The sequence below is a fragment of the Lentzea waywayandensis genome, assembly GCF_900115955.1.
Classification (GTDB): Bacteria; Actinomycetota; Actinomycetes; order Mycobacteriales; family Pseudonocardiaceae; genus Lentzea; species Lentzea waywayandensis.
Window position 1 is genome coordinate 1 of sequence record NZ_FOYL01000012.1, and the last position, 56,654, is coordinate 56,654.

General features: G+C 69.4%; 56 protein-coding genes and 1 pseudogene (1 of these 57 running past the window's edge). 35 read left to right on the plus strand and 22 right to left on the minus strand.

Annotation, left to right across the window (positions count from 1 at the left end):
- A partial coding sequence (locus BM417_RS35020; protein ID WP_407656193.1) for a transposase occupies positions 1-254 on the minus strand: 254 nt, incomplete at its 3' end.
- Positions 255-407: 153 nt separating this feature from the next.
- Between BM417_RS35020 and BM417_RS35025 the strand changes: the two genes are divergently transcribed.
- From BM417_RS35025 to BM417_RS35050, 6 genes are all read left to right on the plus strand, one after another.
- A complete protein-coding gene (locus BM417_RS35025) occupies positions 408-1,319 on the plus strand; it encodes an ABC transporter substrate-binding protein (RefSeq protein WP_093603449.1) in 912 nt (303 codons plus the stop codon).
- Entirely contained in the window at positions 1,316-2,422 is a 1,107-nt protein-coding gene (locus tag BM417_RS35030) for an energy-coupling factor transporter transmembrane component T (protein ID WP_093603451.1), read from the plus strand. Before BM417_RS35025 ends, BM417_RS35030 begins: the two co-directional genes overlap by 4 nt.
- Positions 2,419-4,014, plus strand: coding sequence for an ABC transporter ATP-binding protein (locus BM417_RS35035; protein ID WP_093603453.1), 1,596 nt, complete (start codon positions 2,419-2,421; stop codon positions 4,012-4,014). The genes BM417_RS35030 and BM417_RS35035 overlap by 4 nt, the downstream gene beginning before the upstream one ends.
- Entirely contained in the window at positions 4,011-4,829 is an 819-nt protein-coding gene (locus BM417_RS35040) for an ECF transporter S component (protein ID WP_093603455.1), read from the plus strand. The genes BM417_RS35035 and BM417_RS35040 overlap by 4 nt, the downstream gene beginning before the upstream one ends.
- Positions 4,830-4,915: 86 nt before the next feature.
- Positions 4,916-6,055 (plus strand): carboxylate-amine ligase, encoded by a 1,140-nt coding sequence (locus BM417_RS35045; protein WP_093603457.1) that lies wholly within the window; start codon positions 4,916-4,918, stop codon positions 6,053-6,055.
- Between the two features lie 95 nt (positions 6,056-6,150).
- A complete protein-coding gene (locus BM417_RS35050; RefSeq protein ID WP_093603459.1) occupies positions 6,151-7,356 on the plus strand; it encodes a GAF domain-containing protein in 1,206 nt (401 codons plus the stop codon).
- 9 nt (positions 7,357-7,365) lie between these two features.
- Here the strand turns inward: BM417_RS35050 and BM417_RS35055 are convergent, their stop codons facing one another.
- Complete coding sequence (locus BM417_RS35055) at positions 7,366-8,142, minus strand: ANTAR domain-containing response regulator (RefSeq protein WP_093603878.1); 777 nt, start codon at positions 8,140-8,142, stop codon at positions 7,366-7,368.
- A gap of 308 nt (positions 8,143-8,450) precedes the next feature.
- On the minus strand, positions 8,451-9,473 hold the full coding sequence (locus tag BM417_RS35060) for a glycosyltransferase (RefSeq protein ID WP_177320775.1): 1,023 nt from the start codon (positions 9,471-9,473) through the stop codon (positions 8,451-8,453).
- A gap of 196 nt (positions 9,474-9,669) precedes the next feature.
- Here BM417_RS35060 and BM417_RS35065 point away from each other — a divergent pair, with 196 nt between their 5' ends.
- Entirely contained in the window at positions 9,670-10,584 is a 915-nt protein-coding gene (locus tag BM417_RS35065) for a CPBP family intramembrane glutamic endopeptidase (protein ID WP_093603462.1), read from the plus strand.
- Between the two features lie 113 nt (positions 10,585-10,697).
- Here BM417_RS35065 and BM417_RS35070 read toward each other — a convergent pair whose 3' ends face one another.
- Positions 10,698-11,981: a cation:proton antiporter gene (locus tag BM417_RS35070; RefSeq protein WP_218164664.1), complete on the minus strand. Its 1,284-nt coding sequence runs from the start codon at positions 11,979-11,981 to the stop codon at positions 10,698-10,700.
- A 174-nt stretch (positions 11,982-12,155) separates the two neighbouring features.
- Positions 12,156-12,284: a hypothetical protein gene (locus BM417_RS49970; protein ID WP_281251395.1), complete on the minus strand. Its 129-nt coding sequence runs from the start codon at positions 12,282-12,284 to the stop codon at positions 12,156-12,158.
- A 116-nt stretch (positions 12,285-12,400) separates the two neighbouring features.
- Between BM417_RS49970 and BM417_RS35080 the strand changes: the two genes are divergently transcribed.
- A complete protein-coding gene (locus BM417_RS35080; protein ID WP_093603882.1) occupies positions 12,401-12,598 on the plus strand; it encodes a CDGSH iron-sulfur domain-containing protein in 198 nt (65 codons plus the stop codon).
- Here the strand turns inward: BM417_RS35080 and BM417_RS35085 are convergent.
- Together BM417_RS35085 and BM417_RS35090 are read right to left on the minus strand one after the other, a co-directional pair.
- A complete protein-coding gene (locus BM417_RS35085) occupies positions 12,520-13,509 on the minus strand; it encodes an iron-containing redox enzyme family protein (protein WP_177320776.1) in 990 nt (329 codons plus the stop codon). The genes BM417_RS35080 and BM417_RS35085 overlap by 79 nt on opposite strands.
- A gap of 7 nt (positions 13,510-13,516) precedes the next feature.
- Positions 13,517-14,506: a carboxylate-amine ligase gene (locus BM417_RS35090; RefSeq protein ID WP_177320777.1), complete on the minus strand. Its 990-nt coding sequence runs from the start codon at positions 14,504-14,506 to the stop codon at positions 13,517-13,519.
- Between the two features lie 88 nt (positions 14,507-14,594).
- Here BM417_RS35090 and BM417_RS35095 point away from each other — a divergent pair, with 88 nt between their 5' ends.
- Entirely contained in the window at positions 14,595-14,981 is a 387-nt protein-coding gene (locus BM417_RS35095) for a hypothetical protein (RefSeq protein ID WP_093603468.1), read from the plus strand.
- Positions 14,982-15,183: 202 nt separating this feature from the next.
- Positions 15,184-15,351 (plus strand): DUF1295 domain-containing protein, encoded by a 168-nt coding sequence (locus BM417_RS50395; protein ID WP_093603884.1) that lies wholly within the window; start codon positions 15,184-15,186, stop codon positions 15,349-15,351.
- A 134-nt stretch (positions 15,352-15,485) separates the two neighbouring features.
- Here the strand turns inward: BM417_RS50395 and BM417_RS35105 are convergent.
- Positions 15,486-17,002, minus strand: a pseudogene (locus BM417_RS35105) (catalase).
- 354 nt (positions 17,003-17,356) lie between these two features.
- Between BM417_RS35105 and BM417_RS49975 the strand changes: the two are divergent.
- The 3 genes from BM417_RS49975 (at position 17,357) to BM417_RS35120 (ending at position 21,990) form a co-directional block, all read left to right on the plus strand.
- Positions 17,357-17,944: a LysM peptidoglycan-binding domain-containing protein gene (locus BM417_RS49975; RefSeq protein WP_093603470.1), complete on the plus strand. Its 588-nt coding sequence runs from the start codon at positions 17,357-17,359 to the stop codon at positions 17,942-17,944.
- Between the two features lie 174 nt (positions 17,945-18,118).
- The gene (locus tag BM417_RS35115; RefSeq protein WP_245822388.1) at positions 18,119-20,590 is read left to right on the plus strand and encodes a glycosyltransferase; all 2,472 of its coding nucleotides are present in this window, start codon (positions 18,119-18,121) and stop codon (positions 20,588-20,590) included.
- Positions 20,590-21,990 carry a radical SAM protein gene (locus tag BM417_RS35120; RefSeq protein ID WP_093603474.1) on the plus strand — a complete coding sequence of 467 codons (1,401 nt, stop codon included), beginning with the start codon at positions 20,590-20,592 and terminating at the stop codon, positions 21,988-21,990. Before BM417_RS35115 ends, BM417_RS35120 begins: the two co-directional genes overlap by 1 nt.
- A 1-nt stretch (position 21,991) precedes the next feature.
- Here the strand turns inward: BM417_RS35120 and BM417_RS35125 are convergent, their stop codons facing one another.
- On the minus strand, positions 21,992-22,600 hold the full coding sequence (locus tag BM417_RS35125) for a TetR/AcrR family transcriptional regulator (RefSeq protein ID WP_093603476.1): 609 nt from the start codon (positions 22,598-22,600) through the stop codon (positions 21,992-21,994).
- A gap of 92 nt (positions 22,601-22,692) precedes the next feature.
- Between BM417_RS35125 and BM417_RS35130 the strand changes: the two genes are divergently transcribed.
- Positions 22,693-23,379, plus strand: a complete 687-nt coding sequence (locus tag BM417_RS35130; protein WP_093603478.1) for an SDR family NAD(P)-dependent oxidoreductase — start codon at positions 22,693-22,695, stop codon at positions 23,377-23,379.
- Position 23,380: 1 nt separating this feature from the next.
- Here the strand turns inward: BM417_RS35130 and BM417_RS35135 are convergent, their stop codons facing one another.
- Both BM417_RS35135 and BM417_RS35140 read right to left on the minus strand, forming a co-directional pair.
- Positions 23,381-23,839, minus strand: a complete 459-nt coding sequence (locus tag BM417_RS35135; RefSeq protein ID WP_093603480.1) for an SbtR family transcriptional regulator — start codon at positions 23,837-23,839, stop codon at positions 23,381-23,383.
- A 598-nt stretch (positions 23,840-24,437) separates the two neighbouring features.
- A complete protein-coding gene (locus tag BM417_RS35140; protein WP_093603482.1) occupies positions 24,438-24,902 on the minus strand; it encodes an Lrp/AsnC family transcriptional regulator in 465 nt (154 codons plus the stop codon).
- A gap of 93 nt (positions 24,903-24,995) precedes the next feature.
- Between BM417_RS35140 and BM417_RS35145 the strand changes: the two genes are divergently transcribed.
- Positions 24,996-25,823, plus strand: a complete 828-nt coding sequence (locus tag BM417_RS35145) for an LLM class flavin-dependent oxidoreductase (RefSeq protein ID WP_093603484.1) — start codon at positions 24,996-24,998, stop codon at positions 25,821-25,823.
- Positions 25,820-26,236, plus strand: a complete 417-nt coding sequence (locus tag BM417_RS35150; RefSeq protein ID WP_245822390.1) for a nucleoside deaminase — start codon at positions 25,820-25,822, stop codon at positions 26,234-26,236. The genes BM417_RS35145 and BM417_RS35150 overlap by 4 nt, the downstream gene beginning before the upstream one ends.
- Here the strand turns inward: BM417_RS35150 and BM417_RS48165 are convergent.
- Entirely contained in the window at positions 26,227-26,367 is a 141-nt protein-coding gene (locus BM417_RS48165) for a hypothetical protein (RefSeq protein ID WP_177320772.1), read from the minus strand. The genes BM417_RS35150 and BM417_RS48165 overlap by 10 nt on opposite strands.
- A 100-nt stretch (positions 26,368-26,467) precedes the next feature.
- On the opposite strand from BM417_RS48165, the gene BM417_RS35155 reads away from it, so the two are divergent.
- Positions 26,468-27,649, plus strand: a complete 1,182-nt coding sequence (locus tag BM417_RS35155; protein WP_093603486.1) for an ATP-grasp domain-containing protein — start codon at positions 26,468-26,470, stop codon at positions 27,647-27,649.
- A 35-nt stretch (positions 27,650-27,684) separates the two neighbouring features.
- The gene (coaA, locus tag BM417_RS35160) at positions 27,685-28,647 is read left to right on the plus strand and encodes a type I pantothenate kinase (RefSeq protein WP_245822392.1); all 963 of its coding nucleotides are present in this window, start codon (positions 27,685-27,687) and stop codon (positions 28,645-28,647) included.
- On the opposite strand, the gene BM417_RS35165 is transcribed toward coaA, so the two are convergent.
- Both BM417_RS35165 and BM417_RS35170 read right to left on the minus strand, forming a co-directional pair.
- On the minus strand, positions 28,628-29,689 hold the full coding sequence (locus BM417_RS35165; protein WP_093603490.1) for a fatty acid desaturase family protein: 1,062 nt from the start codon (positions 29,687-29,689) through the stop codon (positions 28,628-28,630). The genes coaA and BM417_RS35165 overlap by 20 nt on opposite strands.
- Positions 29,690-29,852: 163 nt before the next feature.
- Positions 29,853-30,488, minus strand: a complete 636-nt coding sequence (locus tag BM417_RS35170) for an ANTAR domain-containing protein (RefSeq protein ID WP_093603888.1) — start codon at positions 30,486-30,488, stop codon at positions 29,853-29,855.
- A gap of 345 nt (positions 30,489-30,833) precedes the next feature.
- On the opposite strand from BM417_RS35170, the gene BM417_RS35175 reads away from it, so the two are divergent.
- Both BM417_RS35175 and BM417_RS35180 read left to right on the plus strand, forming a co-directional pair.
- Complete coding sequence (locus BM417_RS35175) at positions 30,834-31,331, plus strand: DUF5994 family protein (protein ID WP_177320778.1); 498 nt, start codon at positions 30,834-30,836, stop codon at positions 31,329-31,331.
- Positions 31,332-31,473: 142 nt separating this feature from the next.
- On the plus strand, positions 31,474-32,253 hold the full coding sequence (locus BM417_RS35180) for a transglutaminase-like domain-containing protein (RefSeq protein WP_218164666.1): 780 nt from the start codon (positions 31,474-31,476) through the stop codon (positions 32,251-32,253).
- A 12-nt stretch (positions 32,254-32,265) separates the two neighbouring features.
- Here the strand turns inward: BM417_RS35180 and BM417_RS35185 are convergent, their stop codons facing one another.
- From BM417_RS35185 to BM417_RS35195, 3 genes are all read right to left on the minus strand, one after another.
- Positions 32,266-33,021: a GAF and ANTAR domain-containing protein gene (locus BM417_RS35185; RefSeq protein WP_093603494.1), complete on the minus strand. Its 756-nt coding sequence runs from the start codon at positions 33,019-33,021 to the stop codon at positions 32,266-32,268.
- Between the two features lie 44 nt (positions 33,022-33,065).
- Positions 33,066-33,797, minus strand: a complete 732-nt coding sequence (locus tag BM417_RS35190; RefSeq protein ID WP_093603496.1) for a GAF and ANTAR domain-containing protein — start codon at positions 33,795-33,797, stop codon at positions 33,066-33,068.
- A gap of 69 nt (positions 33,798-33,866) precedes the next feature.
- Positions 33,867-34,784: a hypothetical protein gene (locus BM417_RS35195; RefSeq protein ID WP_093603498.1), complete on the minus strand. Its 918-nt coding sequence runs from the start codon at positions 34,782-34,784 to the stop codon at positions 33,867-33,869.
- Between the two features lie 236 nt (positions 34,785-35,020).
- Between BM417_RS35195 and BM417_RS35200 the strand changes: the two genes are divergently transcribed.
- Positions 35,021-36,169 carry a N(5)-(carboxyethyl)ornithine synthase gene (locus BM417_RS35200; protein ID WP_093603500.1) on the plus strand — a complete coding sequence of 383 codons (1,149 nt, stop codon included), beginning with the start codon at positions 35,021-35,023 and terminating at the stop codon, positions 36,167-36,169.
- Positions 36,156-36,332, plus strand: coding sequence for an RGCVC family protein (locus BM417_RS48170; protein ID WP_177320773.1), 177 nt, complete (start codon positions 36,156-36,158; stop codon positions 36,330-36,332). The genes BM417_RS35200 and BM417_RS48170 overlap by 14 nt, the downstream gene beginning before the upstream one ends.
- A 47-nt stretch (positions 36,333-36,379) precedes the next feature.
- On the opposite strand, the gene BM417_RS35205 is transcribed toward BM417_RS48170, so the two are convergent.
- Together BM417_RS35205 and BM417_RS35210 are read right to left on the minus strand one after the other, a co-directional pair.
- The gene (locus BM417_RS35205; RefSeq protein ID WP_093603502.1) at positions 36,380-36,820 is read right to left on the minus strand and encodes a YybH family protein; all 441 of its coding nucleotides are present in this window, start codon (positions 36,818-36,820) and stop codon (positions 36,380-36,382) included.
- Positions 36,817-37,383 (minus strand): NADPH-dependent FMN reductase, encoded by a 567-nt coding sequence (locus BM417_RS35210; protein WP_093603504.1) that lies wholly within the window; start codon positions 37,381-37,383, stop codon positions 36,817-36,819. The genes BM417_RS35205 and BM417_RS35210 overlap by 4 nt, the downstream gene beginning before the upstream one ends.
- Positions 37,384-37,604: 221 nt before the next feature.
- Between BM417_RS35210 and sigJ the strand changes: the two genes are divergently transcribed.
- The 9 genes from sigJ to BM417_RS35255 all read left to right on the plus strand — a co-directional run bounded on the left by sigJ (position 37,605) and on the right by BM417_RS35255 (position 48,977).
- The gene (sigJ, locus tag BM417_RS35215) at positions 37,605-38,474 is read left to right on the plus strand and encodes an RNA polymerase sigma factor SigJ (RefSeq protein ID WP_093603506.1); all 870 of its coding nucleotides are present in this window, start codon (positions 37,605-37,607) and stop codon (positions 38,472-38,474) included.
- Between the two features lie 9 nt (positions 38,475-38,483).
- A complete protein-coding gene (locus BM417_RS35220; RefSeq protein WP_093603508.1) occupies positions 38,484-39,236 on the plus strand; it encodes a DinB family protein in 753 nt (250 codons plus the stop codon).
- A 213-nt stretch (positions 39,237-39,449) separates the two neighbouring features.
- On the plus strand, positions 39,450-40,484 hold the full coding sequence (locus BM417_RS35225) for a LacI family DNA-binding transcriptional regulator (protein ID WP_093603510.1): 1,035 nt from the start codon (positions 39,450-39,452) through the stop codon (positions 40,482-40,484).
- Positions 40,485-40,531: 47 nt separating this feature from the next.
- The gene (locus BM417_RS35230) at positions 40,532-41,806 is read left to right on the plus strand and encodes a sugar ABC transporter substrate-binding protein (protein WP_093603512.1); all 1,275 of its coding nucleotides are present in this window, start codon (positions 40,532-40,534) and stop codon (positions 41,804-41,806) included.
- A complete protein-coding gene (locus tag BM417_RS35235) occupies positions 41,803-42,699 on the plus strand; it encodes a carbohydrate ABC transporter permease (RefSeq protein WP_093603514.1) in 897 nt (298 codons plus the stop codon). Before BM417_RS35230 ends, BM417_RS35235 begins: the two co-directional genes overlap by 4 nt.
- 1 nt (position 42,700) lies before the next feature.
- Positions 42,701-43,528 (plus strand): carbohydrate ABC transporter permease, encoded by an 828-nt coding sequence (locus tag BM417_RS35240; RefSeq protein ID WP_093603516.1) that lies wholly within the window; start codon positions 42,701-42,703, stop codon positions 43,526-43,528.
- 19 nt (positions 43,529-43,547) lie between these two features.
- Positions 43,548-45,137, plus strand: coding sequence for a glucoamylase family protein (locus tag BM417_RS35245; protein ID WP_093603518.1), 1,590 nt, complete (start codon positions 43,548-43,550; stop codon positions 45,135-45,137).
- Positions 45,138-45,156: 19 nt separating this feature from the next.
- The gene (locus BM417_RS35250) at positions 45,157-46,989 is read left to right on the plus strand and encodes a glycoside hydrolase family 3 protein (RefSeq protein WP_093603520.1); all 1,833 of its coding nucleotides are present in this window, start codon (positions 45,157-45,159) and stop codon (positions 46,987-46,989) included.
- 98 nt (positions 46,990-47,087) lie between these two features.
- On the plus strand, positions 47,088-48,977 hold the full coding sequence (locus BM417_RS35255) for a glycoside hydrolase family 76 protein (protein WP_245822394.1): 1,890 nt from the start codon (positions 47,088-47,090) through the stop codon (positions 48,975-48,977).
- A gap of 197 nt (positions 48,978-49,174) precedes the next feature.
- On the opposite strand, the gene BM417_RS35260 is transcribed toward BM417_RS35255, so the two are convergent.
- Positions 49,175-49,627, minus strand: coding sequence for a MarR family winged helix-turn-helix transcriptional regulator (locus BM417_RS35260; protein ID WP_093603892.1), 453 nt, complete (start codon positions 49,625-49,627; stop codon positions 49,175-49,177).
- A 55-nt stretch (positions 49,628-49,682) separates the two neighbouring features.
- Between BM417_RS35260 and BM417_RS35265 the strand changes: the two genes are divergently transcribed.
- Together BM417_RS35265 and BM417_RS35270 are read left to right on the plus strand one after the other, a co-directional pair.
- The gene (locus BM417_RS35265; RefSeq protein ID WP_245822396.1) at positions 49,683-50,927 is read left to right on the plus strand and encodes a multidrug effflux MFS transporter; all 1,245 of its coding nucleotides are present in this window, start codon (positions 49,683-49,685) and stop codon (positions 50,925-50,927) included.
- A 35-nt stretch (positions 50,928-50,962) separates the two neighbouring features.
- A complete protein-coding gene (locus BM417_RS35270; protein WP_093603524.1) occupies positions 50,963-53,350 on the plus strand; it encodes a glycoside hydrolase family 32 protein in 2,388 nt (795 codons plus the stop codon).
- On the opposite strand, the gene BM417_RS35275 is transcribed toward BM417_RS35270, so the two are convergent.
- Positions 53,343-54,110: a TetR/AcrR family transcriptional regulator gene (locus BM417_RS35275; RefSeq protein WP_093603526.1), complete on the minus strand. Its 768-nt coding sequence runs from the start codon at positions 54,108-54,110 to the stop codon at positions 53,343-53,345. The two genes, BM417_RS35270 and BM417_RS35275, sit on opposite strands and share 8 nt — an antisense overlap.
- Before the next feature lie 108 nt (positions 54,111-54,218).
- Between BM417_RS35275 and BM417_RS35280 the strand changes: the two genes are divergently transcribed.
- Complete coding sequence (locus BM417_RS35280; RefSeq protein ID WP_245822398.1) at positions 54,219-54,941, plus strand: DUF2306 domain-containing protein; 723 nt, start codon at positions 54,219-54,221, stop codon at positions 54,939-54,941.
- On the opposite strand, the gene BM417_RS35285 is transcribed toward BM417_RS35280, so the two are convergent.
- On the minus strand, positions 54,823-55,332 hold the full coding sequence (locus BM417_RS35285) for a P-loop NTPase family protein (RefSeq protein ID WP_143138931.1): 510 nt from the start codon (positions 55,330-55,332) through the stop codon (positions 54,823-54,825). The two genes, BM417_RS35280 and BM417_RS35285, sit on opposite strands and share 119 nt — an antisense overlap.
- A gap of 74 nt (positions 55,333-55,406) precedes the next feature.
- Here BM417_RS35285 and BM417_RS35290 point away from each other — a divergent pair, with 74 nt between their 5' ends.
- Positions 55,407-56,654: the 5' portion of a TrkH family potassium uptake protein gene (locus BM417_RS35290; protein WP_245822400.1), read on the plus strand. The gene runs 81 nt beyond the window's last position; 1,248 of the gene's 1,329 nt are visible here — the first part of the coding sequence; the start codon lies at positions 55,407-55,409; its stop codon lies beyond the right edge, outside the window.

Here is a 56,654-nt window from a genome sequence, read left to right on the forward strand (position 1 = left end):
GCGAGCAGGTTCTCGTGCAGCCGCTGCCAGACGCCGGCCTGGTGCCAGTCCCGCAACCGACGCCAGGCGGTCATGCCGGAGCCGAAGCCGAGTTCCTGGGGCAAGAACTCCCACGGGATGCCGGTGTAGAGCACGAACAGGATGCCGCACAACACCTTGCGGTCATCGAGCCGCTTGCGGCCCGGATGGTCCGCGCGACGCGGGACCACCGGGAGCAGTGGCTCGATCCGCGCCCACAACTCGTCGGACACGATCCAGGGAAGCTGCTCGCCCTTCCTCACACCGTGATCAACACACCGATGATCAAACCTATTCCAAGATCATTCTGTTAGGAGTTCTTACACCTACTTCATCTCCGCGACCGGGAACGGGGTGACGGTGTACTCGTCCGCCACCCTGACCGTCCAATGAGGAAGCTCGCGGCACTGGCCGCCGCGACGTTCCTGACGGTGGCGGCGGCACCCGTGGTGCACGCGATCGATCACGGCAAGGGCTATCCCGGTTTCTGCAAGGACGACAAGGGCGTGACCGTCGTCATCGACTTCCAGCAACTCGGTGGCGCCGCGATCGTGCGCTGCAACCCGCAGTCCACCGCGGGCACCGGCCTGGACGCGCTGAAAGGCGCGGGGTTCCAGGTCGCCGGTGTGCAGCGGTGGGGCGAGGCGTTCATCTGCCGTGTGGAGAACAAGCCCGCCGCCGCGGACCAGATCCCGATCAACGGCCGGGAGAACTACCGGGAGCTGTGCATCGACACCCCTCCCGCGGCGGCCTATTGGTCGTACTGGCACGCCGGGAACAACTGCGCCTGGGACTACAGCCAGTGGGGCGTGAAGAACCGCCAGTTCCTCCAGGGCGGCTTCGAAGGCTGGTCGTTCTCCCTGAACGCCACCGCGGACACGAACCCGGTGCCGCGCGTCGCCGCCGTGCGCCCAGGCACCGAGGGCAAGGCGTGCAACGCCGTCGACGAACCGAAGCCCGTCAGCAACGACCCCGGCGAGACGCAGGCTCCCGTCCAGGGCCGCCAGCCGCAAGCCACCCCGGAAGCGGAGCAGCAGGCCACTCCACCGCCCGGTGCGCCGACCGGAGCGTTGCCGCCGCCGAAACCCCGCGCCAGTGCCACCGCGCGACCGAAGGCGAACGACCCGTCGAGCAACATCGCGTTCAGCGGCGGTGAGAACGCCGAGGACGTGAACGAGGTGATCAAGCGGACGTCCGGCGCGAGCGACTACGCGCCGTGGGCCGCGGGCGGTGCGGTCGTGGTGCTGCTGGCCGCCGGGTTCTTCGTGGCACGGCGGCGGAAACGGGCCAACGAGTCGTGACGTCGTACTTCCTGCCGCGCGACCTGCACCCGGCGGCGTGGTGGGTGTGGGCGCTCGGCCTCGCGGTCGCGGCGACCCGCACCACGAACCCGTGGCTGCTGCTCACGATCATCGCGGTGGCGGGGTACGTTGTCGTGGCCCGCCGCTCCGAGGCGCCGTGGGCGCTGGCGTTCCGGCTGTACCTCGTCCTGGGCGCGTGGATCGTGGCGATCCGGGTGTTCTTCCGGCTCGTGTTCGGCGGCGCCGAGGGTTCGACGATCATCCTGCGGCTGCCGGAGATCCCGCTGCCGGCGTGGGCGGCGGGGATCAGGCTGTTCGGTGACGTGTCCGCGGAGTCGTTGCTGGGCGGCCTCTACGACGGCCTGCGCCTCGCGACCATGGTCATCTGCCTCGGCGCCGCCAACGCCCTGGCGAACCCGAAGCGGCTGCTCAAAGCCATGCCGCCCGCGCTCTACGAGGTGGGCACGGCGGTGATCGTGGCGCTGTCGGTGTTCCCGCAACTCGCCGAGAGCGTGCTGCGCGTGCGTCGCGCCCGGAAGTTGCGTGGTGGCAACGGAAAGCGCACGCAGGTGTTGCACTCGATCATGATCCCGATCCTGGAGGACGCGCTGTCCCGGTCGTTGCAGCTCGCCGCCTCGATGGACTCCCGCGGCTACGGCCGGGCGGGGCTGGTCGAGGCGCGCCAGCGCGTGCTCACCGGCGCGATGATGATCGTCGGCCTGATCGGTGTGTGCGTGGGCGTCTACGCGACGCTGGACGGGTCGACGCCGCGTTTCCTGGCCGCGCCGGTGCTGTCGGTCGGTCTGCTGATCGGCCTGGTCGGATTTCGCATGGCGGGTCAACGAGTCCAGCGCACCCGCTACCGTCCGGACCGGTGGCACCTGCCCGAACTCGTGGTGGCGTTGAGTGGACTCGGTGTCGCGGCAGTGCTGTTCGTGACGTCCAGTGTGGACCCGACGAACCTCAACCCGTCGCTGATCCAGCTGTCGTGGCCGTTGCTGTCGTGGGGTCCGCTCCTGGGCGTGCTGATCGGCGTCCTGCCCGCGTTCCTGACACCTGTTCCGGAACCTCCTCATGCCGCACTGGAAGTGGTCGCATCATGATCGAACTCGACCACGTCGGCTTCCGGTACGCGGGCCGGTCCGAACCGGTGCTGCGCGACATCTCGCTGTCCATCGGGGAAGGCGAGCTCGTGCTGTTCGTCGGCCAGACCGGCGCGGGCAAGTCGACGTTGCTCGGCACGATCAACGGCCTCGTCCCGCACTTCACGGGCGGCCACCTCGAAGGCGACGTCTCGGTGGCCGGCGTGTCCACCCGGTCGCGCCCGCCGCGCGAGTTCGCGCACCTCGTCGGAGTGGTCGGCCAGGACCCGCTGGCGGGCTTCGTCACCGACACCGTCGAGGACGAGCTCGCCTACGGCATGGAACAACTCGGCCTCGCCCCGCAGGTCATGCGGCGCCGCGTCGAGGAGACCCTGGACCTGCTGGGCATCGCGGAACTCCGCCGGCGAGCACTGCGCACGTTGTCCGGCGGCCAGCAGCAGCGCGTCGCCATCGGTTCGGTGCTGACCACGCACCCGAAGGTGCTCGTGCTGGACGAACCGACCTCGGCGCTGGACCCGACGGCCGCCGAGGACGTGCTGGCCACCCTCGCGCGTCTCGTGCAGGACCTCGGCACGACCGTGCTGATGGCCGAACACCGCATGGAACGCGTGATCCCGTTCGCCGACCGGATGATCTACGTGCCGGGCAGCGGGGGAGTGCTCGACGGCACGCCCCCGGAAGTGCTGCGGGACATGCCGATCGCGCCACCGATCGTCCAACTGGGACGGTTGGCGGGCTGGGACCCGCTGCCGATGTCCGTCCGGGACGCCCGCCGCCGCGCCTCGTCGCTCACGCTCGGCAGCCCGCCGGCCAGGACCACGACCGCCGGGGACGTGCTGCTCACCGCGTCGGGAGTCGTGGTGCGGTACGGGCCGAAGGTCGCCGTCCGCGACGTGGACCTCTCGCTGCACGCGGGCGAGGTGCTGGCCGTCATGGGCCGCAACGGTTCCGGCAAGTCGTCGCTGCTCTGGGCGGTGCAGGGCTCCGGTCCCCGGCAGGGCGGCACCGTGCGCGCGGGCGACGCGGACCCGAAGTCGCTGAGCAGTTCCGAGGGTCGCAAGCTGGTCGGCATGGTGCCGCAGACCGCGAGCGACCTGCTGTACCTCCAAACCGTCGAGGCCGAGTGCGCCGCCGCCGACGCCGAGTCCGGTGCGGAACCCGGTCTGTGCCGGGGTCTGCTCGACCGCCTCGCTCCCGGCATCGATCCCGCCGCGCACCCGCGCGACCTGTCCGAAGGCCAGCGCCTCGCGTTGGTGCTCGCGGTCCAGCTCTCCGCCGCGCCGCGCGTCATGCTGCTGGACGAGCCCACCCGAGGCCTCGACTACACCGCGAAGGCCGCGCTGGCGCAGATGATCGCCGGCCTGACCGCCGAAGGACGCGCTGTCGTCGTCGCCACGCACGACGTCGAGTTCGTCGCGACGATCGCCCAGCGCGTGGTCGTCATGGCCGAGGGCGAGATCGTCTCGGACGGCCCAACCGCCGAGGTCCTCGGCGGCTCACCCGCGTTCGCCACCCAGGTCGCCAAGATCCTCGGCGAACCCTGGCTCACCGTCGCCGACGTGCGCGCGGCCCTGCCACAGGAGGTGCGGTGACCACCTCGGCGGTGCGGATCGGCAAGCGCTCCGCGGTCGTGCTGACGCTCGCCTCGATCGCGAGCCTGATGATGTTCGTCTGGCCGTTGCTCGTCCGCGTCGAACCGCAGTCGATGCAACACGGCCCGGACGCGCCGTTCGTGTTCATCGGGATCCTGCCGATCCTGATCGTCATCGTGCTCGCCGAACTGTCGGAGGGGGGCATGGACTCCAAGGCACTCGCGATGCTCGGCGTCCTCTCGGCAGTGAACGCGGCACTGCGGCCGCTGGGCGCGGGGACGGCGGGCATCGAGACCGTCTTCTTCCTGCTGATCCTGGCGGGCCGCGTCTTCGGACCCGGTTTCGGCTACGTCCTGGGGTGCACGTCGTTGTTCGCCTCGGCGTTGCTGACCGCCGGCGTCGGGCCGTGGCTGCCGTTCCAGATGATGTGCTCGGCGTGGATCGGCATGGGCGCGGGCCTGCTGCCACGGCGGGTGACCGGCAAGGCCGAGATTGCGGTGCTCGTGGCGTACGGGATCGTGGTCGCGTACCTGTTCGGGTTCCTGATGAACCTGTGGTTCTGGCCGTTCATCACCGCCGCCGAGGTGCCGTACCACGACGGCCAGATCTCTTATGTGGCAGGCGCTGCCGTGCTGGAGAACCTGCACCGGTTCGCGGTGTTCACGTTGCTCACCTCGACGGCGGGCTGGGACACCGGCCGGGCGATCACCAACACCGTCGCGATCCTCGTGATCGGCCCGGCGGTGCTGGCGACCCTGCGGCGCGCCTCGCGCAAGGCCTCGTACGGCGCGTTGCCGACTTTCAGCGACCGCTGACCAGGTTTCTCCTGGTGGGAGCGGGGTATTCGCCGGTTCCCCGAATCCCCGGGCGCGCAGCGGCGCCCAGAGCAGGTTGGTGAGACGTGGAAGAGGCGCCATCGAAGGACGCGTGGTGTCCCACCGTCGGTGTCGAGGAGGAGTTCCTCCTGGTGGACGCGGTGACCGGCGTCGCGGTGAACAGGGCGGCCGAGGTCGTCGCCGTCGCCAGGGAGCGGTTCGGCCTGGAACTGGAGCACGAGCTGACCGGGGCGCAGGTGGAGATCAACACGGCGGTGTGCGTGGACGCGGAGCAGGCCCGCCTCGAGCTGCTCGACCTGCGTCGCCAGGTGGCGCTGGCCGCGCGCACGGTGGGGTGCCGGGCCATCGCCGTCGGGGCGCCGCCGCTGGGGCACACGACCGGTGAGATCACGGACAGCCTGCGCTACCGGAGGATCGCCCGCGCGTTCGGCGCGCTCGCCGAGCAGCAGCTGATCTGCGGATGTCACGTCCACGTCGCCGTGCCCGACCGGGAGACGGCCGTGCAGGTGTGCAACCACGTGCGGCCCTGGCTGCCCGTGCTGTCGGTGGTGACCGCGAACTCGCCGTACTCCGGTGGCACGGACACGGGCTTCGCAAGCTGGCGTTCGACGATCTGGTCGCGTTGGCCGGTGTCCGGCCCGCCGCCGTTCTTCAGCTCGTGGAAGCACTACGAGGAGGTCTGCGACACGATGATCACGGCGGGCACCGCGCTGGACCGGGCGATGGTCTACTGGGACGTCCGGCCCGCCACCGAACTGCCGACGGTGGAGGTGCGGGTCGCGGACGTCGCGGCGACCGTGGACGAGGCGGTGTTGCTCGCGGCGCTCGTGCGCGCTCTGGTCGCTCAGGCGGTGGTCGACGTCGGACGCGGTGTGCGAGCGGAGGACGTTCCGTCCGAGACGCTGAGACAGGCGTGCTGGGGCGTGGCCAACGAAGGCTTGCAGGGCGACACCCTCGACGTGCTCTCCGGCGAGTCCCGGCCGGTGCGCGAGCAGCTGGACGACCTGGTGCGCCGCCTGAACCCGGTGCTGCAGGCCAACGGCGATCTGCCTGCGGTGCAACGAGGTCTGCGGCTGCTGGACGCTGAAGGATGCGGCGCGGACCGTCAGCGCCGTGTGTTCCGCGGGGGTCAGGTGGAGTCGTTGCTCGGCCTGCTGGACGTCGACAACGCGGACCGCGCCGAGCCGGACCAGAAGTGCTCCTGATCGGCGGTCGCCGGCGATGCGTACGATCGCAGCTACTCGCCGTGGAGCGGGCACAACAGAAGAGCGTCCGAGGTCAAACAGCGAGCCTGTGACGCATGGCGAGAGGGCGCGCCGTGAGCGCATTTGGCATGCAGGAACAGACCGAGGACGTAAGGGCACTTTTCGGGCATTCGACCGCGGTTTTCGCGGCATTCACCGGACCGGCGCACGCGGTGGAGACCGCCAATCCGGCATTCCTGTCCACCATCGGCGAGGACCGGACCCACCTCGACCCCCTGCTCGACGAGGTGTACCGCACAGGCGAGCCGCGCACCGGCCGTGACGTCCGGGTCGTGCTGGGCACCGGGCCGCACGCGCGGGAGGCGTTCTTCGACCTCACCTGCGAGCCGCGCCGGGACGCCACCGGCGACGTGGCCGGAGTGACGGTGATCGGCGTGGAGACCACTCAGGTCAAGCACGCCCAGCGACTGATGGCCGAACACCGCGCACTGCTGGAGCAGATCGCCCGGCAGGCGCCGCTGACCGAGGTGCTCGACGGGATGGCCCGCTGCATCGAGGAACTGGCGCCGGAGGACGTGCTCGTGTCCGTGCTGCTGGCCGAACCCGACGGCCTGCACCTGCGGCATGGCGCCGCGCCCAGCCTGCCCGCGTTCTACAACGAGGCCATCGACGGGATCGCGACGGGCGAAGGCGTCGGTTCCTGTGGTACCGCGGCGCACCGGCGGGAACCGGTGATCGTCACGGACATCGCCACCGACCCGTTCTGGGACGACTTCCGCCACCTGGCCGAGCAGGCCGGGCTGGGTGCCTGCTGGTCCACGCCGATCCTGGCGCGCGACGGCGGCCTGCTGGGCACGTTCGCGATGTACCACCGGGCCCCGCGGGTGCCGCAGGACACCGACCTGGCCCTCATCCGGGTCTTCGCCGGCACCGCGGCCCTGGCCATCGAGCGCCACCACACCGAACAGGCGAAGCAGGCGGCCGAAGCGCGCCTGGCCGAGGCGATGCGCGCGGAACAGGAACTGCGCGCCGACGCCGAGCACCGCGCCACCGCGGCGGCCGAACTGGCCGCCCAGCTGCGCGCGGCCGCGGCGGAGCAGGCCCGCACGCCGCACCCCGAGCACTGCCAGCTCGGCGGCAGGTTCGGGTGCACGGCGGTGGCCGAGGTCAAGGTCGCCGACTCGTGGGGTGACGCCGCCTGGGGCTGCGCCGCTCACGTCGAGGAGGCGCTCATCCACGTGAGGTCGGTGTTCATCGCCAGCGAGGAGCTCGGCGGGCTGGTGGCCTACCGGAACCGGTGAGGCTTCCGTTCAGGTCCGTTTGACCGTGTCGAGCAGTTCGACGGCGATGTCGCGAAGCTTGGTGTTCTCGTGCTGGGATCGCTGCACCAGCATCGCGAACGCCTCCTCCGCCGTGCACGAGTGCACGGCCATCAGCGCGCCCTTCGCCTGCTCGATCGTGGCGCGCGACTCGAGTGCGCGCTCCATGTGCTGGAGTTGGTCGCGCAGGCGTTGCCACCGCTGGGCGCTGGTGATCGTGGCGCACGCGGCCGTGGTGAACAGCCGCATGAGACCCTCGTCGAAGGGGTCGAACGCGGTCGCCTTGTAGCTGTAGATGTTGAGTGTTCCGACGTGCTGCGCCCCGGCGGTGTCCGACGCGGGAAGGACAACGGGAACCGACAGGTATGCGCGAACACCGGCCTCGTCCGCGGCGGCCTCGAACTCCGGCCACAGATCGCCGTGCTCACCCACGACCGCACGGACCGCTTCCAGGGTCTGCGCCGACTGCAGGCACGGCCCGCGCCGGGCGCTGTACTGCTTCTCGTCGACCTCGATCAGACGGGGATCCGTCGTCGCGGCCGTGCGCGGATGCTCGGGCGTCATCACGGTGACGGTCACGGCATCGGCGTCCGGCACCGCCCTGGCCGCGGTCTCCGCGAGCCGCTGGAGCGCTTCGTCCAACGGCTCGTCGCCGGTGAAGACCTCACGCAGCAACTCGAGCGCGTCAGCGGTCTCGTCGAGACGCACGAGCGGATCAGGACGATCTTCGTCCACCGAGCGTTCCTGCCCTTGTGCACCGTCTGCCATGCCGCGGCACCTCTTCGCCATCCAGGTGGAGTCCACGGCGCCGGCTGCTTGACGCACGTTCAGCGCATCGTACGGCCACGGACCGCCGGCAAAGGGAATCGGGCAAGGGGAGCTCACCTGAAACCTGGACCGGCAACGGGACGCTGGAGTGTTCAACGTCCGGTCACCGGTCCAGGCCGGACCGCCCGAAGGCGGGCCTCCAGTGCGTGCACGCGTGCACGGCGATCCTTCAGTACCCCGCTCTTGGGCAACTCAAGCGACCTCGCCCGCTTCGGCCGATCTCAATCCGGTACCGGAGTACCAGGAGCTCAACGCGTCCTGCCACCTGTCTGCGGAACCAGGTGTGAGCCGAGCGCCTCGTCGTAGCTGTGAATCACATCGGTGGCGATGCGGTCCCACGAGTATCGGACGCACACCCGGTCGCGGGCGAGAATGCCGAGCAGTTCCCGCTGTGTCGGAGCGGCGAGAAGCGCGCGGAGCGTTCGGATCAGGCGAAGCACGTCGCCTTGCCGCACGTGCAGGCCGGTGATGCCGTGCACCATCATGTCGCTGGGCCCGCCAGGCAGGAACTCGACGACTGGAACACCGCACGACATCGCTTCCAGCGTCAGGCTTTCCTGTTCGGCGGACAAGCCGGTGCAGACGGCGACGTCGGCAGACCGCAGAAGTGCCGCACGACTTCGCGCCGAGCGCGCTGGACCCGAACCTCCGACGGTCGCGAACTCGGTGTCCGGAATCAGGTCGGCGACGCCAGAACCGTTGCCCGGCAACGGCTCTCCCAGCCACGCGACGCGGTGCGGTGGCACGCGGGGCGCGTCAGAGCCGTCCGGTTGGAACAGTTCGGTGTCCACACCCGGCGGCACCACGCAGATGCGGGACCTTCGAACACCCGCACTGATCAGTGCGGCGGCTTTGCGTCCGGTCGTGGCGATGACCCCACCCGCCGAGCGGTACAGCGCGTACTCGTCCGAGGTGAGCTGCTCCCCGGATTCGTGTGCGGTCTGCACGACGGTGACCTCGGCCTGACGTGCGCTCAGAGAACTCACCAGACTGGAACTCGACGACAACGAGTGCACGACGTCCGGCTTGCCCCACTGCCACTGCGCGACGAGCTCGTCGACGAACTCCGCCGGGTTCGACGGCAGGTGCGTGACGGCGTACCCGTTCGCGGTCGCCTGTTCCGGCAAGGCCGGGTCGGAGTGACCGGCGTACACGTTCACCTCGTGGCGCTGCCTGGAAAGCGCGGCGGCCAGCTCGGCGACACGGAGTCCGCGCGAGTCGACATCCGCGGTCAAGGGACTGGCGTCGAGGGACACCAACGCGATCTTCACCGGGAAGGCTCCTTCGGAGTGCTCGGCAATCGGGAACCGAGCTGTGGCCTCAACCCGTTGGTTTTGACCGACTACCCACCAGGACAAGCACGCAAACCTCGTTTCAGCGTGCAGTTCGGAGGTAGAGCGGACTCCACCACGAGAACGCCCCTGCACTGCACTGACTGCCGCAAGATCGATTTCTAGTGTTCCGACCATGACTTCGATCCCCACGACAGGCGCCGGCCGCGTTGCCTCCAACCGCTGGCAGGCACTGGTCCAGCGCTTCCCGCTCACGACGTTCTTCACCCTGGCCAACGGCATCAGCTGGGTGGCCTGGTTGCCCTACATCCTGTCTCTGGACGGGTTCGGCGTGCTGCACTTCCGCTACCCGGACCTGCTGGTGGGCAACCAGCTCACCGCGATCCTGCCCGGCGCGTACCTCGGCCCGCTGGCCGCCGCGTTCACCGTCACCGCGGTCACCGAGGGCCGGGAAGGTCTGCGACGGTGGCGCAGGCGGCTCTTCCAGTTCCGCGCCGGCGTCGGCTGGTATGCCTTCGCCCTGTTCGCCGTCCCCGCGGCAGTTCTGCTCGGCACGCTGGCGGTGACCGACGCGGAAGGCTTCCAGGTGCCCTCCCTGATGGTGCTGGCCGTCTACGTGCCGATGCTGGTGCTCCAGTTCTTCACGACCGGCCTCGCCGAGGAACCGGGCTGGCGCGACTTCGCCCTCAGCCGCCTTCAGCAGCGCCACCAGCCCATGATCGCCACGTTCGTCCTCGGCATCCTGTGGATCATCTGGCACCTGCCGCTGTTCCTCACCCCGTGGGCAGGCCCAGACGTCACTCCCGAAACGATCGTCCGCTTCGCCGTCGTGGCCATGGAGATGAGCTTGCTGATCACCCTGGTCTACAACAAGGGGCGCCAGAGTCTGCCTCTGGTCATGCTGCTGCACTGCTCGATCAACAACTTCCAGTCCGTCGCCTTCTCCGAGTTCTTCCCCGAGGCCGGCGATGAGGTGCTGTGGGGCTCCGCTCTCGGCCTCGGCCTGCTGTGCCTCGTCGTCATCGTCGTCACCAAGGGACGGCTCGGCTACACCGGTCACGTTGACACGAAGATCCAGGTAGCCGCCTAGCTCGCTCACTTCCGCAGTGCCGAGCCGAGGTCGTCGAGTTGCTGTCGTACCCGCGCGGCGTCGTCGTCGCGGCCTTGTTCGCGGTACAGCTCCAGTGCTTCCCGCCAGGCCGCTCACACGTGGGTGTGGGATGGCTTGTCGTGCCGGCGTTCCGCCTTCTGCCGTCGCTTCCGGTCGAGCAGCCACATGATCGGCGACGCGGACAGTCCGTGCACGAGGATCGAGCCGATCACGACGAGCGCGACGACCCGCCACAGCGCGTCCTGCTCGGCGAACCGGCCCGCCTGCAGGGCGTAGACGAGGTAGAACAGCGAGCCGACGCCGCGCACGCCGAAGAACGAGATGACGGCCCGTTCCCGAGGGCCGGACCTGCCGCCGAGCAGACCGATCCAGCCCGCCAGCGGCCGCACCACCACGAGGATCACGGCGGCGACCAGGATCTCGGCCCAGGTGGTGCCCGTGAGCAGGCCGGTGGCCGCGGCGCCGCCGAGCAGGAAGACGATCACCACGGTGAGCATGCGCTCGGCCTGTTCGACATAGCGGTGCAGCACCTGGTGGTAGCCGTCGCGGCGTTCACCGGCCCGGATCGCGCAGGCGCACACGAAGACGGCGACGAACCCGTAACCGCCGATCAGTTCGGTGAGTCCGTAGGCGAGGAACGTCGCGGCGAGGGCGACGAACCCCTCGGCGTGCTCGGCGAGCCGGAACTTCTTCGAGGGCGCCGAGAAGAACAGCTTGCCGAGCGCCCAGCCGATGAGCAGGCCGACGGCCAGCCCGGCCAGCAGCCGCCAGAGCACGTCCAGCGCGAGCCAGCGGCCGAGCCACGCAGAGGGGGCGGCACCGACGAGACTGATCGCGATGGCGGCGTAGGTGAACGGGAAGGCCAGTCCGTCGTTGAGTCCTGCTTCGGAGGTCAGTGCGAACCGCGCCTCGTCCTCATCGGACTCCGGGTTCTCCGCTGGTTCGGCGACCTGGACTTCGCCTGCCAGCACGGGATCGGTCGGGGCGAGGGCCGCCGCGAGGAGAACCGACGCCGCGATGCCGAGACCGAGCACGCCCCAGCCGAGCAGGCCCACGCCGAGCATGGACAGCGGCATGGTGATGGCGAGCAGCCGCCAGGTGCTCGCCCACCCGCGCAGGCTCACAACTCGGTTGAGCGCCAGGCCCGCGCCCATGAGCGAGATGATCACGCAGATCTCGGTCAGGTGGAGCAGCAGACCGCTGTGCTCGACGGGATCGGGTGCGGGCAGCGGTTCGACGAAGGAGAACGTCAGCGCGCCGGCGCCGAGGAAGAGCATCGGCATGGAGATCGGTGCGCGGTCGAGCAGCCGTGGCAGGAGAGCGGCGGCGAGCGTCGCAACCCCCGCGCCGGTGTACAACAGGGGGCCTGGATCCACGGTGTGCCTCTCGTTCTACCTCGAACAGGCCAGATACCCCGTTTGGGGCAAAGCCGAAACCGAGGGTGGCGGGGACGACAGGACCTTCTTCGGTTCAGGACTCGGCCGGGTACATCTGGTCACGCGTCGGCCCTTGCGTGCAGCTGTGACCTCTAACGCTTCGCTGTGAGACCTCTAACGCTTCTTGAGGCCCGTGCCGCTGCGGGTGATCCGGATGATCGCGTCCGTCGGCTCGACGATCTTCGGGTCCTCCACGACGTCGAGCCTGATGTCGCCCTCGCCGTGCCACACGACTGCCTTCACGTTCGCCGCCTGGGAGTTCTTCTGTGGTCGTCCTTCGATTCAATGAAGCGAACCCCGGGTAGTTCAGATGCGGGTGGTGATCTGCTGTGACCGAAAAGAACTCGCGCAGGGTGACGATGGTGCCGAACGGCCCGATGCTCGTCGAAGGACCGGTCGAACTGGTCACCGACGACGGCGTGACGCACACCAGCGACCGGTTCGTGGTCGCCGTGTGCGCGTGCCGCCGCAGCAAGCGCTACCCGTTCTGCGACACCAGCCACCGCAAGCGGGTGCGCAGCGACGACTCGCCCGCCTCCCACGACGACAACAGGTGAGCGGAGAGCCGTTCTTCGAGCAGTTCGGTCGCCTGGACTCCGAACACCACGTCGGCCTTGAGCGATGGTTCCTGCTCCAGCAGTGAACCGATGACGTCGCGACGCATGATCTGTTCGTGCACGGCGTCGGCCTCGATGTGCTCGGTGTAGAACTCGACGCAGCGCGGGTCGGCATCCAGCCGGGCGAGCGCCTGGGTCATGCGGTACGCGCTCGGTCCCGTGGTGATCTCGGCGGCGGCGAAGTGGCCTACCAGAGCACCTCGGAGCGACTGGTGCAGGCCGAACAACGACATCATGTTGACGATCGCGATGGCCGGTGCCGGCACGTCGTCGAGGTGGTGCAGGTACTCGGATCGCATTCCGGCGCCGTCGAGCAGGTCCGCGAACAGCCGTGAGTGCATCCGGTCGGCGCGGCCGCCGCCGTACTCGTCGAACTCGACGGCGACCAGTGCCGCTTTCGCCTTGCCTCGCAGCCGGGGGATCACCCACGCGTGCGGGTCCGCTTCCTTGTGGTGGTACACCGAACGATGCGCGAAGAACTCGCGCATGTGGTCCCAGGTCCCGTTGTCCCGCAGGTAATGCGACACACCGTTGCCCGGGACCTGCTCGACCAGCAACGCGTCCAGAGCGCCTCCGAGGTCGTCGCCGCCGTCCACATCGGATCGCAGCTGTCCGAGGAAGACGCGTTCGATCTGGGCCCGCAGGCGCAGCAGTTCCGGATCCCATTCCCACGCGGGGTTCACGCCGTCGAAGCCGCCGTAATGCAGTTCGTACAACGTGTACAGGGCGATGGTGAGGTCCTCGCCGTACGGATCGGCTGCCACGAACGCGATCTCGCGCCCGTCCGGTTCACAGTTGAGCGCGGTGACGACCTGTTCGGACAGAGGGCCGCGCGGCGAGGGAAGTTTCACCCACCAGTCATACCCGCGCGGCGACGAGCCCAAGCACCAACGACAGCTCGCCGCGTGCGTCCAAAGCGGACGTCACGTGCTTGAGCAGGTCGTCGACCAACGCGGTCGCGGGCACCCGGCACTCCCGCCACGGATCGACGCCGGCGCCATCGATGCCGTACCTGGACGCGGCCCACACCGCGGCTGCGAGCACGTCGTCTCGCACCGCAGGAGGTTCCTTGCCGGAGAGGATGTCGTCGTGAGCGGTGTGCACGAGCGCACGGCAGAGTGCCGCTTGCAGCACCGCGTCGTCCACTTCGGCGGCGGCATCGGCCACGCGGAACTCGACGGTAGGCAGGGACGAGCCAAGGCGCACCAGCCAGAACGACTGCGACCGGTCCACGAGCGTCCCGCAGGCCACCATCCGGCCGACGTGCGCGTCGTACTCCTCCGCGCCGGAGAACAGCGGAGGCACGCCCGCGCCGGGGAACCTCGACTGCAGCACCGTCCGCCAGCTCGCGTAGCCGCGGTCGGGGGAGTTGGCGGACAGGGCCAGCAACGTGGGCAGCCACGGACGCACGTGGTTCAGCACGGCCACGGCGGTCTCGCGGTCCGGCACGCCGACGTGCACGTGGCACCCGCTGGCCTCGTAGTCCTCGATGACGCCCGCGTAGGCGTCGAGGATGCGGTGATACCGCGTGCCTTCTGTGACGATCGGATGCGTGGCGGTTTTGACCGGCGTGCCACGGGAAAGAAGGTCCACGCCCTCCTCGCGGGCCGCATCGGCGACCATCGCGCGGGCGTGCGTCAGTGCCTCGCCGAGGGCGGTCATGCTGGTGCAGGGACCGGTCGAGGCCTCGACCTGGGTTCCGGCCAGTTCGGGGTGGAACTTGGTCAGCTCCGTGTCGTGCAGTCGAGCCAGGACGGCGTTCGCGCGCATCACCGTGCGCCGGGAAGCCGGATCGACGAGCAGGAACTCTTCTTCAACACCCACGGTGTCGGCGCACGCGTCTGCCAAGTGACCGTCTCCGCTCTTTCCTGGACGTTGCGATCTGCGGTTACCCGTGCGGGGTAGACGTGAACCGCCACGGGGTACTCGGGTCCGCATGGACGCCAAGACGATCGAGGCGCTGGGCAAGCTCCGCAAGGCGCTGGAGACCACCGAACGTGCCCGCGGACACCTGTATTCGTTCCACCAGCTCACCGGCACCGCGGACTTCGAGCTCGACGCGGCGATGGCGGCGCTGCGCGAGGCGGGGCACGCCGACCACGCGAACCGGGTGCAACGCGACCTGTCGGGTCGCAACGTCCTGCCTGGACGGTGGACGTTCCAGATCGTCGAGGAGTACGACGACATGTACTACGACGTGTTCCGCGACGTCGAACGCGCCGCCCGCGACGACCTGGCCGGCGGGCAGCGGCACGGCCTGGAGAAGGAACTCAAACGCGACCGCCAACGGCGCAGCGCCGCCACGTACGCCGACAACGACTGAGCGCTCCCTCGCCGGGTACCCGGATCCACCACCGCGGTCGTGGCGCTGCGCAAGGGACGTCGTGACTACGCCGAAGTCGCGTGGGGATCGGGGTTGGTCGCGGGGCGGTCACGGGAGCGCGCGCCGGCAGCGGTGACGCACGCAGAGGCGTTGGGCGTTGGCGGCCGCGGTGACGGCGTGGGCGGTGCGGCTGGAGCATCAGATGCTGAGCCGGGCCGCGTCGTCTCCTGCCGGGTGGGCGCTGCCCGCACCGGCCTTCATGAGCTATCTGCTGATGTTCGCCACAGGGGCGAGACGCACGGAGCGAAGAATGCAGGATCGGCCGGGATATCGCGACTATCAGAAACGTGTCGTCCGGCCGTTGTCGTGAGACGCCGAGGGCCCCACATCAACGATGTGGGGCCCTCTACGGCGTGACGTTCAGTCCTTCTTGAAGGCGTCCTTCAGCTTGCCCTTGAGTTCGGCCTGCCGGCCCTGTCGTCCGAGCGTCGCCGAACAGATGGTTCAGGCTTTTCGCTGCATGCTCTCGCGTGCCGGGTTCGCCTGCTTCTCCGCTTTCGGGTCCTTCTCGTCCTGCTTGGCGTGCACGCCGGCCTCCACCTGCTTGCCGAGGTCCTCGTCGACGTTGCGCCAGTACTCGAACGCGCGGACCAGCACCGGCTCGGACACGCCGTTGAGCAGGTGGCCGACGATGTTGTCGACCAGCCGCGTCCGCGCGTCGTCGTCCAGGACCTCGCGGACCATCGTGCGGGCCTGACCCCAGTCGTCGTCCTCGGCGTGCGAGACGTAACCGGCGCGGACCATGTCGCCCTGTGCGGCCCATCCCGCCGGTGTGCCGTACTGCTCGACGTCGGCGCGTGGGCCGCCCTTGGAGTTCGGCGCGTAGACGGGGTCGGACACGTTCGTGACGCGCATCGCGCCGTCTTTGCTGTAGCTGTGCACGGGTGACTTCGAGGCGTTGACCGGGATCTGCTTGTAGTTCGCGCCGATGCGGTAGCGGTGCGCGTCGGCGTAGGCGAACATCCGGCCCAGCAGCATGCGGTCCGGGCTGGCGCCGATGCCGGGAACCAGGTTGTTCGGCTCGAACGCGGCCTGCTCGATCTCGGTGTGGTGGTCGGTGGGGTTGCGGTCGAGGGTCAGCCTGCCGACCTCGGTCAGCGGGTAGTCCGCGTGCGGCCAGACCTTCGTCAGGTCGAACGGGTTGAACCGGTAGGCCTCGGCCTCGTCGAACGGCATGAGCTGCACGAACAACGTCCAGCTCGGGTGGTCGCCCTGCGCGATCGACTCGAACAGGTCGCGCGTGTGGTAGTCCGTGTCGGCGGAGGCGAGCTGGTCCGCCTCGTCCTGCGTGAAGAACTCGACGCCCTGGTCGGTCTTGAAGTGGTACTTCACCCAGAACCGCTCACCAGCGGCGTTGACCCACATGTAGGTGTGCGAGCTGTAGCCGTTCATGTGCCGCCACGTGCGCGGGATGCCCCGGTCGCCCATCAGCCAGGTGACCTGGTGGGCGGACTCCGGCGACAGCGTCCAGAAGTCCCACTGCATGTCGTGGTCGCGCAGGTTGTTGTCGGCCCGCCGCTTCTGGGAGCGGATGAAGTGCTGGAACTTCATCGGGTCCTTGATGAAGAAGACCGGCGTGTTGTTGCCGACCATGTCGTACACGCCTTCGGAGGTGTAGAACTTCAGCGCGAACCCGCGCGGGTCGCGCCAGGTGTCGGGGCTGCCGCGCTCACCGGCCAGGTCGAGAACCGGGCCAGCACGTCGGTCGTGACGCCCGGCTGGAACACCGCCGCCCTTGTGAACGAGGACACGTCCGCGGTCACCTCGAACCTGCCGAACGCGCCGCTGCCCTTGGCGTGCGGCTGGCGCTCCGGAATGCGCTCGCGGTTGAACTGCGCCATCTGTTCGATGAGGTAGTGGTCCTGCAGGACGATCGGGCCACCGGCGCCGATCGTGAGCGAGTGTTCGTCGCTCTCGACCGGGATGCCGGCGTCGTTGGTCGTGGTGGGAAGGTCAGACATCGGGTCCTCTCAGCTGCTCGGCGCACACAGGTGCGGTTGGCGGACTGACGAGCCGCTGACCGACGGATCGACCTCACGGCGGTGATGCAAACCCGTCCACCGTGAACACCGTCGCGCGAAGCCGAAACACGAAGTTCGTGATCATCACCGATCGAGTGATCTTGCCCGCGTCCGGCCGTGCGGATCCGCTCCGGCCTTCTTACGGTCCTGCCAGCGACCGTCAGGCCGCTGCACCACCAGGGCCCGCCGTGCGCTCACCTGTCCAGCGGCCGGGCCTTGTTCCAGGTCACGGAACACGTCTCCGCCGGACAGGCGCCCTCACCGGCGAGAGCGCGGCGGGGCCCGAAAAGGGACATGCGTCATCTCAGCGTCACCACCGCCCGCGTCCTGCTCCTTTCCGCTTCCACGGCGGCACTGATCGCGGCGGGCAGCACCATCGCCTCAGCGGCGCCTTCCGTCGACTGGGACCGGATCGCGCAGTGCGAGAGCGGCAACAACTGGTCGACGAACACCGGCAACGGCTACTCCGGCGGACTTCAGTTCAGCCCGTCCACCTGGAAGGCCAACGGCGGCGCCGGCAGCGCCCACCAGGCTTCCCGCGAGGAGCAGATCCGCGTCGCGGAACGCGTGCTGGCCAGCCAGGGAATCGGAGCGTGGGGCGCGTGCGGCCGGCGCGGCGGCAGCAGCCCGCAGCCGGTTCGCCAGCGGCACGTCCCGGTCGGCAGCAAGGCCGTGGCGCGGTCGGTGCCCGTGGTCCCGGTGGCCGCGCCCTCGGCGAGCAACCCGGACGGCGACTACACGATCAAGCCCGGTGACACGCTGAGCAGCATCGCCACCGAACTCCGCGTCGACGGGGGCTGGCAGGCGTTGGTGGCCAAGAACTCCCAGTTCCTGACGAACCCCGACCTCATCAGGGTCGGGGACAGGATCGCCACGAAGTGACGCGGGAACGGGCCGCTCACCGCTGAACGTGGTGAGCGGCCCGTTCGGCATCGAGCCCATTGAGACGCAACCTGGTGGGGAAGCGCTTTCATGCTAGGTTCGAGTGAGAGTGACTCACTCGAAACGGAGCAGCCAATGCCGGCTCTTTGGGGTGTTTCCTTCGATGCCACGGCAATGTCCGGTGTGGTGGTCGAGTTCCTCAAGACCGCCAAGTCCTTCGCAGACCAGGGTTATCGCGTTCATCTCGACCTCGGGTACGACATCAAGGCCGACAAAGGCCGTTTCTTCCAGGACTATCGGCACGAACGCGTGCCGGACTGGGTGACGCTCGATCGCGTGGACGGTGTCGCGCGCATTGCGGGCTACGACCGGGAATTCGTGGCGGCGACGCTGGAATCCGTGCGCCGCAACGAGTTACCCGACACCGATCGCGTCACCGAGGCACTCGCCGACGCGATCGTGCGGACCTGGGAGGACCGCGGTGTCACGCTCGTCGTGGTCGAGAACGGCACGCTGCCGGAGAACGTGGCCTACACCAAGGCTCTTTACCGGGCGATCGCCAGCTATGGTGCCGCGCACGAGCTGGGCCGATTCGTGTTGTGGCGGGACCACGACCTGATGTGGCAGAGCGAACCGGCCAAGTACGGCCGCTTTCCTTATCCGGCAACGCCTCCCATGGTGAACTCGCCGCACATCCACTACTTCGCGTTGCACGAGGAAGCGAAACGGCGCACGCTCGAATGGATGCCGCAGCTGCGCAACCTGGACGTGCTGCCGAACACCTTCACTCCGCCGAGCCGGCCAGGCCGGCCGGATTTCCTCGAGTGGCACGGCATCGCGCCGGACACGAAGATCATCGCCAGGTTCACCAGGATCATCCCGCAGAAGCGCATCGATCGCGACCTGCACCTGGCGGCCCAGCTGCCGGGCACGTGCCTGTTCATCGCCGGAGACACCGAGGAGAACCCGGCCGAGACCGGGAAACTCCGTGCGCTCGCGGAGGAACTTCAGGTGCCGGTCGTCTTCGGCGGGGTGCTGGAGCCGTGCGAGTCAGTCAGTGCGGAGTTCTCGGTGCGTGACCTGCTCGCGCACGCTGACGTCGTGTCGTTCCTGACGTCGTACGACTACGAGAGCTACGGCAACCCGATCGGCGAGGCGATCGCGGCCGGCGTGCCGTACATCGCGAGCCGCTATGCCTTGTACGACACGGTGTACGCGGGCTTCGAAGCACCTGTGCTCGACATTCTCGAGCACGACCTGCCGACGCCTGAGTTCGCGCGGCAGGTGCACGATCTCATGACGAACGCGGAGAGGCGGGCGGAAGTGGTGGCGCACAACCGGCAGCTCGGCACGCACACCCGCGAGGTCGCGGACGAGCTGGTGACAACGTTGTACCCGCCCGCGATGGGGCCGGAGGTCCGGCTCAGCGTGGTGCTGCCGGTGTACAACGAGGCCGCGAACATCGAGGACGTCCTGCTGTCGTTGCAGAACCAGGACGACATCGAGCCCGGCACCTACGAGATCGTGTTGGTGGACAACAACTCCACGGACGACACGGTCGAGATCGCCCGCAGGTTCGCCGAGAAGTCGCCGGTCGACGTCCAGGTGATCAGCGAACGCGAGCAGGGCGTCGCGTGCGCGCGCCGGGCGGGCATGGAGTTCGCGGTGCGGCGGAGCCGGAACCGCAAGGATCCCGGCGAGCGCTTCTACCTGATGTCGGCCGACGCGGACTGCCGGGTCGACCGTCGCTGGCTCACCGAGCTCCTCGCGGCGATGGAGAAGGACAAGGCCGCGATCGGCGTGTGCGACTACTACTACAACGCCGAGCACTTCGTTGGCAGGCCACGACTCTGGGACGCCATCCAGCGCACGTTGCGGTGCCGCGCGGTCACGTTCTCGTTGTTCGGCGGCTTTCCCGACGGCAAGGGCTTCGCGGTGGAGCGCGAGGCCTACGAGGACGTCGGCGGCATCGAGATCTTCTACCAGCTTCAGCACGGCCGGTTCGTCAACCACCTGTCCGACGACTGGGACTTCGGCATCCGGGTCGCCGGCTCCGGCCACGACATCACCTACGCCCCGAAGTCCAAGGTCGAGATCAACCCGCGGCGCGTCAACCACGCGATCGACGAGGTCATCACCGGCCGCGCGTACGGCAACGACGGCATCATCGTCATGCGGGACATCAGGCCGGAGGCGCCGCCGGTCACCGTCGACCTCACCGAGGCCGAGGCGTTGCAGGCCTGGGAGTTCTCCATCAAGGACTTCACGCCGAAGAACACCATCCTCCCCGTCCTGATCACACCGTCCTTTCTGGACGAGGACCCCGTGGTCGAGTTCTTCGGCGAGAACCTCGCGCGCCGCTTGGGCGAGCGCATCGCGGAGATCAAGGCCGAGATGAGCGTGACCGACTTCCTGCCCATCCACTCGTACAAGACGCCGTCGTACCGGCTCTACCTGGAGTTCAGAGACGAGATCTTCGCTCGGCTGCGGGCGACGGTGGGCGAGGACATCGGCTTCCCGCCACCGCTGCCGGAGTGCTTCGACTCGGTACCTGCCGCCAGGTTCGCGGAGTTCGTGAAGTACTACTGCGAGGACCGCGAGTCGGGGGAGGCGCACAACTACTTCGGCAATGGAGGCGTGTTCTGATGAACCGAGTCCTGACGAGTTCCGAACCGAGGGTGTGGGCGGCCTTGCAGGACCCCGCCAACGCGCACCTGCTCGACTACGTCACCGAAGACCCGTTCGGCGCGCACGTGTTCCCCGGCAACGTCGAGGGCTACGGCGTCGAGGACTTCCTCGACGACCTGACCGACCAGCTCGTCGGCACCGCGCCGATCCACCTCTGGTCGTACATCCCCACGTGCGCCTACAAGTGCCGCTTCTGCCAGTACCCGGTCGTGCTGGTCAAGGGCGGCCGCAACGAGCAGAAGCTGACGCAGTGGGTGGACTGGAACATCAGGGAGGCCCAGCTCTGGCTGCACCGCGTGCCGGAGCTGGCGACCGCACCGGTCGGTGAGTTCAACGTCTTCGGTGGCACCCCGTCGTTGTTGCCGGAGAAGGACATCCGCCGGTTGCTCGACTTCTACCGGGAGAACTTCGGGTTCACCGACGAGACGACCATCCGCTTCGAGGGCGACCCGAGCACGTTCACCCCGGCGAAGCTCGAGACCCTGAGGGAACTGGGCTGCACCAAGCTGTCCAGCGGCGTGCAGTCGTTCGACGACGCCGTGCTGCGGGAGTGCGGCCGCGAGCACTCGGCGCAGATGTGCGTCGACTTCGTGCGCAACGCTCAGGCCGCGGGCTTCGAGTGGGTCAGCATCGACCTGATGTACGGCCTGCTGGACCAGACCGTCGACAGCGTCAAGCGCGACCTCGACGTGGTGCTGGAGAACGAGATCACCGCCGTGGTGTGCACCAAGCTGCACCTGAAGTCCTACGCCGAGACCAGGACCGGGGTGGCGGGGGAGCAGCCGGCGCCGTGGCAGCTGCCGCAGTACCGCGAGAAGCTGGTCAGGGACGGCCACTTCTGGCCGACCCTGCAGGAGCAGTACCGGATGCGCGAGGTCCTGACCGACGGCCTGCACGCCGCCGGCTACACCGAGCACCCCACGATGTACTTCGCCCGCGACGGCCTCGGCCCGGAGAAGTGGAAGTCCATCATGGTGGACCAGGACAAGCAGGAGGCCGAGGTCGCGATCGGCCTCGGCGGCAGCTCCAGCTGCCGGGCCTCCGAGGCGATCACCGACGTGAACTGGAAGAGCTACGCCCAGGCGGTCGACGAGGGACGGGTGCCGCTCGGCTCCGCGACCGGGTTCGACGCCACCGCGCAGGAGGCTCGCGCTGTGAAGATGGCGTTGTCGACGCTGCAGCCTCTTCGTGCCGATCTGCACAGCGCGTTGTACGGCAAGTCCCTGCACGAGAGTCCGTGGCGGGAGAAGTTCGGCTCGCTGGCCGAACGCGGCCTCGTGTCTGTCGACGCGGAGGGAGTCGCGCTGACCGAAGACGGCGAGGTGCTGGTGGAGGCCATCATCAACACGGAGCTGTGACTCAGGGCAGCGGCCAGTTGCGCAGGGCGGCGTCGGCGAGTTCCTGGAGTTCTCCGGCATCGACGCCGCCGGCCGCTTCCACGGCGATGCCCTGCTGCAAGACGGTGACGTAGCGAGCCAGTAGCGCGGGATCGGTGTCGGCGGGCAGATCGCCCTCGGCGACGGCCCGCTCGAACCGCTCCCGGACGCGCGCGAAGCCGTTCTTGCGCCAGTCGACCAGGAGAGCGCGCACCTCCCGTCCGGCGTCACCGGTGGCCAGCGCACCCTGCACGCCCAGGCACCCTTGCGGCTGGTCCGGGTGGGTGGTGGTGCGAATGGTGCCGGCCAGCAGCGCCGTGGCGACTCCGAGAGCGGTCGGTTCCGCCAGGGCCAGGGGCACGTATGCGCTCGGGCCCTCGTCGTAACGCTCCAGGGCCTTGCGGAACAGCTGCTCCTTGTTGCCGAAGGTCGCGTACATGCTGGCCGTGGAGATGCCCATCGCCTCGGTCAGGTTCGCCAGGCTGGCCCCCTCGAAGCCCTGCTCCCAGAAGACCAGCAGGGCTCGATCGAGCGCCTCGTCGGCGTCGAACCCCCTGGGTCGGCCGGTCGCGCGGCGCGGCGTGGTCGTCACCCGCGCAGCCTACCTCTTCTGAAGTGATCGTTGCAGAACGTGCTACGGTCGAGTTCTGAAGTGATCGCTCTAGAACTGAGGGGTAGAAGCGCATGACCGTCACGCTGATCACCGGGGCCAACAAGGGCATCGGTTTCGAGACCGCCAGACAACTTCTGGAGCTGGGTCACGTCGTCTACGTCGGTGCGCGTGACACCGAACGCGGCGAGAAGGCCGCGGCCGAGCTCGGCGCCCGGTTCGTCCAGCTCGACGTGACCGACGACGCCTCGGTGGCCGCCGCGCTGGCGACGATCGACGCCGAGGAGGGACGGCTCGACGTGTTGGTGAACAACGCGGGCATCCTCGCCACCGAAGCCCTCGACGGCCCCATGGCACTGCGCGCCTTCGACACCAACGCGGTGGGGATCGTGCGCGTCACGGAGGCGGCCCTTCCGCTGCTGCGCAAGTCCGAGAACCCCAACGTGGTCAACATTTCGAGCAGCCTGGGGTCGTTCTGGGCGGTGACCAACCCCGAACGGCCCGAGTTCGGCCTGCCGCTCGCGCTCTACGCCGCCTCCAAGTCGGCGGCGACCATGCTGACCGTCCAGTACGCCAAGGCTCATCCGGGCATCAAGTTCAACGCCCTGGAGCCAGGCGCGACCGCGACCGACATGACCGCGGCCTTCGGGATCGGACGACCCGCGGAGGAGAGCGCCAGGGTCGTCGTGCGGTTCGCGACCTTCGGGCCGGACGGTCCGACCGGGACCCTGCAGGACGAGTCCGGCGAACTGCCCTGGTGAGTCAGCGGGGCGGGCTGATCCCCGCCACGGCCAGCGCGAACAGGCGCTCGGCCGAGGCGGCCGGATCCTGGTGGTTCTCGGTGACCATCACGATCCCGACGATCAACGTCACCAGTTCGGTGGCCGTGACGCCCGCGGCCACCGAGCCGTCCTGAACCGCCCGGCGCAGCAACGGTTCTGAGGCCTGCGCGACCACCGACGCGCACGAGTTCCCGTCCACCGGATCGCCCTCGTAGGCCAGGGCGGTGGCGAGCCCCCGCGCGGCGACGCAGTACGCGACGAGGTCGTCCAGCCAGGCGAGCAACGAATCCCGGCTGTCGCCCACGCCGTCCAGCTCGCGAGCCCGGACGCACAGCGCCTCGATCCGTTGTGCGGACCCGGCTTCCAGCAGGGCGTGGCGGGTGTGCCGGTCAGTGTTGAGGGAGTGCCCAGTACGACGATCGTCGGGGATGCGGCGCACTTCTCCTCGCTCTGACGGCGTGTGGGTGCGGGTTGCGGGTCGGCTTGCGGGCGTTTGTCGCGTTCCAGCGGGGTTGGTCGCGTTCCGTGCGGGTGGTCGCCTTGCGAGGGTGGTTCCGCGGGTCGTGACGAAGTGCGGGGTTGCGATTGGGGCTTGACCTTGAGCCTCTGGCGGGATGCTTGACGGCCGGAAAAGGCCGGGCTGAAAAGCGCCCGGCCGTGCCCGTGAGGGGAGCATCCCGCCCACTCAAGGTAAAGCCCCAATCGCCATGAGCGGGGTGCACCGCCACCCAGGCGGCAGAGGTTCACACGGCTCGCTTCGCATCGCCATACCAGGCCTCGTACGTGGTTGCTTTGCGAGGGCGGGCGCCTGGTGGCACCGCGCGCCGGACCTTCGTAGGTGGTCGCCTTGCGTTGGCGGGCGCCGGTCAGCACCACGCGCCGGACCTTCGTAGGTGGTCACCATGCGTTGGCGTGCGCCGGGTGGCACCGCGCGCCGGACCTCCGTGGGTGGTCACCATGCGTTGGCGTGCGCCGGTTGGCACCGCGCGGGGCGGGTTGCGGTGGCGGGCTCGGCCGTGCGGCGCGTTCGCTTCCAGCTACCGCGAGGATTCCGGCGGCACCGTGAGCACGCCCCGGTAGGGCAGGGTCTCGCTGTAGACGATGTTGGTCGTGGTGCTGCCGAACGCGATCAGCTCGTCGACGACCTGTTCGAGGTGGTGCATCGACGTGGCGGCGACCTTGAGCGTGTAGCAGTCGTCGCCGGTGGTGCGCAGGCATTCCAGGATCTCGGCGCGGTGCGCGAGCAGCCGGTGCAACGGGCCGTGCTGGTTGCCCGGGTACTTCAGGCGCACCACGGCCAGCACGCCGTAGCCGACCTTGCCGAGGTCCACGGTGGCGCGGTAGCCGGTGATGACGCCGATGCCCTCCAGGCGCTTGACGCGTTCGGTGGTGGCCGAGGCGCTGAGGCTGACCCTGCGGCCCAGTTCGGTGAGCGGGACTCGGCCGTCCTGCTGGAGCTCGGCGAGGATTGCCCAGTCGGTCTCGTCGAGAGTCTCGGTCATCTCGCCAAAGTACCGTGGAATCCACGGCGGATAGACCTCAAGGCCGTGAAGACTCCCTTCGGTGGTAGGCCGGGAGGGCCTAGGCTCGATCACGTGTTGATCGGAGTGAACGTTCCCAACTTCGGGCCCGGCACCAGCCCGGCCGTGCTGCGCGACTGGGCGCGGACGGTGGAGGGCCTGGGCTTCGACCTGCTCATGGTGTCCGACCACGTGGTGGTGACCCCCGACGTGGCGCAGCAGTACCCGGCCCCGTTCTACGACCCGTTCACGACGCTGGCGTGGCTCGCCGGCGTCACGGAGCGGATCACCCTGGGCACGACCGTGCTGATCGCGCCGTACCGGCACCCGCTGCTGGTCGCGCGAATGGCCGCCAACCTGGCGGAACTGAGCGGCGGCCGGTTCGTGCTCGGCGTCGGGGTCGGCTGGGCGCGGCAGGAGTTCGACGCGCTGGGCGTCGACTTCCGCCGTCGCGGCAAGCTCACCGACGAGCTGATCACGACGGTGCGCGAGGCGTGGTGCGACGAGGGTTATCGCGCCGGGGACATCCCGATCTGGGTGGGCGGGGACAGCGACGCCGGTCTGCGGCGCGCGGCCCGGCTCGGCGACGCCTGGCATCCGCTGCGGCAGACCCCGGACGGGTGGCGGGAGTCGTTGGCACGGCTGCGGAAGATCGTGGCGGAGGAAGACCGGCGGCTGCCCGAGCTGGCGCCGCGCATCCTGCTGCGGCTGACCGACCAGCCGCTCGGCGACCGCAAGCTCGGCGAGGGCACATTGGAGCAGGTCGTCGGCGACCTCGAACGACTGCGCGCGGACGGCGCGAAGGCCGTGGTCCTGGACCCCTTCATCGGCGATCCGGAGGAGACTCGGCGTCCGGAAGCCGCCTGGCACGCGCTGGCGGCAGTGCGAAAGGAGTTGCGGTGAACGAGGAGCACCTGCGCAGGGCGATCGCGCTGGCGGCAGAGGCGAGGGCGGGAGGGAACCCGCCTTTCGGGTCGCTGCTGGTCGGCCCGGACGGGTCGGTGCTGGCGGAGGAACGCAACTCCTGCCTGACCGACGACGACATCACGGCCCATCCCGAACTGAAGCTGGCCCGCTGGGCGGCCCAGAAGCTGGACCCGGCCACCGCCGCCGGCACCACCATGTACACCAGCTGCGAGCCGTGCGGGATGTGCGCCGGAGCGCTGGCCCGGTCGGGCATCGGGCACGTGGTGTTCGCGCTGTCGGGCAGCCAGCTGAACCTGCTGAAGACCTCGGGCGGGTTCACCGACGTGCCGACGGACGGACCGCACCTGTTCGAGGAGGCGTGGATCCCGGTCAAGGGCTACTACCCCTGAGGGATCAGCACGATCCTGCCGAACACCTCGCCCGCGTCCATCTTGTGGTGCGCCAGCGCGGCTTCCGCCAACGGGTTCAGCCTGCCGAGGCTGCCCGACGCGCCGCGCACCAGGACGGACTCGCCTGCCACGTGGTCCATCCCACTGCCGAAACGCTGGCGGGCGGGGGCGAGGTTCCGGAAGGCTCGAACGGGGGACCAGCGTCCGTGGGCGAGCAGGGGGAGAGCATCGATGAGGACGACGATCGTCGCGTTGCAGTCGAAGCAGCCGCTCACCGTCGCACCGTCAGTGGCGTTCCCTCCCGGCGAGTTCGACCTCGTCGTGCTGACCGACGGCGAGGCGGACGCGGTGCTGCGCGAGGACGTCACCGGTGCCGCGCCCGAGGTCGTGGTGCTGGATCGGGAGAAGTGGCTGGAGCAGATCCGCGGCTTCGAAGGACCGGTCGAGGTCGTGACGAACGACGAGTACTGCCTGGCCGAATGTGCGCGACTGCGGGAGGAACTGGGCCTTGCGCCGCGGCATCCGCGCCGGCCGGCCGCCTACCTGGACAAGGTGGTGATGAAGCGGCTGCTCGCCGCCGGTGGCGTTCGGGTGCCGAGGTTCCACGCCTTCGAGCCCACCGTCACCGCGACGGCGGCCGACCTGCTGATCGAGGAGATCGGCCTGCCCGCGGTCGCGAAACCCCGGCAGGAGGCGAACTCGCGCGGCATCTCGATCCTGCACACGCCGCAGGACCTGCGTGACTGGCTGGCCGAGCACGACGGCGAGCCCGGCTGGCAGGTCGACGAGTTCGTCGACGGCCCGCTGCACCACGTCAACGCGCTGGTGCGGGACGGCGAGATCACCCCGGTGCAGGTGGGCCGGTACCTCGGGCCGTTGATCGGCGTGCACGCCGGACGCACCCTGGGCGGCGCCACCGAACGGGAGTCGGAGTTCACCGAGGCCGCGCACGAGATGAACGAACGCGTCGTGCGCGCGTTGGGCAGTGAGGGACGTTTCGTCGTGCACACCGAGTTCGCGGTGAACGGCGACGGCGAGATGGTGGTGCTGGAGGTCGCCGGACGGGCACCGGGCGCGCTGGTGTCGGAGCTGGCGCTGCTGCACGCCGGGGTGCAGCTGGAGGTGGCGAACCTCAGGATGCAGGCCGGGCTGCCGGTGTCCGAGCCGGTCGCGCGGGACTTTCACGCCGCCTGGTTGTGGCCACCGGTCATGCCGGGCACGAGGTTCCACGAGCCGGGTCCCGACCTGAGCGGCCTGGCGAGCGAGCACGAGGTCCACGTCCGCCGGGCCGGCCGGGAGGGCAACGAGACGAGCGGTGGAGTGATCGGTGCCTCGGTGCTGTTGTGGCACCGCGATCCCGCCCGGCTCGCCGAGGACGTCGCGGCCGTTGGCGACATGACCTGGTTCGCCTGAGACTGGTCCGGTACTCGGACGATCGGGGAGAGAGCTTGTCCACTTCGGAGTTGTCCACAGGGGACCGTGCGGCGGTCGGTCATTTCGACTTCAGCCGGTCGGAGTGGGCGCGGTTGCGGCAGTCCACGCCGATGACGCTGACCGCCGAGGAGCTCACCGACCTGCAGGGCCTCAACGAGGAGCTGTCGGTCGAGGAGATCACCGAGGTGTACCTGCCGCTGTCGAGGTTGCTGAACCTGTACGTGGTCGCGACGCAGGGCCTGCACCACGTGGCGAACGACTTCCTCGGCCGTGAGCCGGTGAAGGCGCCGTACGTCATCGGGATCGCGGGCAGCGTCGCGGTCGGCAAGAGCACCACGGCGCGCGTCCTCAGGGCGTTGCTGTCGCGGTGGGAGAACCATCCCGAGGTCGCCCTGGTGACCACTGACGGTTTCCTGCACCCGAACGCGGTGCTGCGCGAGCGGAACCTGATGGACCGCAAGGGTTTCCCGGAGAGCTACGACGTGCGCAGACTGATCCGGTTCCTGGACGAGATCACGTCCGGCGGGACCGAGGTCGAGGTGCCGAAGTACTCGCACCTGGTCTACGACGTGCTGCCGGACGTGGAGAAGATCCCGACGCCGGACATCCTCATCGTCGAGGGCCTGAACGTGCTGCAGACGTGGACCGGCCGCACCGAGGACGCGCCGTCGGTGTTCGTGGCCGACTTCCTGGACTTCACGATCTACCTCGACGCCGACCACGACCTGATCAGGAAGTGGTACGTCGACCGGTTCCTCACGTTGCGCCGCACCGCCTTCCGCGACCCCGCCTCGTACTTCCGCAGGTACGCGGAACTGTCGGTGCCGGACGCGCGCAGGACCGCGCTCGACATCTGGGACCGGATCAACAGCCCGAACCTCGTGCGCAACATCGCGCCCACGCGGTCGCGGGCCCACCTCGTGCTGCAGAAGGGCCCCGACCACCGGGTGGACCGGGTCAGGTTGCGGAAGTTGTAGCTCTCCCGGCCTGCTGGCGCAGTGGTGCCCCGGCGTCGTGCAGGTGACGCAGCACCTCGGCGTAGGAGCGGACCATGGTGGTCTTGCTGTACGGGATGCCGTGCCGGGCGCAGAAGTCCTCGACGACGGGCTGCGCGCGGCGCAGGTTCGGTCGTGGCATGTGCGGGTAGAGGTGGTGCTCGATCTGGTGGTTCAGGCCGCCGAACAGGGCGTCGACCCACCGGCCGCCGGTGACGTTGCGCGAGGTCAGCACCTGCTTGTGCAGATGGTCGAGGCGCTGGCCCTCGGCGATGATCGGCATTCCCTTGTGGTTGGGCGCGAACGAGCAGCCCAGGTAGACGCCCATCAGGCCCTGGTGCACCGCGATGAACACGAGAGCCTTCAAGGGCGACAGCACGATGAACGCCGCCGCGAGGTAGGCGGCCAGCGGCAGGAGCTGGAGGGCGGCCTCGCGCCACGGGTTGCGCAGTTCCTTGCGGCACAGGGCGACCAGGCCGGAGATCCGCAGCACGGCCGCCTCGGCGAGCAGCAGCGGGAAGAACAGGAACGCCTGGTTCCGGGTGATCCAGCGGTACACACCGCGTTTGGTCGTCGCCTGGGCGCGGCTGAACGCGAGGGCGTGGATCTCGATGTCGGGATCCTGGTCCTCGTGGTTGGGGTTCGCGTGATGGCGGTTGTGCTTGGCGACCCACCACTGGTAGCTGATGCCGGTGAGGCTGCCGTGCAGGTGCCCGACCACGTTGTTGTTGCGGTGACTGCGGAAGATCTGCCGGTGCCCCGCGTCGTGACCGATGAAGGCGAGCTGGGTCGAGGCCACGGCCAGCGCGACCGCCGTGATGACCTGCCACCAGGAGTCGCCGAGCCACACGAACGCCACGGCGATCGCGGCGAGGAGCAGCGCGTTGATCGCCATTCGCAGCAGGTAGTAGCCGCGCCGGCGGTCCAGCAGACCGGCCGCCTTGAGTTCCCTGGTGAGCCGGGCGAAGTCACTGCCCGGCTGTCGTTCCGCTGTCGAGGTCGGTGCCGTGTGCGTCGTGGTCATGTACCTGCTCCGGATCGGGGTGCTGCGGGGAGGCTCGGACACGCCGAAGGCGGGAATGAACGCACAGCGGTGATGTTCGCGGAGGGTCCGGCGGCGAACCTCCCGTGCGGAGCTTCGAACGCACGGGTCTGACTCCTTTGTACCCTGTCCGCGCGCTTTTCAGTCACCAGCGGGGCCGCGGCTTCGTCACCCTCGTCAGGCCGGCGACCTCCGGTGACCGGGCGTTGACCTGCCCGGCGACGTCGGAGAGCAGCTGGCCGGTGTTGCGGGCGTAGGTCCGCATGAGGGAGAAGGCGTCCGCGACGCCGATCTCCAGCCGTTCGGTCAGCACGCCCTTCGCCTGCTCGATCGCGACGCGGCCGTGCAGCGCGATCCGCAACTGCTCGGCGACGACGCTGCCCTGCCGGACCGTCCGCACCTGGAGGAGGCTGATCGTCGCGACGTTCGCGAGCGACTGCGCCAGGGTCGCCGTCTCCGGTGGGAGCGCGCCGGGCGACGTCCGGAACAGGTTCAGCGAGCCGATGTCCTCGGTGCGCAGTCGCATCGGGAACGCGTCGACCGCGGCCCAACGGGAGTCCTCGCCGCTCTGCAACCGCTCCGGGGAGCTCACCCGGTCGCTGGACGTGGCCACCAGCCGGAGCACGCCCTGGTCGTCGGTCAGCAGGATCCCCGCCGAGTCCACGCCGAGCAGTTCGACGCACCGCTCCGCCAGGACGTGCAGGAACTCGATGCCGTCGAACCGCTCCACGAGCGTGTCGGCCAGCTCGAGGAACGTCTGTGCCACGCGGCGGTCCGACATCTGCGTCACCTCGTCATTTCGCTGGTGTTTCGGGTGACCGCAGGGGCCGGGCGGTGTTTTCACAGTAGTGCCAGGTCAGTGGGCGGCAAACCTTCCGGACGACTTTTTCCGCGCTGTCAGCCGTGTGCTGGGAAGCCGGCCTGGAATTGTGCCTCCAAACGGTTGAACAGCGCTGACGTGCACGTGGAGGCGCTGGGAAATACTTCGCGCGATTTCGGTTGATCAGAGTGCGGGGAGTGTAGTGTCGAATATGTCGAGAACTTCTCGCACCTGAGCGGTCAAGCTCAAGTCGTGCTCGGCAAAACCAGAACCGGCCGTTTTCAGGTCGGAGACGGGAGTTCCGGCATGATGTCGGCTCCGCACCTCTCCCACGCCCCACCGGCCTTGAAGGCCAGCGAGCAGCCTCGGTATCCGCTGCGATTGCGGTTGCGGCCGAAGGCGCCCACCACGGGGCACGTCGACGGTGCTTGGTGGCCACGTACCCGGGACCTCGCCGCCGAGCTGCCGGCACTGCTCGCGGTGCTGGCGGTTCGGCTGGGCGACATCCCGCGGGTGAGCTACAACCTGACCGAATGGGACAGCGCCCCGCGCCAGATCGCGGTCGGCGGGATCCGGGTCCGCCTCAGCGGATTCTGGTCCAGGCCTGAGCACACGGTGGACGTCATCGCGTCCGACCGGAGCCGGACCACGCTGCTGGTCGTGCCGGCCGACGCCGACCCGTTCGTGGCCCACCAGGCCATGATGCGCGCCGCTCACCGCGAGAACACCGACACGGTGGAAAGCCTGCTCCACAACAGGAAATCCACTGTGGACGTCATCAGACAGGAGGTACGAGCGCTCTGATGACCACTTCTCTCAGCGCTTCGGATCACCGTTCGGAGCGCGTTCGTTGACCTCGCACCGTGACAACGGCCGTGAGGAGGCGCAACCGGCGCGGGCACCCCGAATGCTCCGCGTCGGTTGCGCGTTCACCTATCGCGCCGAAGTGCCCACACCAGCGGTGTTCCTGGTGCGCCCGGACCGGCAGGGTGACGTGAAAGTCAGCTGTGAGCGCATGTCCGTGGAACCGGACACGCCCGTGCGGCACTACTTCGACCTCTACGGCAACTGGCTCGCGCGCCTCGTGCTGCCGCCCGGACTGTCCACAGTGAACTACAGCGCGTGGGCGGACGTCCCCGACGAGACCGAGGCCGTCGACGAGACCGTGCCGGAGGCGTTGCCCGACGATCTTCCCGACGACGTGCTGCTGTACACGCTGCCCAGCCGCTACTGCGTGTCCGACGTGCTCGGAGACGAGGCCTGGTCGAGGTTCGGCGCCCATCCGCGCGGCTACCTCAGGGTTCAGGAGATCTGCCGGTACGTCCACGAGGCGCTCAGCTTCCGCTACGGCGCCTCGACCGCGCTGTCCACGGCGGCCGACGTCAACGCCTCGGGCATCGGGGTCTGCCGCGACTTCACGCACCTGGCGATCTCGTTCTGCCGCGCCCTCAACATCCCCGCCCGCTACGTCTTCGGCTACCTGCCCGATCTGGACGTGCCGCCCGACGGCGCGCCGATGGACTTCGCGGCGTGGATGGAGGTCTGGCTGGAGGACCGCTGGTGGACCTTCGACCCGCGCAACAACATGCCGCGCAAGGGACGCGTGGTCGTCGGCCGCGGCCGCGACGCCGCGGACGTCGCCATGGTCACCACCTTCGGCGGCCCGGTGCTGGAGTCCATGGTCGTGCGCGCGGAGGAAGATCTCACCCCCGCCGCGCGCGAGTGATCTTCGCCGCCGCTACGGCCGCGGACGCCGGGCGGACGACCTCGCCTCGGCGACGGCCGTCAGCTCGGCCATGTCGATCGTGCCGGCGATGACGTCCTCCGCCACGGTGCTCAGGTAGTAGTTGTGGCTTCGCGCGTACCGGCGCAGCGTCTCGAACGCCGTGCTCATGTCGATCTGCAGCCGTTCGGCGAGCACGCCCTTGGCCTGTTCGATGAGGACCCTGCTCTGCAACGCGTGCTGCAGCTGGCCGGCGAGCAGGTCGCGGTGGCTGATGATCTGGGCCTGGAGCAGGCCGATGGTGGCGACGTCCGCCATGGCCTGCGCGACCCGCAGCATCGGCTCGCTCAGCGCGCCCTCCTCGACGGTGAACAGGTTCAGCGCCCCGACCGTCTGCTCGCGCAGCCGCATCGGCACCGCGTGCAGCGCACCGAACCCGGCGTCCTTCGCCACTGCGGAGAACTCGGGCCATCGTTGCGGTGACGTGGTGAAACTGGCGACCGTCACCGGCTCGCTGGTGAGATAGCACTCCATGCACGGGCCCTGCCGGTGCTGGAGCTCGAAGAGTTCGAGCAGCCGGGCCCTGTCGCTGGAGGAGCCGAGAACCCGCAGCTCACCGTGGTGGTCGACGAGCAGGATGCCGGCCGCGTCGACCTCCAGCGTGGCGACGCAGCGGTCGGCCAGCAGATGCATGAACTCGACCGAGTCGAAGCCGGCGACCAGGGTGTCGGCCAGCTCGACGAACGTCTCCGCCAGATTTTCCGTGAACATCGGGAGTCACCTCCGTAGGTCTTCTCGCCGGGAAGCGGGCGTGATCATCGGGGATCGGGCCTGCTCTCCGGGCTCAGTCGCAGGCGCCGGCCGACGATCTCGCGGGCCACGTCGACGACCGACTTGTCATGGGCGAACGCGTGCGCGCGAAGCCGCACCAGGGCCTCGTCCATGCTCACCCCCATCTGGACGGACAGCATTCCGGTGGCCTGGTGCACCTCGGCGCGGCTGAGCGGCGTGCCGTTCGGTGGCAGGACCTCTGCCTCGAGGTGCGCCATGGTCAGTTCGTCCAGGAGCAACGACAGGATGACGTCGGCCACGACGTGCGCGTCGAGGATCTGCTCCTGGGTCAGCGGGCCGGGGCTCGTCCGGTGCAGCACCAGCGCGCCGATCCGGATCGCGCCGCTGCGCAGCGGGAACACGAAGACCGCTCTGGCCCCGGCGGCGACGGCGGACCGCACGTACAGCGGCCAGCGCAGGTCGTTGTCCCAGGAGTCCAGATCACCGGCGAGCACCGGCATTCCGGAGCGGACCGAGTCCTCGCACGGTCCCTCGCCGAGGGTGAAGCGCAGGTTCTCGAGCTGGGCGCCGATGTCGTTCGTCGCGTAGCGCGATTCGCCCCGGCCCGTGCCGTTCATCAGGGTCAGCTGTGCGCCGGTCACCCCGATCAGCGACACGCACGCCTCACACGCGGCCTCGCAGGACGTCGCGACGCCTCTGGCCGCCGCGTCGGCGGCGAGATGCGCCAGCACCTTGGCCAGTCGCTCACCGCTCACCGACTCCGCCTTCCTTTGTGCGGAAGCATCCCACGCGAGGGCGCGCGACGCGGAAGGGGCCACGCCCGGTCACGCCGCCGAGACGGCGTCGATCCGGCCGGCGAGTTCCCGGGCCCCGCCGTGGTCGCGAAAGCGGCGCGCGTGCGAGGCGAGGGGCCGGAAGCGGTCGCGCACGCGGGCGGAGCCGACGGATCCGGACGACGCCAGCGCTCGCAGCCCGACGTCCACGCCCGCCTCGACGTCGCCCTCGATCAAATGGCTGGTGGCCAGGGAGATCTCGCCGAACGTGCGGCTGCGGGCCATGCCCTCGTCGTAGCCGTCGATCGCGGTGGTGAGCAGCACGACGGCGGTCCGCGCGTAGTGCCGGCCCGCGGTGACCGCGAGGTCCGTGTGCACGGCCCCGGCGAGCCCGGACAGGTCGGCGGGGGTGAAGAACTCCGCCCAACCGGCCACGCCGCTGCGGTTCGCGGCGATGAACTGCTCCTGGCCGCGGTCGAGCAGCGTGCGGGCGCTGTGCTCGGCGCCCTTCTTCGCACACGCCCACGCCGCGTTGGCCGACAGCATGCCGGCCGCGAGTCCGTCGCCGGACCGGGAGGCCGCGAGCTGACCGAGGTCGAAGTACCGCAACGCCTCGTCGAAGTGCCCGTGGTGCAGGAAGACGCGGCCGAGCCGGTAGCACACGTTCGCGGTCAGCCCGTCCGCGCGGGCGAGCCCGGCCAGCGCCAGGGCGTGGCAGAAGTGGTTCTGCGCGTTGTCGACCAGGCCGACGTCGAAGCACACCCAGCCCGCCAGGTTCCGCAGGTCCGCCACGGCGACGTGCAGCCGTCGCCGGACGTGCTCCGACGTGGGCGCGGTGAGCATCGGGAGGCTCTCGCGCAGGCACAGGCGGACGCCGTCGAGACAGGTCTCGCCCCCGCTGCGGTAGTCGAGCTCGCGCAACGCGCGGGTGGCTTCTTCCAGACGCGTGACCTCGGACAGACCGATCATGACGGGGAGCACCTCACACCGGATTCGGTAGCGAGCGGCACCGCCGAGGTCCGGAGCGGCCGGGTCGTCACCGATTTTAGCGTAGGCTTGACCCACCGAGGGCATGTCGTGCAGCAGCGGTCAAGCTGGTGCCGCCTTGGGCGCACCAGGAAGCCCGGCCGTCTGGCTGGAGGCGGGAGCGCCGAGTTGAGCTCGGATCTGCTCTGCACCAAAGAACTTCTCGCGGAAAGCGGTCGATGCTGACCCGTGCCGCGCACCTCAGCCTCGGCGTCATCGCGTTGTCGCGCAAGGAGAACGAGTACCGGCTACCGATTCATCCGCTGCACCTCGAACGGATCGACGCGGATCTGCGGGATCGAGTATTCCTCGAACGCGGCTACGGCGAGCGTTTCGGCGTGTCCGACGAACGACTTTCCTTGTCAGTAGGGGGATTGCGCACCCGCGAACAGCTGATCGCGGAGTGCGACGTCATCCTGCTGCCCAAGCCTCTGGCCGAGGACGTCGCGGAACTGCGCGAGGGACAGGTGCTGTGGGGGTGGCCCCACTGCGTGCAGGACGCGAAGCTCACCCAGCTGGCCGTCGAACGCCGGCTGACGCTGATCGCGTTCGAGGCCATGAACCACTGGACCACCGACGGCTCGTTCGGTCTGCACGTGTTCCACAAGAACAACGAGCTGGCCGGCTACTGCTCGGTGCTGCACGCCCTGCAGATCGCCGGCTCGACCGGTGACTACGGCAAGAGGCTGACCGCCGCCGTCATCGGCTTCGGCGCCACCGCACGAGGTGCCGTCACCGCGCTCAAAGCGCACGGCGTGCACGAGGTCAACGTCCTCACCAACCGCGGCGTCACCGCGGTCGGCTCGCCGATCCACTCGGCGCGGATGGTCCACTTCGACCACGACGACTCCGATCCGCGGCGCAGCCACGCGCTGACCGACGCCGGACGCGTCCCGCTCGCCGGTTTCCTGGCACAGCACGACATCATCGTCAACTGCGTGCTTCAGGACCCGGACAAGCCGCTGACGTTCCTCATCGACGACGACCTGCCCACCCTCGCGCCCGGCACCCTCGTAGTCGACGTGTCGTGCGACCGGGGGATGGGCTTCAGCTGGGCCCGCCCCACCTCGTTCACCGAGCCGTCGTTCCTGGTGGGCGACCACGTCGTGCACTACGGGGTGGACCACAGCCCCTCGTACCTGTGGAACTCGGCCACCTGGGAGATCAGCGAGGCGCTGCTCCCGCACCTGCGCACCGTTCTCACCGGCTCCTGGGACGCCGGCGAGACCATCCGGCGCGCCATCGAGATCCGCGACGGCGTCATCCAGAACCCCGGAATCCTCACGTTCCAGCACCGTTCATCGGAGTACCCGCATGACCACGTCTGAGCCGCTCACCACCGATTCAGCCCCTGTCCTCACCACCGATCCCGCCCCCGTCCTCGCCTGCGACGTGTGCCCCCACCCGTGGCACGAGCACGACCCGCTCGGAGTGCGGTACTGCACCGCGACGGCGGCCTCCGCGCTGTCCCGTGGGTGCATCTGCTCGTGACGGGACGCCGCCGCGCCGCTCCGGCGGCCTGACCGACTCGAGCCTGGTCAGGGCTCGAGACCGGTCACCGCCGTGCCATCGGCGATGTCGAACGGCACCGAGACCTGGTCGTGCGTGACCAGCCAGTGCCCGTCGATCCTCCGGAAGCCGAACGTCGCCCGCACCCACATTCCGGCCACCGCCACGCCGTTGTTCGTCGTGCCGTGCAGCCGTCCGAAGCCGTGCGCGAACGCGACGTTCTCGTCCGCAGTCACCGCCAGATCGCGAACCTCGTACTTCACGTCCTGGAAGAACGCGAACGCCTTGGCCCAGTTCGCCAGCTTCGCGTCGATGCCGACGTGTCGCAGCGGCGGCTCGACGTCGAACGACACGACGTCGGCCGAGTAGAGCCGTCGGAGGCGGTCGAGGTCCTTGGCCTCGATGCCTTCGACGATCCTGGTGATGTGCTGCGTGATCTCGTCCATCGTCAGTCCTTTGTGCACGGTCATGCCACGGCCACCGGGGAGCCGGCGCGCAGCGGCAGGAGCGAGGTGCTCCAGGCGACGACCTGGTCGAGCGTCCGGTCCAGGGCGGCGATCTGCTGTTCGCCCGGCGCCAGCACCGCGAAGTTCTCGAACTCGGTCACCAGTGACAGCGTCACCTGCGACGACACGTCCGCCATCTCCAGTGCCCCGCACATCAACCGCAGCTGCTCGACTGCGCGGGCACCACCGACCCCGCCGTACGACACGAACCCGACGGCCTTGTCCCGCCACTCCGCGCGCAGGAAGTCGATCGCGTTCATGAGCACGCCCGGCGCCGAGTGGTTGTACTCGGGCGTGACCACGACGAACCCGTCGAACGACGCGATCGTCTCCGCCCACGACCTGGTGTGCGGGTGCTCGTACTCGCCGGGCAGTTCGTCCAGGTGTGGCAACGGATGCGCGAGCAGGTCCACCACCTCGAACTCCGCGTCCGCGCGCAGCCGCGCCCGTTGCTCCACCCATCGGGCCACCTGCTCGCCCCGGCGGCCCGGCCGGGTGCTGCCGAGGACGATGCCGATCCTGATCATCGGTCTCCTTCGTTCGCGTGTCGCTTCCGAGCACTACGACGACACGACTCCGGGAAACGTCAGGCCTGACATTTCGGCGCGCTGTCTCGTCAGACTGGTGGTGTGGCCCAGAAGGTCGCCGGGCGAATTCGCGATGAGACGGCGCCGTGCTGAGCGTGAATCACCCAGCCGGCGTTCTGGGTCACGCCACCAGGTGAAGCCACGAACGGACGGGAGCACCGGTGACCGACGCGATCCTCAGCGAGCGCCGCCATCTGATCAACCTCGGCTACCGGCTGCTGGGGTCCCTCGCCGAGGCCGAGGACGCCGTCCAGGAGGCCTACGCCCGCTGGTACGCGCTGTCCAGGCCGAAGCAGGACGAGATCGCCTCTCCCGGCGCCTGGCTCACCACGGTCACCAGCCGCATCTGCCTCGACCTGCTGGGTTCCGCGCGAGCCCGCCGCGAACGCTATGTCGGCGAATGGATCCCCGAGCCGCTGCCCGACCCCGCCGAGGGGTCCACCGCCGACCCGGCCGACCGCGTCACCCTGGACGAGTCGGTCAGCATGGCGTTCCTCGTCGCGCTCGAGTCGATGACGCCGGCCCAGCGCGTCGCGCTCGTCCTGCACGACGTCTTCCGCTACTCCTTCAGCGAGATAGCCGAGATCACCGGCCGCACCCCGGCCGCGTGCCGTGAACTCGCCTCCGCGGCTCGCCGCCGCGTCAGCGCGTCCGCGCCGCCCGCCGCACTGGCCGTTCACCACGCCGGTGTGGTCCGCGACTTCAAACACGCCTGGGAGGCCCAGGACATCCCCGCCCTGGTCGGGCTGCTGGACCCCGGCGCGACCTTCACGGCGGACGGCGGCGGCCTGGTCACCACCGTGCTCGACCCGATCGAGGGAGGGGACCGGATCGCGGAGTTCATCGTCGCCGTCGCCACCAGGGTCCCCGGCGACTTCACGATCACCGAACGCACCGTCAACGGCAGGCCCGGTCTGCTGATCGAGAACGACGGCGTGACGGCGTCGGTCTACGCGTTCGACATCGCCGGCGACCGGATCACCCGGATCTGGGCCGTCCGCAACCCCGAGAAGCTCCGCGCCTGGCAGTAGGGTCGGCCGATGGTGACCTTCAGCCATCCTGACGACCTGAGCGGCGCCGCGTTCACCGACGTGAGCCTGCGGGGCGCGCGGTTCACGCGGTCGGACCTGTCCGGCCTGGTCATGCGGGCGGTCGACATCGCGGGTGCCGACATCGACGCGCCGTGGCTGCTCGACGGCGAGAACGCGCTGCTGGTCAACGGGGTCGACGTGGCGCCGTTCGTCGAGGCCGAGCTCAACCGGCGCTTTCCCGGCAGGGAGGAGCGGCGGGCGAAGGATCCGGACGGGTTGCGCGCGGCGTGGGCCGCGGTCGAGGCCGCCTGGGCCGCGACCCTGGAGCGAGTCGCTGCAATGCCGCCGGGCACGGAGGACGTCTCGGTGGATGGCGAGTGGTCGTTCGCACAGACGGTCCGCCATCTGATCATGGCCACGGACACCTGGCTGGGCGGGCCGATCCTGGGCAACGAGAAGCCCTATCACCCGCTGGGCCTGCCGAACGCCGAGTACGAGACCGACGGGTACGACCTGTCCGTCTTCGTGTCCGGCACCCCGCCGTACGCCGAGGTCCTGGAGGCGCGGGCCGGTCGGACGGCGATGGTCCGGGACTTCCTGGCCGGGGTGACCGAGGCCGATCTGGCCGTGACGCGCAGCAACCCGTGGAGTCCGGATCACCCGGTTTCCACTGGTTCCTGCCTGCGCACGATCCTGGTGGAGGAGTGGGAGCACCTGCGCTACGCCACCCGCGACCTCGATGCCATCGCGGCACGCCCTTAGCCGTGCAAACTTCTTTCGGTGGCTCTGCGCGGTCCTGACCTGCGCTTTCCGCCTGTCGCCTGCGGGCGTCCGTCGCAGATGGCCCTTGTGCCGGGCGTCCACTCGTGCCTATATTTGCCGAAACAAGACTATGTAAGCGCTTACATTACTCAGCGTGACATGTAAGCGCTTACATCATCCCGATCAACGACGATGAGGGCGGCAGGCAGCGCTATGGCGAAGCAGCACCCAGCCTCTCCGGAGGCCCGGTCCGCTGGAGCGACGATCTACTCGGTCGCCGATCACGCCGGCGTGTCGATCGCCACCGTGTCGCGGGTGCTCCAGGGCGCGACGGTCGTGGCCGAGGCCACCCGGCAGAAGGTGCTCACCGCCGTCGAGGAACTCGGTTATGTGCCGACTGGTGCGGCACGCAGTCTCGCCGTGCGGCACCACGAGGCGCACGGGCTCGTGCTGCCGGAGCTGTCCGGTCCCTACTACGCCGAGCTGCTGATGGGCTTCGAGGCTCGCGCCGCCGAGCTCGCGCAGTCCGTGGTGCTCGTCCTCACCAACAGCCGCACGGACATGGCCGCGGCGGTGCGGCAGCTGGCGACCAGGGTCGACGCCATCGCCGTGTTCGGGTCGGCGGCGATCCCGGCCGACCTCGTGCGGTTGCTGCGTGCGAAGAAGCCGGTCGTCGTCATCGCGGGCGAACCGCAGGACGGCATCGAGGCGGTCGCGGCGGAGAACCTGGAGAGCGCGCGCGAACTGGCCGGGCACGTGCTCGACCACGGCCGGCGGCGGGCGCTGTTCGTCGGCGACCCGGACAGCGGGCCCGACATCCGCAACCGGTACGACGGCTACCTCGCCGCGCACCGGGACCGCGGTCTCGACGCCGCCGAGCCCGTCCTGGCCAGGCTGTCCGAAGCCGATGGCACCGCCTTCGCACAGCGGCTGCTGGCCGGTGAGCACGAGGCCGACGCCCTGATGTGCGCCAACGACGAGCTGGCGTTGTCGATCATGACCACGCTGCAGGACGCGGGCCGGGACGTGCCCGGCGACATCGCGATCGTGGGCTGGGACGACGTCATGACCGCGCGGTACGTGCGGCCTGGGCTGACCACCGTGCGCCAGCCCGTGCACGAACTGGGTGCGCTGGCCGCCGATCGCCTGCACGAGCTCGTGGGCGGCGAGCCGCCGCGAACCTACGCCCAAATGCTGCCGACGCGGCTGGTGGTGCGCACGTCGTGCGGCTGCCTGCCCGTCACCTGATTCACCACCGTCTACTTGAGACGAACGCCGAAAGGAAGCGAAAAGCAATGGTGCACAAAACTTCCAGGTCGATCGCGGGGGTGTCGGCCCTCGTGCTGGTGCTGGCCGCCTGCGGGCGCGGCGACGAGCAGACCGGCGGCCAGGGCAGCGCCGACATCGCGCAGGGTCCTGCCACGGGCACCATCACCGTGTGGGCCATGGGTGCCGAGGGCGAGAAGCTCCCGGCACTCGCGAAGGAGTTCGAGGACGCGAACCCCGGAGTCGACGTCCAGGTGACCGCCATCCCGTGGGACGCCGCCCACAACAAGTTCACCTCGGCGATCACGGCGGGCCAGGCGCCCGACGCGGCCATGGTGGGATCGACGTGGATGGGTGAGTTCGCGGGCATGGGCGCGCTCGACGCGACGCCGTCCTCGATCGACAAGAACGCGTTCTTCGAAGGCGCGCAACGCACGACCGAGGTCGGCGGCACCTCGTACGGCATCCCCTGGTACGTCGAGACGCGGCTTCTCTACTACCGCAAGGACCTCGCGAAGACGGCCGGATACGAGACGCCTCCCACCGACTGGCCGGGTCTCAAGGAGATGGCCAAGGCCCTTCAGGCCAAGTCGGGTGCCAAGTGGGGCATCGGGCTCCAGGCCGGCGGCACCGGCTCGTGGCAGTCGCTGCTGCCCTTCGCGTGGTCGAACGGCGCGGCGCTGACCAAGAACAACGACGCCGCCTACAACTTCGACAGCCCGGAGATGCAGGAGACGTTGAAGTACTACGGCTCCTTCTTCAGCGAGGGCATCGCGGACAAGGAAGCTCCCGCGCAGCCCACGACCGAACCGGACTTCGTCAGCGGGCGCGTGCCGATGTTCATCTCCGGTCCCTGGATGATGTCCGCGGTCGAGAAGCTCGGCGGGGAAGGCTTCAAGGACAAGTACGACGTCATGCCGATGCCGACGAAGAAGACGTCGTCGAGCTTCGTGGGCGGGTCCAACTTCGTGGTGTTCAAGGAGACCAAGAACCGCGACTCCGCCTGGAAGTTCGTGAACTGGCTGGCGAGCCCGCAGGTGCAGGTCAAGTGGTACCAGTCCTCGACCGACCTGCCGTCGGTGAAGAGCGCCTGGCAGGACTCGGCGCTCACGGCCGACACGAAGCTCGCGAAGTTCGGCAAGCAGCTCGACACCGCGCAGTCGCCGCCGACCTTCGCGACCTGGGAGCAGGCGATCACCGCGCTCGACACCGAGGTCGAGAAGGTGGCCCGCTCCGGCGCCGATCCGGCCGCCGCGCTGAAGGCCGCCCAGGCGTCGGCCGACTCGATCGGCACCGGCCGGTGAGCTTGACCGCCCCGGCACGCCGCCGAGGCGCGGAACGGGCGGCCTGGCTGCTCATCCTGCCGTTCTGCCTGCTGTTCCTCGCCTTCACGGCGTGGCCGGTGGTCCAGTCGCTGTTCATGAGCCTCACCGACACCCGCAACCGCGACCTGCGCACGCCGTTCGCCGTGGAGTTCGCCGGGCTGGGCAACTACGTGCAGGCGTTCGCCGACCCGCTCTTCCGCACGGCGGCGGCGAACACCGCGTACTTCGTGCTGGTCGGCGTGCCGCTCACGCTCGCCATCGCGCTCGTGGCCGCCGTCGTGCTGGACAAGGGGATCTCGCGGTTCCGCGCGTTCTTCCGGCTGGGCTTCTACACGCCGGTCATCACCTCGATCGTCGCGGTCGCGGTGGTGTGGAGGTTCCTGCTCCAGGACGAGTTCGGGCTGATCAACACCGTGCTGGGCTGGGTCGGGATCACCGGTCCGAACTGGCTCGGCGACCCGGACTGGTCGATGCCCGCGCTGATCCTCATGGCCGCGTGGCGCAACTTCGGCACCGCGATGATCATCTTTCTGGCCGGGCTGCAGGCGGTGCCGGCGTCGTTGCACGAGGCCGCGTCGATCGACGGCGCCGGAGCGGTGACGCGGTTCCGGTACATCACGCTGCCGTTGCTGCGGCCGACGCTGTTGTTCGTGTCGGTGACGACGGCGATCGGCTACCTCCAGTTCTTCGAGGAGCCGTACGTCATGACCAACGGCGGCCCGCTCAACTCGACGATCTCCGCGTCGATGTACACCTACCGGCAGTTCGGGTTCGGCAACTACGGCTACGCCTCCGCGATGAGCTACCTGATCTTCGTGGTCATCGCGATCGTCACCGCCCTGCAGTTCCGCCTGCTGCGGGAGAGGGGCTGACATGACCGGGCACCGCACGCAGAACCGTTGGTGGATCTATGTTCCGCTCACGGTCGCGCTCATCGCCGTGATCTCGCCGTTCGTCTGGATGGTGCTGGGCAGCTTCAAGGGCGAGGGCGAGATCCTGGCCAACCCGCCGACGTGGCTGCCGGAGTCGGCGTCCCTGGACAACTACACGCAGTTGTTCTCCCGCCTGCGGTTCGGGACGTACTTCCTCAACTCGGCGATCGTCGCCGTCCTGGTCACGGCCGGGAACCTGCTCTTCTGCTCGATGGTCGGCTACGCGCTCGCCAAGCTGGAGTTCCGCGGGAAGCGGGCACTCTTCGTGGTCGTCATGGCGACCCTGATGATCCCGGGCGTCGTCACGTTCGTGCCGCTGTACGTCCTCGTCGTCAACGCGGGCCTGGCGAACTCGCTGCCCGCGCTGATCCTGCCGTTCCTCGTCACGCCGTTCGGCGTCTTCCTGATGCGTCAGTTCATGGTGGGCCTGCCGACGGAGCTGATCGACGCCGGACGCGTCGACGGCGCGAGCGAGGTGCGCATCTTCGCCCGGATCATCCTGCCGCTGTGCGGGCCCGCGCTCGCCACGCTCGGCATCCTCACGTTCCTGGGCAGCTGGAACAACTTCCTCTGGCCGCTGGTGGTGGCGCAGCAGGAGAGCGAGTACACGCTCCCGGTCGCGCTGGCCCTCTACTCGACCGGCCAGAACTCGATCCAGTACGGCCTGCTGCTGGCCGGGGCCACCATCGTCGTCCTCCCGGTCCTGCTCGTGTTCCTCGTGTTCCAGCGGCGCTTCATCGAAGGCATCGCGACCACCGGCATCAAGTGATCGTCCAAAGGGGACTCTCATGGCATCGCCAGCAAGGATCACCCGCCGAACCCTGCTCGTCGCGAGCGCGGCCGCGCTCGCGGTTCCCTCGTTCGCCTCCGCCGCCCCGACGCGGGGCGTGCTGACCGCCGACCCCGTCCGGGTCAGAGGATGGGCGCGCGACACCTGGCGCAGTCTCGTCGCCATGACACCGTCCCGCACGGGCCTGCCCGCGGACAACATCCCCGAGTCGCTCGCCGCGTCCGACCGCTCCGGCTACACCTCGCCGACGAACATCGGCGGCTACCTGTGGTCGGCGATCGTGGCCCGCGAACTCGGCCTCATCACCTCGGGCGAGGCGTCGGCGCGGCTGGTCCGCACGTTGTCCACAGTGGACCGGATGGAACACCACACGCCGAGCGGCATGTACTACAACTGGTATGACGAGGAGACCGGGGAGGCGTTACGCGCGTGGCCCGGCACGGGTGCCGTGGTCCACCCGTTCTGCTCCAGCGTGGACAACGGCTGGCTCGGTGCGGCACTGCGCGTCGTGGCGGAGTCCGACCGCGCGGCGTCGGGACTCGCGAAGCGGATCTTCGGTCGCATGCGGTGGGACGCCTTCTACAACCCCGGCGACGATCCCGCGCACCCCGTGCGGCCGGGCGGCCTGATCCACGGCGGGTTCTTCCCGTTCGACCACGACCGGCCCGGCGGGGTCTACCAGGGCACGCACATCGGTGGCGACCCGGTCTGGCTGACCACGCACCACTACGACACCACGGTGTCCGAGACGCGCATCACCAGCTATCTCGGCATCATCACCGGCCAGATCCCGCCGAAGCAGTACTTCGCGATGTGGCGGACTTTGCCGGCCTCGTGCGACTGGTCGTGGCACGAGATGCAGCCGGTGGGGGAGAACCGGACCTACTACGGCATCGACGTCTTCGAGGGCGCCTACACCTATCGCGGCATGCGGATCGTGCCGGGCTGGGGCGGCTCCATGTTCGAGGAACTCATGCCGGACGTGTTCGTGCCCGAGGCGAAGTGGGCGCCGCGGTCGTGGGGCCGCAACCACCCGTTGCACGTCCGGGCACAGCGGGAACACGGGCTGCTCGAGGCGAAGTACGGCTTCTGGGGCTTCAGTCCGGCAAGCAACCCCGCCGGCGGGTACCGCGAGTACGGCGTCGACGCGCTGGGCATCGGTCCCGGCGGCGAGCCGGGAAACCCGGCCAGCGGCTACTTCTCCGACCAGGAGATGACGAACTACGACGCAGGCTTCGGTTCGTGCCGCCCGGCCACCGCGCCCACGCCGACCTACGGCGACGGCGTGGTCACCCCGCACGCGGCGTTCCTGGCGATGATGCACGAACGCGACGAGGCGTACACCAACCTCGTCGGCATCCAGAACGATCTCCGCGCCTACGGGACGGGCGGGTTCTTCGACTCGGTCGCCGTGCGGTCGGGCACCATCGCGCGGCGCTACCTCTCGCTGGACCAGGCGATGGTCATGGGAGCGATCGGCAACGTCCTGTGCCGGGACGTGATCCGCCGGGCGTTCGCGACCCCGGCCGTCGAACGTGCGTTGCGGCCGGTGATCGGTGTCGAGGAGTTCGGTGCGAGCCGAGTCTGAAACCAACGGAGGAAAAGGCATGCGGCCCGTACGGCTGATCTCGCAGGACGGTGTCGAGTACCGCGACCTCAACGGCAACGGCGTCATGGACCCCTACGAGGATCCGCGCCTGCCCGTGGCGGAACGGGTGGCGGACCTGCTGGGGCGCCTGACGCTGGAGGAGAAGGCAGGCCTGCTGTTCCACACCGTGATCGAGGCGGGCACGGACGGCACGGTGAAGGAGGCTCCCGGCGACATCAGCAAGTCGCCGACGAGCGTGGTGGTGAAGCAGAAACACCTGTCGCACTTCAACGTGCACGTGCTCGACGACGCCCGCATGGCGGCGCGCTGGTACAACAACCTCCAGCTCATCGCCGAGAGCACGCCGCACGGAATCCCGGTGACCATCTCCACCGACCCGCGGCACGCGTTCATCGAGAACGCCGGGGTGTCGTTCAGCGCCAAGGCCTTCTCGCAGTGGCCCGAGTCGCTGGGCCTCGCCGCGCTGCGCGATCCGGCGCTGGTGGAACGGTTCGCGGACATCGCGCGCCAGGAGTACCTCGCGGCCGGCATCCGCTGCGCCCTGCACCCGGCGATCGACCTGGCCACCGAACCCCGGTGGGCGCGGCAGGCGGGCACGTTCGGGCAGGACACCGCGCTGACGGCCGAACTCGCCGTCGCGTACGTGCGCGGGTTCCAGGGCGCGTCGCTCGGTCCGGAGTCGGTCGCCTGCACCAGCAAGCACTTCCCCGGCGGCGGCCCGCAGAAGGACGGCGAGGACGCGCACTTCCCGTACGGACGTGAGCAGGTCTACCCCGGCGGCCGGTTCGACGACCACGTCGCCCCCTTCCGCGCGGTGATCGAGGCGGGCACGGCGGCGGTGATGCCGTACTACGGCATGCCCGTCGGCCTGGAGGTGGACGGCGAGGCGATCGAGGAGGTCGGCTTCGGCTACAACCGCCAGGTCGTCACCGGAATGCTGCGCGAGGGCCTCGGCTTCGACGGCGTGGTCCTCACCGACTGGGAACTCGTCATGGACAACCACGTCGGCGACAAGGTGCTCCCCGCGCGGGCCTGGGGTGTCGAACACCTTGACGCGCACGGACGCATGGAACTCATCCTCGCCGCGGGAGCCGACCAGTTCGGCGGCGAGGAATGCGTCGACGTACTCCTTGAACTCGTGGCGCAGGGCCGAGTCACGGAGGAGCGCATCGACGAGTCGGCGCGCAGGCTGCTCAAGGTCAAGTTCCTCCTCGGCCTCTTCGACGACCCGTTCGTCGACGAGGACCGGGCGGCGGAGATCGTGGGACGGCAGGACTTCCGCGACGAGGGCCACTCGGCGCAGGCCAAGTCGGTCACGGTCCTGCAGGCGGGCTCGAGCCTGCCGTTGGGGCCAGGCCTGAAGATCTACGTGGAGAACGTCTCGCCCGAGGCCGCCGCGCGCCTGGGCACCGTCGTCGCCACACCGGAAGAGGCCGATGTCGCGCTCGTGCGGCTGATGGCGCCGTTCGATCCGCGGTCGGACCTGTTCCTGGAGTCGTGGTTCCACCAGGGCTCGCTGGACTTCCAGCCGGGCCTGGCCTCCCGCCTGGCCCGGATCGCCGACGCCTGCCCGTTGGTCGTCGACGTGACGCTGGACCGCCCGGCCGTCCTGACACCGCTGCTCCCGATCGCGTCGACCCTGGTGGTCAGCTACGGCACCACCGACGAGGCCCTGGTCGACGCGCTGACGGGTGTCTGTCCGCCGCGCGGCAGGCTTCCGTTCGACCTGCCGCGGTCGATGGAGCAGGTGCGCCGCCACCCCGAGGACGTCGCGGGCTACGAGGACCCGCTCTTCCCCTTCGGCCATGGAGTGATGCCGGGAGAGCGCTAGAAATCCTGTCCAGGACATCAATCGACCGGGCCGTTGACCGGGCCGTGCCGTGCCCCAGACCATGAGAGCGTTCCCACGGACGCGAGGGTGTGGTCGGTGTGCTGAACTTCTTGGTGGCGATCCTGCTGGCGCTGGTTCCTTCCGCGCCGCCGAGCGGACCACCCGGCACGCCGCCGCCGAGCACCCCGTCGGCGAGCACCCCGTCGCCCAGCGTGCCGCCACCCAACGCGCCGCCACCCAGCACCCCGCCCCTGGTTGCGGCCGCGGCGGTGTGCGTGCTCTCGTGCGACACCTTGGATCCCTCCCAGGCCAAGCAGGAAACGTTCCCGGTGCCGGAGAGGCAGATCAACGGCCGGCGGCTGGTGCTGCACGTGTCGGACCGCGACGGCATGGCGTGGGGGAGCGTCGACAACGGTGTCACCGGCGACTCGGTGTGGCTGGACAGGTCGTGGGACGGCGGCGCGAGCTGGGAGGGGTTGCTGGGCAGGGCGAGCATTCCCGGCTCGTGGACGGGCACGAGAACGTTGATGTACAACGTGACCGACCCCGTCAGTCACCGGCGCGGCCTGATCCGCGCGTGTGGCGACGCCGCCGCGGTCACCTGCACCGACTGGATCTACCCGACCGTGTGCGACGTGCTGTGCGATCGGACGAGCGCGGGCCAGGCCAGCGGCGACGTGCAACCGGTGCCGCCGACGACGTTGTACGGCCGGGTCATCCGACTGCACACCGACGCGAACGCGATGGCGTGGGCGAGCATCGAGGCAGGCGGGCCGGGTGACGAGGTCTGGCTCGACCGCTCCTGGGACAGCGGCGCGAGCTGGCCCGGCGGTTCGTCGCTGGGACGTACCGCGACGCCCGCCGGGGCGAGTTCGGTGCGCACCACCATGTTCGCCACCCGAGACCCGCGCGGACGTCACTACGGCGGCGCAGTGCGCGCGTGCGGCAGGGAAGCAGCGCACCAGGAAGGCAGCTGCACGGCGTGGGCGCGACCCGTCCCCACGAGGGCGCGCGCCGCCGCGGACGCACTCCTGTACTCCTACGACCCGTCCACTGCCTGGTGGCCGACGAGTTGGTGGAACTCGGCGACGACGCTGACCGCGGTGATGGACTCCGGAATCCGGGACTACGACTGGGTGATCGCGCGCACGTTCGACGTCAACCGCGGCCGGTTCGCGGCGGGACAGCGCAGCACGGACCCGATCGAGGGCGACTTCATCAGCCGTTCGATCGACGACAGCGCCTGGTGGGGCCTTGCCTGGGTGGCCGCCTACGACCGCACCGGCGACCAGCGCTACCTCGCCATGGCCACGACCATCGCGACGTACGTGCACCAGTACTGGGACACCCGCACGTGCGGTGGCGGGGTCTGGTGGGACCGTGAACGCACCTACAAGAACGCCGTGACGAACGGCCAGTACCTGCGGCTGACCGCGTCGATCCACCGCCGCACCCCCGGCGACTCGCTGTGGCTCCAACGCGCCCGCACCGCCGCGGACTGGTACCTGAACAGCGGACTGATCAACTCGTCCGGCCTGGTCAACGACGGGCTGACCGGCGACTGCCGCAACAACGGCCAGACGGTGTGGACCTACAACCAGGGACTGGGCATCGGTGGGCTCGTCGAGGTGTGGCGCGCGACCGGCGACACCAGGTACCTCAACACCGCGAAACGCCTGGCGGACTCGGCGATCGCGAGCCCCGTGCTCACCCGCGGCGGCGTGCTCACCGAGTCGTGCGACGTCGGCGCGAACTCCTGCGACGACAACCAGAAGCAGTTCAAGGGCATCTTCGTGCGCTTCCTGAACGACCTCGCCAAGGCCACGAACTCCGCCGCCTACCAGCGGTTCGCGCGTCAGCAGTCGGACTCGGTCTGGGCGAACGACCGTGACGCGCTGAACCGGATCGGCCAGCGCTGGGCCGGCGGCACGCCCAACCAGGTGGACTGGCGCACGCAGGCGAGTGGCCTGAACGCGGTGATCGGCTGACCCGTGGCATCCGGTGTCCTGGCTGGCGTCCGCCGGAGGATCCTGCCTGCGGCAGCAGGCAAGGGTGGGTGTGGTCACGCGCCTGACGATCTTGAGCTGGTGGTACTCGCAGACACCGCCAGCCGACCGTGAACCAGCCGACCGCGAACCAGCCGACCGCGAACCAGTCGACCGCGAGCCAGTCGACCGCGAGCCGGCTACTTGTCGAGCCGGGCGAGGGCCTTCTCGGCGAGCTTCGTCTCGATGTGCCGCAGCGTCGCGATCGTCGCGTCCACCTCGGCCCGGTCGGTGACGACGCCGTCGAGCAGGTCGCTCCAGAGGTCGCTGAGCCGCCGGAGGTTCTCCTGCGCGCGGTCGGTGGGGTAGAGGCGGACGCGCCGGGCGTCCTGCGGGTCGGGTTCGCGGTGCACCAGGCCCTTGTTCTCCAGGCCGCGCAGGGCTCGGCTGAAGTTGCTGGAGATCTGCTGGGTGGCCTCGGCGGCGGCGCGGGCCGACGTGCCGGGGTTGCGGTCGATGTAGCGCATCACGGCGATGTCGAGCGCTGTCCACGACTCCCGGTTCAGCGACTCCTTGGAGGCGTGGATCTGGCGGCCGACCGCGGCGATCAGGTCGGCGAGCTCGAACAAACGGGCCTTCTCGTCCTCATCCACGCGACCCATGTTACTTTTGCTGTCAGTTGATAGCTATCATCTGACAGGAGAAGTGGTGAACTCGCCGTCACGCAGCGCCATTCCCGTGCCGCTGCTGCTCGTGCTCGCCCTGCTGGCGAGCGTCGCCCCGTTCGGCATCGACCTCTACCTGCCGGCGTTCCCGCGCATGGCCGTCGAACTGGAGACCAGCGACACCGCCATCCAGCTCACCCTCACGATGTTCCTGCTGGGGCTCGCGACGGGGCAGCTCGTCTTCGGCCCGGTGTCCGACAGGTGGGGACGACGTGGGCCGCTACTGATCGGTTCGGCGCTGTTCGTGGCCGCGAGCCTGCTCGCCGCCCTCGCGCCGACGATCGCGATCCTGCTGGTGGCCCGGCTCGTCCAGGGCGTGAGCGCGGCGGCCGGCATGGTCATCGGCCGCGCGATCATCGCCGACCTCGCGACCGGACAGGCCGCGGCGCGGGCGTTCAGCCTCATGATGACCGTGACCGGCGTGGCGCCGGTGGTCGCGCCGCTGCTGGGCAGCCTGATGGTCGACGGCATCGGGTGGCGGGGCGTGCTGTTCGTACTGGCCGGCCTGGCGGTCGCGATGCTCGCCGGATCGACGGCGCTCGTGCGCGAGACCCATCCCCGGGAACGTCGCGGCTCGGCGCACGGCGGCGGGTTCCGCAGTCTCGGCCGGCGGGCCTACCTCACCGCGACGGCGACGTTCGTGCTCTCGTTCGCCGTGCTGATGGCCTACATCTCGGCCTCGCCGTTCCTCTACCAGGTCGTCATCGGGCTGAGCCCCGTCGGCTACGGGGTGCTTTTCGCGCTCAATGCACTCGGCCTGATCGCGGCCAGTGCCGTCGCCTCCCGGCTGCTGCGCCGCCGGCCCCCGCGCCGGATCCTCGCCATCGGCACCACCTGGCTGCTCACCGCCGCCGTGACACTGCTGGTCCTCGCCCTCCTGCCGATCAACGCGGGCTGGCTCGTCGTGCCGATCTTCTTCCTGGTCCCGGCCCTGGGCTTCATCGCGGGACCGGCGACGGGCCTCGCCCTCGACGCGGTGCGGGGAGCCGCGGGCACCGGGTCGGCCGTGCTGGGGGCATCGCAGTTCGCGCTCGCGGCGCTCGTCTCCCCGCTGGTCAGCGTGGGCGACGGCCACTCGGCGCTGCCGATGGCGATCACCATCGCCGTGCTCGCCGCTCTCGCTGCCTCCGCCTACCAGGTGCTCGCCCGCACTCCGCAGGTCCAGAGCGATGGGAACGCTCTCACCCAGAGGGCGGTTGTGACGCCTGCCGGTGGTGCGCCACGGTGATCACCGGCTGACAACGTTGTCCCGGAGGTCCCGTCATGCGTGCGCTGCTGGTCGTGCTGGCCACCGCCTTCGCCCTGCTCGTCCCCGCCGGACCCGCCTCGGCGGGTACCGCACCGGACTATCCGGAGTTCCCGTACGCGCCGACGACCTACTCGGAACCGTTCCGGGGCCAGTTCCACTTCAGCTCGCAGTCGGGGTGGATGAACGATCCCAACGGGCTGGTGTTCGCCAACGGCCTCTACCACTTCTTCTACCAGCACAACCCGCACGGCCTCGAGTGGGACACGATGCACTGGGGCCACGCCACGAGCCCGGATCTCGTGCACTGGACCCAGAAACCGATCGCGCTGGAACCCGGCGTGCACCCCGGCACGTTGTTCTCCGGCGGCGGCATCGTCGACAAGACCAACACCTCGGGCCTCAAGACCGGTGCCCTCGACCCGATCGTCGTCTTCTCCAACACCAACGGCGTCAGCGTCTTCTACAGCAACGACAACGGCCGCAGCTTCCAGGCGTACGACGGCGGACGCAAGCAGATCGAGATCCCGGAGGAGAGCCGCGACCCCAACGTCGTGTGGGACGCCGACCGCCGCCAGTGGGTCATGGTCGTCTGGTCGAACCGCGGCGGCAACGGCGTGGACATCTACACCTCTCCCAACCTTCTCCAGTGGACGTTCGCCAGCCGCTACGCCGCCGACTGGCTGTTCGAGTGCCCCGACCTGTTCGTGCTGCCGCTCGACGGCACGCCGCAATGGGTGCTCACGTCGGCGACGAGCGAGTACGTGGTCGGCTCGTTCGACGGCAGGACGTTCCGCACCGACCGGCCGCAGCCGAAGAAGATGAACCTGGGCACCACGTACCCCGGCGGCACCTTCTACGCCGCCGAGTCGTTCGACAACACGCCGGACGGCCGCGTGGTGCAGATGGCCTGGCAGGGCGGCAACCGGGGTGGCTCCTGGACCGGCAACGCGACGTTCCCCGTGGCGCTGGGCCTGGTCGGGTCGCCGGACGGCCCGAAGATCACCAGGACTCCGGTGGCCGAACTGGACTCGCTGCGCGCCGACACCCGCACCTGGCGCAACACCACCGTGAACGCCACGAACAACCCGTTCGCCGGAATCCTCGCCGACACCTACGAGATCACCGCGCGGTTCGACCTGCGCGGCGCGACGGCGCAGGAGTTCGGTTTCGCCCTGCACAGCCGTTCCGACGGCACCGCCGACCGCACAGTCGCCTACGACCGAGCCGCGGGCACGTTGTACGGCAGGCCTTTCCAGCCCACGGGCGACGAGGTCAGCGTGCGGCTGCTGGTCGACCGGGGCCAGCTGGAGGTCTTCAGCGGCGACGGCCTGTTCTCGGTGGCGGACAACGTGAACTTCGACTCCGCCGCCGTCAGCCAGGGCATCAGACTGTTCGCGAACGGCGGGCAGGTGCGGGTGAAGGACGCGAAGTTCACCCGGCTCAGCACGAGCTGGGGCACCGCTCAGTCCACTTTGGAGAGCAACCTCGCCGGCCCCTGGCACTCCACCGCGGGCTCGTGGACCGATGTGTCCGGCGGCAAGCGGGCACAGGCGACCGGCGACTCGTTCTACCTGAGCGCGAGCACGGCCGGCGACGCGACCTATCAGGGCGATCTGCGCCTGGACACCGCGCAGGCGGCCGGTCTCACCTTCCGCGCCACGCCCGAAGGCGCCGGCTACACCGCGAACATCGACGCGGCCGGGGTGGTCAAGCTGTGGCGTCCCGGCCGTGACATCGCGACCTACTCCACGCCGATCGCGCCGGGCCAGACCTATCACCTGACCGTGACGACGACCGGATCCCGAATCCAGGTCTGGCTCAACCACGGCACGTCGCCGATCATCGACGCGACCGACACCGCGTACTCCGCCGGGAGGTTCGGCGCGAACGTCTATCGCGGCGCGGCGACCGTGCAGAACCTGAACACCGGTCCGTCCGGGTTCGCCGCGTTCCCGTCCGGACCGTGGGCGGCAGTGGGCGGCACCTGGACCACGACACCGGACTCGTTGCGCGCCAACGCTTCCGGCGATGCCTTCTATCTCAGTGACCGCACCGCCGCCGACCTCGTCTACGAGGGCGACCTGTCCGTCGTGAACGGGGTGGCGGCGGGCCTGACGTTCCGCGCGGGTGCCGACGGCGCGGGCTACACCGCGAACATCGACGCTTCCGGTGCCGTGAAGCTGTGGCGTCCCGGCCGTGACATCGCGGCCTACTCCACGCCGATCGTCCAGGGCCGCGCCTACCACCTGAAGGTGCAGGCCACCGGCTCACGGATCCAGGTCTGGTTCGACCGCGGCACGTCGCCGGTCATCGACGCGGTCGACACGACCTACGGTGCGGGAAGGGTGGGGCTCAACGTGTACGCCGGGACCGCGTCGGTGCGGCAGCTCGTGATCAGCTGACGCCTCGGTCCGCCACCCAGCTTTCAAGCCCGTCGAGGAACCGGTCCACGCCGAAGCCGAGCTCGAACGGCAGCACGCCCGGTTGTTCGGACCGGCGATCGGCCACCTCGGCGGCGTGGACCGCGGTCAGCGCCGGGTAGTCCTCGGGGTCGATGAGCTCGGCGACGACGTGCGTCAGGTCCGCGTCGGTGTGCGGGATTCCGTCGTCGCGCTTGTACTCGCCGGCCATGCTCGTGCTGATCTGCGCGGTGCCGCGGACGACCGCGGTCAGGTGCAGGGCCGCCGCCCGCGCCTCGCCGCCGGCCAGACCGGCCGCCAGCAGAGGACGCAGCAGGCGGTCGAGCCAGGCGAGCTGGTTGGGGCCCACCGGCGCGTGGTCGAGCGGGACGCGCAGGATCCAGGGGCGGCGGTGGAAACCGGCCCACAGCGCACCCGCCCACTGCCGGACGGACTGCCGTAGATCCGCGGCGTCGTCGAGCTCCGGGGGAGCGCCCGCGCCGACGTCGGCGGCCACCTCCAGCAGCAGGTCCTTGCTCGGGACGTGGTTGTAGAGCGACATCGTCGAGTAGCCGAGCTCGGTGGCGATCCGCTGCATGGACAGCGCCTCCAGCCCGTCGGCGTCGGCGACCCGGACCGCGGCCTGCGCGATCAGCTCCACGCTGAGCCGGGACCGGGGGCCGCGCTTGCCCCTGGCGCGTCCCGCCCACAGCAGCGTGAGGCTGCGCTCCAGGTCGGAGTCCTTGCTGTCCCGTGTCGTCATCCGCCATCCCGTCCGGTCGCCCGGTGTCATCCTAAAACTATGTACGTCATACGTTTATATGTATGGTGTACATAGTTTCTCGCCTGGTTCCCCACGAACGGACCTGTCATGACCTCGACCTCGCGCGTGCCCTGGTGGCGCCGGCCCTGGATCGTGCCGCTGATGCTGGTGGTGGCGGCGTTCCTGGCGTTCTCCGTGCCGCCCTACCTGACCTTCGACCCGGCCCAGTCCCGCCTGAGACCGCCGGAGGGCAACGACCTCTACTACCCGCTGCTGGTCGGGCACGTCCTGTTCGGCACCGTCGCGATGGCGACCGCCTGCTTCCAGGTTTGGCCGGCGTTCCGCGCGCGGCATCGGGTCGGGCACCGGATCACCGGCCGGATCTACGTCTACGCCGGGGCGTTGCCCGCCGGTGTGCTCGGCCTGTACATCGGCTGGCACACCGTGGCGGGGCCGTCGGTGCTGGTGGCGAACCTCGTGGGATCGGCGCTGTGGCTGCTCGTCACGATCGTCGGGCTGCGGAAGGCCCTCCAGCGGCGCTACGACGAGCACCGCCGGTGGATGTCGCGCAGCTTCGCGCTCGCGATGTCGATCGCGCTGAGCCGGGTCATCAACGTCCCGGCCATGATCGTGCTCACGCCGCAGGTCGACACGGCGTTCGGTGGCAACGCGGAACTGATGCGCAACACCGCGACGAGCATCGGTGTCTGGCTCAGTCCGCTGCTTCTGCTCCTGCTGACGGACTGGATCCTGGAACGTCGCAAACCTCGTGCGCCACGAACCGCGCCGTCGCTCGTGGATTCCGGAACACCCGCAGCCGCGCGCCTCTAGCGTGCCTTGTGATCGCGTCCATCAGGAGCGGCCGGTGCCTACGGCGCCACGACCAGACCCAGAGCCAGAAATCGGCGCGTTCCCGTGAGCGGCGCAGTGCTCGCCAGGCGCAGCGCGGAAACGAGTAGTCGAGCAGCAGCACGGTGTCCGCCCTGCGCAACCGGACGTCGAGCACGTCGTAGGGGCCGAGGTCGCCGTCCATGATCCACCGGTCGGCGGCGGCGAGGTCGCCCTGGACGACGGTCCAGCGGTCAGGGGGAGTCGCTTCCAGGGCCGGTCCCCAGAAGTGCCGGTCGAGTTCGACGACGGGCAGCCCGGTCGCGGTGCCCAGAGCGACGGCGAGGGTCGACTTCCCCGCGCCGCCACGGCCGAGGATCACCACGCGCTGCACGGTCGCGATCGTGCCAGCGGGGCCGTCGGCGGTGCGAGCCTGTTTTGTCCGGTGAGGACGGTTAAGCTACGCCGGTGATCAATGGCCGGCGCCACCCTGGCCGCCTCGTCGTGGTGTCGTTCCTGGCCGCGGTCACGGCCGGCACGTCGCTGTTCATGCTTCCGCTCGCGGCCGAGCCGGGGAAGACGACCCCGTTCATGACGGCGTTCTTCACGGCTGTCTCCGGCCTCACCGGCACCGGTCTCGCGGTGGTCGACACGGGAACGCACTGGTCGACGTTCGGCGAGGTCCTGCTGCTGGTGCTGGCCCAGATCGGTGGCATCGGGATCATGACGCTGGCGTCACTGCTGGCGATGATGGTGTCGAACCGCATCGGCCTCCAGTTGCAGCTCACCGTCCGGACCGAGACGAACACGCTGAACCTCGGCCACGTCCGCCGGGTCGCGCTGGGCGTCGTCGTGATCAGCCTGGTGGTCGAGGCGATCGGCGCGGTGGTGCTGGGTCTGCGGCTCTGGCTCGGGTACGGCTACCCGCCGGGACAGGCGTTCTACTCGGGCGTGTTCCACTCGGTGTCGGCGTTCAACAGCGTCGGCCTGTCGCTCTACCCGGACAACCTGACGAGGTTCGCGACCGACCCGTGGGTGTCGCTGACGGTCGTGGCGGTGGCGGTGACCGGCGGTCTGGGCTTCCCCGTGTTGTTCGAGGTGCTGCGCGGCCGTCGTCGCAAGCGCTGGTCGCTGCACACCCGCATCACGGTGCCGGTGTACCTGTCGCTGATCGCGTTCGGTGTGCTGATGTTCCTCGTCGTCGAGTGGGCCCGCGCAGGCACGCTCGGGCCGTACGGGGTCTGGGAGAAGCTGCTGATCGGCGTCTTCCACGGCGTGCAGCCGGGCACCGCGGGCTTCAACACCGTGGACGTCTCCCAGTTCCAGCCCGCCACGTTGCTCGTGAACGACGTGCTGATGTTCATCGGCGGCGGCAGCGCGGGCACCACCGGCGGCATCAAGGTGACGACGTTCGCGCTGCTGGCGTTCGTCCTGCTCGCCGAGGTGCGCGCCGAACCGAGCGTGCACGTGATGGGCCGCCGGCTGGGCAACGACGTGCAGCGGCAGGCCGTCACGGTGGCGCTGATGGGGGTGGCCGCCGTCATGATCGCCACGCTGATCATGCTCGCCACGACGTCGTTCCGGCTCGACGCCGTGCTGTTCGAGGCGGCGTCGGCGTTCGGCGGCGTCGGCATGTCCACCGGCATCACCGCGCAGCTGCCCGTGGTGGGCCAGCTGGTGATCATGGTGCTGATGTTCCTCGGCAGGCTCGGTCCG

Coding starts and splice junctions, on each gene's coding strand:
- BM417_RS35025 (WP_093603449.1), top strand. CDS start 408: ATGAGGAAGCTCGCGGCACTGGCCGCCGCGACGTTCCTGACGGTGGCG.
- BM417_RS35035 (WP_093603453.1), top strand. CDS start 2,419: ATGATCGAACTCGACCACGTCGGCTTCCGGTACGCGGGCCGGTCCGAA.
- BM417_RS35050 (WP_093603459.1), top strand. CDS start 6,151: ATGGCGAGAGGGCGCGCCGTGAGCGCATTTGGCATGCAGGAACAGACC.
- BM417_RS35055 (WP_093603878.1), bottom strand. CDS start 8,142: ATGGCAGACGGTGCACAAGGGCAGGAACGCTCGGTGGACGAAGATCGT.
- BM417_RS35065 (WP_093603462.1), top strand. CDS start 9,670: ATGACTTCGATCCCCACGACAGGCGCCGGCCGCGTTGCCTCCAACCGC.
- BM417_RS35080 (WP_093603882.1), top strand. CDS start 12,401: ATGGTGCCGAACGGCCCGATGCTCGTCGAAGGACCGGTCGAACTGGTC.
- BM417_RS35095 (WP_093603468.1), top strand. CDS start 14,595: ATGGACGCCAAGACGATCGAGGCGCTGGGCAAGCTCCGCAAGGCGCTG.
- BM417_RS50395 (WP_093603884.1), top strand. CDS start 15,184: ATGCTGAGCCGGGCCGCGTCGTCTCCTGCCGGGTGGGCGCTGCCCGCA.
- BM417_RS49975 (WP_093603470.1), top strand. CDS start 17,357: ATGCGTCATCTCAGCGTCACCACCGCCCGCGTCCTGCTCCTTTCCGCT.
- BM417_RS35115 (WP_245822388.1), top strand. CDS start 18,119: ATGTCCGGTGTGGTGGTCGAGTTCCTCAAGACCGCCAAGTCCTTCGCA.
- BM417_RS35120 (WP_093603474.1), top strand. CDS start 20,590: ATGAACCGAGTCCTGACGAGTTCCGAACCGAGGGTGTGGGCGGCCTTG.
- BM417_RS35130 (WP_093603478.1), top strand. CDS start 22,693: ATGACCGTCACGCTGATCACCGGGGCCAACAAGGGCATCGGTTTCGAG.
- BM417_RS35140 (WP_093603482.1), bottom strand. CDS start 24,902: ATGACCGAGACTCTCGACGAGACCGACTGGGCAATCCTCGCCGAGCTC.
- BM417_RS35155 (WP_093603486.1), top strand. CDS start 26,468: ATGAGGACGACGATCGTCGCGTTGCAGTCGAAGCAGCCGCTCACCGTC.
- BM417_RS35165 (WP_093603490.1), bottom strand. CDS start 29,689: ATGACCACGACGCACACGGCACCGACCTCGACAGCGGAACGACAGCCG.
- BM417_RS35170 (WP_093603888.1), bottom strand. CDS start 30,488: ATGTCGGACCGCCGCGTGGCACAGACGTTCCTCGAGCTGGCCGACACG.
- BM417_RS35175 (WP_177320778.1), top strand. CDS start 30,834: ATGATGTCGGCTCCGCACCTCTCCCACGCCCCACCGGCCTTGAAGGCC.
- BM417_RS35185 (WP_093603494.1), bottom strand. CDS start 33,021: ATGTTCACGGAAAATCTGGCGGAGACGTTCGTCGAGCTGGCCGACACC.
- BM417_RS35195 (WP_093603498.1), bottom strand. CDS start 34,784: ATGATCGGTCTGTCCGAGGTCACGCGTCTGGAAGAAGCCACCCGCGCG.
- BM417_RS35200 (WP_093603500.1), top strand. CDS start 35,021: ATGCTGACCCGTGCCGCGCACCTCAGCCTCGGCGTCATCGCGTTGTCG.
- BM417_RS48170 (WP_177320773.1), top strand. CDS start 36,156: ATGACCACGTCTGAGCCGCTCACCACCGATTCAGCCCCTGTCCTCACC.
- BM417_RS35205 (WP_093603502.1), bottom strand. CDS start 36,820: ATGACCGTGCACAAAGGACTGACGATGGACGAGATCACGCAGCACATC.
- BM417_RS35210 (WP_093603504.1), bottom strand. CDS start 37,383: ATGATCAGGATCGGCATCGTCCTCGGCAGCACCCGGCCGGGCCGCCGG.
- BM417_RS35220 (WP_093603508.1), top strand. CDS start 38,484: ATGGTGACCTTCAGCCATCCTGACGACCTGAGCGGCGCCGCGTTCACC.
- BM417_RS35225 (WP_093603510.1), top strand. CDS start 39,450: ATGGCGAAGCAGCACCCAGCCTCTCCGGAGGCCCGGTCCGCTGGAGCG.
- BM417_RS35230 (WP_093603512.1), top strand. CDS start 40,532: ATGGTGCACAAAACTTCCAGGTCGATCGCGGGGGTGTCGGCCCTCGTG.
- BM417_RS35240 (WP_093603516.1), top strand. CDS start 42,701: ATGACCGGGCACCGCACGCAGAACCGTTGGTGGATCTATGTTCCGCTC.
- BM417_RS35245 (WP_093603518.1), top strand. CDS start 43,548: ATGGCATCGCCAGCAAGGATCACCCGCCGAACCCTGCTCGTCGCGAGC.
- BM417_RS35250 (WP_093603520.1), top strand. CDS start 45,157: ATGCGGCCCGTACGGCTGATCTCGCAGGACGGTGTCGAGTACCGCGAC.
- BM417_RS35270 (WP_093603524.1), top strand. CDS start 50,963: ATGCGTGCGCTGCTGGTCGTGCTGGCCACCGCCTTCGCCCTGCTCGTC.
- BM417_RS35275 (WP_093603526.1), bottom strand. CDS start 54,110: ATGACGACACGGGACAGCAAGGACTCCGACCTGGAGCGCAGCCTCACG.
- BM417_RS35280 (WP_245822398.1), top strand. CDS start 54,219: ATGACCTCGACCTCGCGCGTGCCCTGGTGGCGCCGGCCCTGGATCGTG.